This is a genomic window from Parabacteroides sp. PF5-6, assembly GCF_029504695.1.
Classification (GTDB): domain Bacteria; phylum Bacteroidota; class Bacteroidia; order Bacteroidales; family Tannerellaceae; genus QVMG01.
The window spans coordinates 115,344-173,014 of the sequence record NZ_JAQFIN010000008.1 but is presented as its reverse complement, the minus strand read 5'-3'; the positions used below and the strand labels follow the sequence as shown (position 1 = coordinate 173,014).

The window sequence follows — 57,671 nt, the reverse complement described above, 5'->3', positions numbered from 1 at the left end:
TTCCCTTTTTTGTTTCTTTCTTCTGTTCTTTCTCCTGAACTGCGGATAAATCACAATTTATTCCCCTATCTTTGCCTTTTTATCAGAAATAAAAAGACAAAATGGTCATTATCAGGGATACGAAAGAGCTGGACGGAATGGATCTGATCGTTACTGTCGGCTTTTTTGACGGGGTTCACCTGGGACATCGTTTTCTTATCGATCAGATGAAAGAGGCGGGCGAGCGGTTGTCGCTGGCTACGGCCGTGATCACCTTTCCGCAACACCCGCGCAAGGTCCTTCAGCAGGACTATCAACCCAAACTGTTGAATTCTTTCGAAGAAAAACTCAAACACCTCGAGGAAACAGGGATCGATTACTGTATCGTTCTCGACTTTACGCCCGAGCTCTCCCGCTTGCGCGCGAAAGAGTTTATCCACCGGGTATTGGCCCGCGATCTGCACGTCAAAACGTTATTGGTCGGCTACGATCATCGCTTCGGCTACGACCGAGCCGACGGCATTGAGCAATATATCGCTTACGGGCGCGAATGTGGTATGGAGGTGATCCGTGCCAATCCGTATACGGCGGAGAATCTTCACGTGAGCTCGTCCGAAGTGCGCCGGTTGCTCGCCGAGGGGCGGGTGGACGAGGCCGCGGAATTGTTGACCTACCGCTATCAGATCCGGGGAACCATCGTGGCCGGCTTCAAAGTCGGGCGCAAGCTGGGTTTTCCCACGGCGAATATCCAATTGGATGAGCCTTTCAAAATCATTCCGGCAATTGGTGTCTATGCTGTCCGGGTGTATCTGAAAGGAAAAAGCTATGCTGGCATGCTTTATATCGGTAACCGGCCGACACTCAACAATGGAGAGAACATCACTCTGGAAGTAAACATCTTCGATTTCTCAGAAGATATCTATAACGAAGAGATTAGTGTTGCCTTTGTCCGCTACGTGCGGGGCGATATCCGGTTCGATTCTGTCGAGGAGCTGAAAGAGCAACTGGCGGAAGACCGGAGAATAATTATGAATTATAAATTATAAATTATGCATGGGGAAGAATCATATTATCATGCGGTAGATACGTTGAAAGGGATGATCCGCATTCCTTCATTCAGCCGGGAAGAACAGGGTGTTGCCGATTATCTGCAGGAACTTTGGAGCCGCGATGCCCATCAGGTGCACCGGAAAGGGAACAACCTGTGGCTCATTGCCCCGGGATTCGACTTCGGCCGGCCGACGATTCTCCTGAACTCGCATATCGATACCGTGCGTCCCGTCGCCGGATGGATCCGTGATCCTTTTTCGCCCGGGGAAGAGGAAAACGAACTATTGTATGGCCTGGGAAGCAACGATGCGGGAGCCAGTGTGGTCGCCCTCTACGCGGCATTCACCCTGCTCGGCAGCCGTCCCCAGCCGTATAACCTGATCTTTCTGGCCTCGTGCGAAGAAGAAGTATCGGGCAAAGGCGGTATCGAAAGCGTTTTGCCCGATCTGCCGCGGATCGATTTCGCCCTGGTCGGCGAACCGACCGGCATGCGGCCGGCAACGGCGGAGAAAGGTTTGATGGTGTTGGACTGTGTCGCCGTCGGACAATCCGGACATGCGGCGCGCGAGGAAGGCGTCAATGCCATCACCCTGGCGATGAAAGATATCGAATGGTTCAACACCTACCGGTTCCCCCTGCAAAGCGACCTGTTGGGTCCGGTGAAGATGAATGTCACGATGATACAGGCTGGCACGCAACACAATGTGATTCCCGACCGCTGCACGTTCACGGTGGACGTGCGCACGAATGAGTTTTATCCGAACGAAGAACTGTACGGTCTGATCGCGGCGCAGGTCGCCTGCGAGGTGAAGGCGCGCAGTTTCCGGTTGAATTCCAGCCGCACACCCGCCGAGCATCCTTTCGTGCAACGGGCGCTATTGTTGGATAAAGAACCGTTCGGCTCCCCAACCCTGAGCGATCAGGCACTGATGCCTTTCCCTTCGGTCAAGATCGGTCCGGGCGACTCCTCCCGCTCGCATACCGCCGACGAATATATCCGCACTTCCGAGATCCGGGAAGCGATAGACCTTTATGTCCGACTGTTAGATAATCTAAATATCAGTGGTTAAGAAACTATTAGGCACGATCGGCACCCGCTACCTGGTAGCCCTGTTGAACCTCATCCTGATCATGGTCAATGCGAAGGTGTTGGGGCTGAAAGGGGTCGGTCTGGTCGGTATTCTGATCGCTTCGGTCAATATCGTGGTGATCATCTGTGGGATATTCAGCGGGAATACGCTGGTTTATTTCATGGGACGTCACACGGTGCGTACGCTTTTCCCGATCGCTTACGGCTGGACGGTCGGCGCGGCGCTGATTGCCTGCGCCCTGATGTATCTTCCGGGATTGATCCCGGCGGGTTATTTCGGCACCGTATGGGTATTGGCCTTATTGAACTCTTTGGTGACCGCCAATGCCCGGTTTCTTTTGGGCAAAGACCGGATCAAAGCCTTTAATATCGTCTATGTATTGCAGGGAGCCGGGCTCTTCGTCTCCGTCTTATGCCTTTATTACCTGTTCGACCGTCCGGATATCCACTCTTTTATCTACGCCTCCTATCTGTCGAGCCTACTTGCTTTTGTGGTGAGCCTGATCTGGGTGATTCCTTACCTGAAAGAGAAAGAAAACGCGGCGGTCTCCGCCCTTTCGGTCCTGCGCGAGATGTTTACGTACGGCTTATGGGCCAGTGCCGACAACCTGGCGGAGAATCTGACGACCCGTTTGAACTATTTCCTGTTGCAATATTTCGGTGGACTGGGAAGTGTCGGTTTGTTGGACTCCGGAACGAAGGTCTCCGAGAGCGTTTGGCACATCAGCCGGAGCGTCAGCCTGTTGGAGTATAATAGTGTGGCCAAAACGACGGATCTGCATGAGCAGAAAACCATCACCTTACGGTTCTTTAAATTCACTTTACTGGCCCTGGTCCTCGTTATGGGCTGTATCGCCCTGATCCCGGAATGGGTGTACACCGAAGTGCTCTTCCGGGCTGAGTTTGCCGGCGTGCGCCAAGTGATTTTAGCCCTTTCCATCGGTATTATTGCCTTCGGATGCAATAACGTACTCAGCCATTTCTTTATCGGAAGCGGACGTGTCCGCACGAGTGCGGCTTGTTCGGCGCTCGGACTACTTGCGTTGTCGGTTGCCGCCTTACTGTTGATCCCGCATCTGGGCGCTTTGGGCGCGGCGATCAGTTGCAGCATCGCTTTCTCCGTGATGCTCCTGTTCTCTTTGTCCCGGTTTATTCGTCTGACCCAGGCAACCTTTGCCGACTTTATCCCCTCACGAAACGATTTCAAAACCATCTACCGGCAATGTATAAAGAAATAGGGTGGCGTTTTGTTTACCTTAAATGAATAAATAACGTATATTTGTGTACGTATGAAGAGAGAATCCTATAGTTTACTTTACGTTGTTTTCATTCTTTTGTGTAGTTTCTTGAATAACCCGGATGCCCATTCTTCAGAAACCATACAACGAGTTGACATTCCCGGTCTCTCGAATAATGCGGTATTATATATGCACCAGGACCAGATGGGCAATATGTGGTTTGGGACCTACGACGGATTAAACCTCTTTAACGGACGCAATACGGTGACCTACCGCTATGAGCCCGACAACGCCAATTCAATCAATGGAAACATTATCCGGAAGATATTCGATGCCGGACCGAATCATATCTGGGTCACTACGTTTATGGGTGTAAACCTGATTTCGGTCAAAGAAAAAAAGGTGGTGGCTTCGTACACCCAATACCCCGAAACGTATCATTTAGCGGCGGATAAAGCGGGCAATACCCTGTTGCTCTCTTTGAATGATTTCTTGTCTTATTCCAATCCGCAAATGAATTCCTTTATTGATATACATGCGCCCGGTATTCGCCCGGGAGATATCAGGGATTTATTTACAGACAAGCAAGACCGGTTTTATCTTTTCTCTACGCAAGGAGTCCTGATGGAGGTGAAAACCCATAAGCAAACCACGCCGATCTCCTGTACGATCGAAGAGACGCCTATTCATGATCAGGACATCGAGATTGCTTTCTCGGATAATGGGATATTGTACTTTATCGACGCGCATAATATCTTGTACACCTACGATTGCGAGCGGAAAGTGAAGACGCGGATTCGGGACCTCACAGCCATACGGAAGCAATACAAAGGCATCTCTAAAATTATCGGCTGGGGTACGGATATCTATCTCTCGTTTATGGATAGCGGATTGATCAAATTATCTCTCCTGAGCGATACGGAATATACCGAGATCCCTGTGGGAGCCGGCATCTTCTCTTTGTGTAAAGACGAGAAGCAGGATCTCTTGTGGATGGGCACGGACGGACAGGGCGTACAGATGTATTACCGCCACCAGAGTATGTTCGCCCATCTTCTTCCCTCTTTCACCCAGAAGCCTATCCGTTCGATCTATACGGATGAAGAGGAAACCCTGTGGATCGGCACCAAAGGGGATGGCGTATTCCGGGTAAAGAATTATAACGCCCTGGAAGCCGGGCAAAGCCATATTACCCAGTATACGACCCACGAAGGTTTATCGCATAATTTTGCTTTTTGTTTCTCGAAGAGTAAATACCGGAATATCTTATGGGTCGGAACAGAAGGTCCGGGACTTTCTTATTATTCCTATCCGGATGAAAAGATGTATACACTCCGCGATCCGCTGTTCGACGGCGTGATGTTCGTACATTCGATTCAGGAGGCCAACGATACGACCCTGTGGGTGGCAACCGCCGGGAAAGGGCTGATCCGGATCACCTTGGCGCCGCATAATACCCTGCCTGAGGTGGTGAAGACCGATTTCTTCTCTTTCGAGCGAAACGGGCGGGTATGTAATGGTTTTCATTCGATGATCCTGTTCGACGAGTCGACCCTGATCCTGGGGAGCCGGGGCGGGCACGGGGTGATCCGATTTCATACGCAGACCAACCGCTATGATTTTCTGCCTTCCAGCCAGACCGAGCTTTCGGCTATCGGGGATATTCTCTGTGTCTACAATGATTCATCATCCAATATGTATGTGGGGGCAAGCTCGGGCATGACGAAGTTTACCTTTGCCGAAGACGGAAAGATCAACGCCCGCCAGTTCGACCGGCGCGACGGTATGATGAATGATATGATACATGGCATACTGAAAGATGAGACAGGCTGCCTGTGGCTGAGCTCCAACAAAGGGCTGATCAAATACAATCCGGAGAACGATACCTTCCACAACCAATCGCTGGTGGATATCCCCGTCAAAGAGTTTTCCGACGATGCCTATTGGAAATGCCCGTATACCGACCGCCTTTTCTTCGGGGGAATTAACGGGATCGTATGGGTTGAGCCGGAGCGGGAACCTCAGGAACAATATGATCCCGAATTGCGGTTCTGGGACTTGACCATGCTGGGCGAAACCCATTATCTGACGGGGGGATCCGAGCCTTTTGTCATCCCGCCCAAAGCGACGGTCTTTACCGTTTCTTTCGTTGCGACGGATTATATTTATGGCGAGAACTATGAATACGGCTATTTATTGAGTGGCTTTAATGATTCCTGGGTGGAACTGCAAAAAGAGAATAAGGTAACCTTCACGAACCTGCCGTACGGGAAATATGAGCTGAAGGTGCGCTACAAAAATGATGTGTACTCTTCCAAAGTCATCGAATACGCTTTGCCGTTGATCGTCTCACCTCCCTGGTATCTGAGTTATATGGCCAAGTGGATCTACCTGTTTGCCGTTGCTTTCATCCTGATTATCGTCACCTGGCAGATCCATCATAACTGGCACAACCGGCAATTGTTGCTCACCCAGCGCCTGAAAGAGGAACAGCGGGAAAAGCTGTATAATGCCAAACTGAACTTCTTCACCAATATCACCCACGAGCTCTGTACGCCTCTCACCCTGATCAATGGCGCCGCCGAGTATCTTCAGCAGCAGGAGGAGAAAGATAAAAACCAGGGTAAATATGTCGCGCTTCTGCAGGAGAATGTGAAAGGATTGAACGAACTGATACAGGAGATCCTTGATTTCCGGAAGATCGAAGAATCCGGCTTACGAATGCCGCAAGCGGAATGGTATGATCTCTCCGAGTTCCTGCAGTCGCAGTTAAACCTGTTCACGGAAACGGCCGAAAAGGATAAGTTAGATTTTCAGCTCTCGGTCGGGGAGAAGCTGTATTGGTACACCGATCTTTCTTTCTTTAAAAAGATCCTGATCAATCTCGTTTCGAATGCCTTTAAGTACACGACGGAAGGCGGTACGGTGCGTGTCTCACTGGAGATTGTCGATCATATGCTGGAGCTGAGGGTCTACAATTCCGGGGTCGGTATCGATCCGGCAATGATCCCGCGTATGTTCGACCGTTACCAGGTGTTGGAACACATGGGAGAGAATAAGTATATGCAGATGACCGCCCGGCATGGCCTGGGTCTTTCCATCTGCCAGAGTATGGTACATGCCTTGCAGGGAGATATAGAGATCAAAAGTGAGGCTGATGCCTATGTCGATATCCTTGTCCGGTTGCCGGAACTGAGTAAAGGACAGGCGCCCGGCACGGAAAACAAAACGGAGCTTCACCCGGGCGAAGAAACGAAAGGACAACCTGTATTGGACTCGGGCAAACCGGTCATCCTGGTGATCGACGACAACAAAGATATCGTCTGGTTTGTGGCCGATTCGCTTTCTGCCGACTATGAAGTCCGCAAAGCGTATAACGCATCGGATGCTTTGCAAATCATCCAGGAACATACGCCCGCTTTGATCATCACGGATATCATCATGCCCGAGATGGATGGATTGGAGTTTATCCGGCAGCTCAAGGCCGATAAGTTCTCCAAGCATATCCCGGTCGTGATTATCTCCGCCAAGATCACGGATGAAGAACAGGCGGAAGGACTGAACCAGGGCGCCGACGCCTACCTGAAGAAACCTTTCTCGGCAGTAGTCCTACAGTCGACGGTCAACCGCCTGCTCTCGACCAAGAAAGAGATGAAGGAGTATTATTATTCGCCCGAAAGCGCCTATACCTATAAAGAAGGGCAACTCTTGCATCAGGAAGACCAGGAGTTTATGGATGAAGTGATCCGCATCATCAGCGAAAACCTGGATAAGGAGACTTTGCGTCCGGAACTGATCGCCGAGAAGATGGGATTGAACTCGCGCAACCTCTACCGGCGGTTCAAGAAGATCTCCCTGCTCTCGCCGAGCGATTTCATCAAAGACTACCGCCTGACGTATGCCGCCCAGCTATTGGTGACCACCAACCTGAACATTCAGGAGATTATCTATAAGGTGGGGCTGACCAATAAGTCTTATTTCTACCGGGAGTTCTTCAAGAAGTATCAGATGACGCCAAAGGAGTACCGGTCTCATTCGTAAGAGACGGTTCCACTCCGCGACTCAAAACGTATTCCCAAAGCTATTATCTGCCGAAATTGAATAAGGTCGATTCGGTACGGGCATTGTCCATCAGCCGTTCCAACTCTTCGACCTTTTCGGGATTGGCTGCCGCCAGATCCTGATCTTCATGTATGTCCTGACTGAGGTCGTAGAGCTCCAGACGCGTTTCTCCTTTGAGCGGCTGGCGAATCAGTTTCCAGTTGCCGCTGCGCAGGGCCTGCCGTCCGTTCTGTTCGTGAAACTCCCAATAGAGGTAGTCGTGTTGCTGTTGTCCGCCTTTGCCCAGGAGGGTGGGCAGGAGGGATAGACCGTCGGTCGGTGCCTCCGTCGCGGTCTGCGTCAGCTCGGCCAACGTAGGCATGATATCCCAGAAGGCGCTGATATGATCGGATTGCACGCCCGCCGGCACCTTGCCCGGACACCAGGCAATCATCGGCACCCGGATACCGCCTTCATACACCTCGCGTTTACATCCTTTCAACGGGCCGTAGCTCCGGAAGAAATCCGGGTTGGCGCCCCCTTCCCGGTGCGGACCGTTATCGCTCGTAAAGATCACCAGTGTGTTCTGATCCAGTCCCAAAGCTTTCAGCTCCGCCAGGATCTCACCGACATAATGGTCGAGGCGCGACACCATCGCGGCAAACGAGGCATAAGGTTTCTCCGAAGCATAATAGCTGCCACCGGCAGGGCGGAAGGGCACTTCTTCGAAGGCGTTTTCGTAGAGCTGATAGATGGAATCGTGCGGCAGGTTCAGTTCGGCATGGGGCAGGGTGTAGGTCAACAAGGCAAAGAACGGCTTGTCCCGGTTCGTCCGGATAAAGTTTTTCGCCTGTTCGTGGATGAGATCCTGTGAATAGGTCTTACGTCCCAGTTGGTCGTTCTCCGGATAGTCGACCCGCTCTTCGTTCGCCCACAGGTGATCCGGGTAATACGTATGCGCCTCGCGCTGGCAGTTATAGCCGAAGAAGGTATCGAAGCCCATCCGGTTGGGTGTCGACTCCGATCCCGGATAGCCCAGTCCCCATTTGCCGAAGATACCGGTGGCATATCCCGCCTCCTGCATCAGTTGCCCGATCGTAAACGTGCCCACCACCATCGGCTGCTGCCCTTCGGGTTGGATCTCTTTGTTGCCCCGGATCTGTGCATGGCCGGTATGCAAACCTGTCATCAGGGCGCAACGCGAAGGAGCGCTCACCGTGCAACCGGCATAATGCTGCCTGAACAACATACCCTGATGCGCCATCTGGTCGATATGCGGCGTATGGATCTTCATCTGCCCGTAACAGCCCAGATCGCCATACCCCAGATCGTCCGCCAGGATATAGATCACATTCATCGGCACCTCTTCTTTCGTCGCCTCCCCACAGGCCGACAATACCACCAACAAGCCCATACCGGGCATCCCCAAACGAACAGATTCTTGCATGCTTTCTTCGGTATTAAATTTTGAGTTACAAATATACTAAAAACCGGAGGCAGAAGCAAGCTTGCTTGACTATGTTGAGGCGCATCAACAATACATCATCAACGCCACCGGCGTGTTTCAGTAAGAGGCAACGGCCTGTGGAACAATGAATAATCCTGGATTTCTAACTCGTTGAAAATGAGATGTCCATTTCCTCTTCAGAAACTACCGGTAGTTTAAGAGTAAGAACCACGGAGTTCGCAAGTTTTACGAAAGAGAAAGCGCAGATCCTATTAGATATATCTAATAAATTTGCCTAAAACAGGGGTTTTTATTAGATATATCTAATGGGATTGTTCTGCGTTTAGGGTAACCGTTGCAAACGATTGCAACCCTGCCTTCTACTTTTCCTTTGCCTTTATGTATTCTAAGTGGTTATTACTTAATATCTTTACCGTTGTTTAACTTGAAAATGTAGATCATGAAAAGGTATTTGTCTTTATCTGTTTTGTTGTCGTTTCTGATGACAGGCCTGTTGGCTGCCCAAGAATTGAAAGTAGAGCCCGCCTTCTGGTGGAGTGGGATGAAGAATCCCGAATTGCAACTGATGGTGTATGGCAAAGAGATTGCCGCTTATCGCCCTTCCATTGATTATCCAGGTGTGCGCATCTCAAGCGCGGTGACACTGGAGAGCCCGAATTATGTCCTGTTATACCTCGATGTGGCCGATGCGGCGCCGGGGAAGTTCGATATCCGCTTCACCCAGGGACGGAAGAAACTGACGTATACCTATGAGCTGAAACAACGGCGCGACGGCACGGAGGATATCCGGGGCTACGACGCTTCGGACGTGCTCTACCTGATCATGCCCGACCGCTTTGCCAATGGTGATCCGTCGAACGATCAGATCCCGATGCGTACGGAGTATCAGGTCGACCGCCAGAAACCCAACGCGCGCCACGGCGGCGACATCGCCGGTATCGAGCAGCATCTGGACTATATCCAGGACCTGGGCGTGACGGCGATCTGGCTCAACCCCGTCTTGGAGAACGATATGAGGGGCGGCTCGTACCACGGCTATGCCACGACGGACTATTTCCGGGTGGATCCGCGCTTCGGCACGAACGAAGACTATGTACGCCTGATCGACGACTGCCACCGGCGCGGGATGCGTGTGGTGATGGATATGATTTTCAACCACTGCGGAAGCGATCACCCCTGGCTGAAGGATGTGCCGAGCCGCGACTGGTTCAACAACCTCGATCAGTATGTGCAGACCAACCACGCCAAAGAGATTTATTTCGACCCCTATGCTTCCGACTATGACACCCAGACGATGCTGGGCGGCTGGTTCGTACGCACGATGCCCGATCTGAACCAGAAGAACCCGCACGTGGCGAAGTACCTGATCCAGAACTCTATCTGGTGGATTGAATATTCGCGCGTCGACGGGATCCGTCAGGACACCTATCCGTATGCCGATCTGGAGATGATGACCGAATGGTGCCGCGAGGTGATGAACGAATACCCGCAATACAATATCGTCGGCGAGGCGTGGATGAACTATACGATCGGTTCGGCCTACTGGCAGACCGGCAGCAAGCTGAACTTCGGGCCCGACACGGAACTGAAGTCGGTGATGGACTTCCAACTGATGAATATCGCCAGCCAGCGCTTCCATGAAGAGACCAACTGGTCGGACGGTCTGGCCAAGATCTACGAACATATGTGTTACGACTATGTCTATCCCGATATCTACAACGTCTTGCGCTTCCTGGAGAATCATGATACCGAGCGTTTCCTGCCGGAGATGCCGACCGACCTGTCCGCCTTCAAGCAGGCGCATGCGTTCCTGTTGACCATTCCCGGCACGCCGCAGCTCTACTACGGCCAGGAATTGTTGATGAACGGTAAGAAAAACGGGAGTGACGGCAATATCCGCAAAGATGTGCCCGGCGGCTGGCCCGGTGACGCGGTGAACCATTTCGAAGCCTCAGGTCGTTCGGCGATCCAGAACGAAGCCTGGAATTTCCTGCAGAAACTGTTGAAATGGCGCCAGGGCAATGAGGTGATCGCCCGCGGGAAGATGAAACATTTCCAGGTGAACAACGGCGTGTACGTGTACGAACGTAGCCTCGACGGAAAAAGCTTCGTGGTGATGATGAACGGCAACTCGAAAGCCATCGACCTGCCGTTGGACCGCTATGCCGAAGTACTACCCGCCACAAGCGGCAAAGACGTGATCACCGGCCGCACGGTCGCGTTGGACAAAACGGTGCAACTCGGCCCGAAAGAGGTGATTATCATATCGTTTTAACTGTCCCAAAAGGCCGGCAGGGATTTCTAAAAGGCTGCCGGCCTTTTGAAAAACTCCGACGGCCTTTTGGGAAACTCCGGCGGCTTTTTTGAGAAAGCTGCCGGCCTTTTCAAAATCCCTACCGGCTTTGGGTAATTCCTCCTTTCAAATCTTGTGAAAAAACAGGCCTCCATCCGAACATTTTCAATCTTTTATTGTTACTAAGGGGAAACGCTTTGTAAACGATTTAAAAAGGTATGATAACCGTTAGATTCGAAATGAAAAAAAGACTATTCCCACTTGTCGCGATTCTTGCTGTATTGTTTGTAATCAGTAGCTGCACGGATTTACCCGATGTGGTGAAAGAAACACCGGCCGAACCCGAACAGCCGGGCGAAGAGGTGACTCCCGAATTTGATTGGAAAATCACCGAAGGCTTGACACTCGAAGTGAAGGTGAAAACCCTCGAAGGGAAAGTGAATGATTTTTACCGTACCGTTAAGGTATTTACCGATAAGAATTTTGAAAGCACCTCGTTGATTGCGACCGGCTCGGCCCGCCCGGGTGAACCGTATACGACGGAAATCTCTGTGCCCGCCGCTGTGAAAGTGCTTTATATCCAGGTGAGAGATGCGTATAGCCGCTCTACCTCCTATAAATGTGAGATCTCGTTGAAACAAGGCACCTTGGTGTTGGATACCAACACTGCACAGGCTTACGAGCCTGATCCGCAGACTCGCGCGGGCAACAATGCGCCGGCAGCTCCGGGCATTATCCTGCCGGATACGTATGATTATACCGTGACTACGGCGTTTCCCGAGACATTGGAAAATGGAAAGACTTATTATATCCCGAAAGGCGTAACGATCGAACTGGACAATAAGAATGTGTTGGAGAATGGAATATATGTAAGGTCTAAAATGGCTACGATCTATGTCGCTGGTACATTGAAGATGAAAGAAACATCTTCGGTGAGTATTTCCAATAAACACTTTGTGGTGTTGCCCGGTGGAAAGATCGAAGCGCCTAAAATGACTTTTATCAAGATTGCCAATAAAGATATACCGGTGGTTTATGTGATGGCCGGAGGTGAGATGGATATTGCGGGCGACTTGTCCGTGGCAGAAAATCTGAGCCTGGTGAATCATGGGATTATCAACTGTAAGAAGTTCAATACCTATGGCGGCTCACACGTGCATATCGCCGGCCTTTTGAAGGTCTATCAGTTGAACCTGGCCTGGCCGAAAGAATGGCCCGACAGCTATGTGTATATGTATCCGAACTCTGTGATCGACGCACAGGGATCAGCCTGGCTGGGGAAAGCCCATATCATCATGTATGAAGAGGCGATCTTTTATTCAGCAACCAATACGCCTGCCGAGAATGCGAAATTCATTGCGCCGGAAGGGAATAAAGCTTTCGTTCGAATCGACGGACAAAACTATACCTATGGCGGAATGTACACCTTCTACGGCGATATCGAAGTGTTTATCCCCAATATCAAGGCCAGCCACGCACAGGCGTTCCGAAATGAACGGATGTTCGACGGCGCGTTCCTGACTGATAATTGGGAAGACCGCAAATACTATATCGCCTGGACGGAGATCAACAACGGATACGGAGAGTTTGAACTCATAGATAAAGATGGCGACGGCGTTCCTTCGCACGAAGATATCGACGATACCGATCCGAATGCGGCATACAACTCCTATTTCCCTTCGGCCAGCGATATGGCAACGATGATGTTCGAAGACAACTGGCCCGGACGGGGCGATTACGATATGAATGATGTGGTGGCCGACTTCAATGTGTACTGGGCGACAAACGCGCGGAACGAAGTAACCGGCATGACCGTGCATTGGAAACTCCGGGCTGCCGGCGCACAGAACAAACTAGCGATGGCCTTGCAATTGGATGGCCTTGCCGCCAGCGAGGTGTCGGCGGTCGAATCGAGCCTGACTCCTTCGGGCTCCATCTTCCAGACGGATGCCAAAGGGCTTGAGATCGGACAGAGCCGTCCGGTGATCCCCTTGTTCGATGATGTGAGTGATGTGTTCGCAGGTGTAAACAAGATGGTCAATACCTACCAGGGACAGACCTATTACGACTCGAATACGGAGACCTTGACGATCCACTTCACTTCGCCCGTGGCGATGCGTACGGTGGCTGAAACGAAATTGAATTTCTTTGTGGTCGTTTCTTCCCACGACAATCCGACGCGCAGCCGGGAGATCCATTTCCCCTGGCAGAGCCGCACCGATCTGGGAAAGAAACAGACCAGCGAGACGACCGATCCCGAGAATGAATACCTGACGGTCGACGGTATGATGTGGGGGATTATGGTACCCAAGTCCATCAAGTACCCGCGCGAAAGTGTGACGATGGAAGATGCTTATCCCGCGTACGGAAGCTGGTACAATTCCAACGGTACGCAGGATGAAGATTGGTACGAGGGATCTGTGAATGAAGATAAGGTATATCAGGTGCCGGTAGAAGAGATTCCGGAAGAAGATATGGAATAGTGATTTTTATTACATTCTTTGGGGGGAATGAAAAGGCTGTCTCTTTCGGGAGGCAGCCTTAATTTTTTCTTGTAGGGAAAGGGATCAGGAGAGTTTCTTCTCCAGGATCAGTTGGTGTTTGCAGGGCACCCCGTCTTCAATGATCGGCTCTTTGTAGTGGCGGACGAAGTAATTGTAGTCTACCTCCGTCAAGTCATAGCCTTCCTGCTGATACAACATGAAAGGGCCGGGGGCGGAGGTGCCTGTCCGGATAACAAGGGTCGACACCTGATGCGCCGGCGCCCATTTGTCTGCGATATACCGCAAGAGCGTGCGGGCGATCCCACGCCGCTGGAAAGCTTCGGATACTGCGATATTCATGATCTCGGCAGATGTCTCCGATAAGAGTTTGACCACGACAACACCTACGATCGCCTCTTTGCTGGCGGCCACAAAGCATTCCGATTCTTGCAAATAGGCATCTACCTTCTCCTTTTCCGGATCGGCCAGTAACAAAAGATCGTACGGATAGAAAAGCGCCCGCGAGATCTCCACATCGGGGAAAGAAACCAACTCCACCAGGTTACCGTCGGGATCGAGGATGCTTCCTTCGTAGAAGCCATCACCGGTGAACCGGGGGGCGCCGGCAACGGTGTATCCTGCCTGTCTGAAACGGGCAACCAGCTCATTCACCTGCTCCCTCGAATCCATCTGGAAAGCGATATGGGTCAGACCGAGGGTCTCTTTATTGCCTTTTTGGGTGATATCCTCCCGCTGCATAATCTCCAGCGAAGCGCCGCCGGGGAAAGAGACGAAGTAAGAGGCAAAACCTTTCGTCGGGTTGATATACTTCTCGTTACTTCGACCGCCGAACCAGGTTACGTAGAACTCGCGTAACCGCTCCAGGTCGTTTGTCCAAAGGGCGATGTGTGTTAGTTTCATGATGTCAGAAGCCCCTCCAACCTCCCCGAAGGGGAGGCTTAGGGACTGATTAAATAGTTTTAATTAAGCCTCCCCTTCGGGGAGGTTGGTGGGGCCACAAGCCCTACAGCCCGCGCATTTAGCCAATTCGCCGCGGAACCGTTTCTCTACCAAGAGGTGCAACCGGTCCTTGAGGCTATCCAGACGCACATGATCGATCACATCCGCCGTAAAGGCAACGCTCAACAGCATGCGCGCTTCGGCTTCGGGAATACCGCGGCTACGGAGATAGAACAACGCGTTCTCGTCCAGCTGCCCGGTGGTCATGCCGTGCGAACATTTCACATCGTCGGCATAGATCTCCAACTGCGGCTTACTGTAGATCCGCGCTTCACGCGTCAGTGCCAGGTTGCGGTTGGTCTGGTAGGCCTGTGTCTTCTGGGCATCCTGGCGCACCAGGATACGGCCACTGAAGGCGGCCTGCGAATGGTCGTCCAAGACGTTCTTGACCAGCTCCGTACTTGTACAGTGCGGGGCGGCATGGGTGATATGGCTGTAGGTATCCACCTGTTGCTCTTTATCGAGGATCGCCATGGCGCAGAGGGTCGCTTCGGCTTGTTCGCCGTTCAACTCGACGTAGTAGTTATTCCGGCTCAAGCCGTTATAGAGGGTGATACCGTTGACCAGGACGTTCGAAGCGGCTTCCTGCCGGACATGCAGGGAAGTGAAGCGGGTGGTCGACTCGTTGCTCTCCTCCAGGTCGTAATAGTCGAACACAGCCCCTTCGCCGGCGAAGATCTCGATCACCTCGGTCGAGAGGAACTTCACCTCGTCGATACTATGGTCGCATACCAAGAGCTTCGCCTGGGCATATTCTTCGAGAATCACCAATACGCGGCGGTTGACCAGCGTATCCGTATCGTTGCGGAAGATATTCACCAACTGGATCGGTTTGTCTACCACCACGTTCTTCGGTACGTAGACCACAAACCCATCCTGCGCCAGCATCGTATTGAAGGCGATCAGGCCGTCTTTATGGCTCGGCGCCGCCTGGCCGTAGTAGCGGGCAGCCAGTTCGGGGTACTGCTCGGTAAAATGCTTTAGTCCGCCTACGTACACATTCTCCGGGAAGATCACCTTGGGCTGTTCCTTTTCGTAGAAAGAGTCGTTCACCACAAAGTAAAGCGCCGTACTCAGGTTGGGCACGTCACACCGGAACACGTCATACGGATTCACTGGGATCTGCACTCGATTGATATTCAATCCGTAGTCGGGCGCAAAAGACTGCGCCATATCCGTCTGCCGGTAGTCCTCCGTTTTATACTTCGGGAACCCCAAGCGTTCAAAGTCATCGAACGCCTTGCCCCGCAGCGCGTTCATCACCGGCGTACTATGCCTGCACACCAGTTCTTCATAGCGTGCAAACAGATCTATATATTGTTGTTCAGCTTTCATCAGTCATTCTCTTTGAGCCAGTCGTAGCCTTTTTCTTCGAGTTCGAGGGCCAGTTCGGGGCCACCGCTTTTGACGATGCGGCCTTTGTAGAGGACGTGCACGAAGTCGGGTTTGATGTAATCCAACAACCGTTGGTAGTGGGTGATCACGATAGCGGCGTTATGCGGCGTACGCAACTGGTTTACCCCGTTGGCCACTACGCGTAGGGCATCGATATCCAAGCCGCTGTCGGTCTCATCCAGGATCGCCAGTGTCGGTTCGAGCATCGCCATCTGGAAGATCTCGTTGCGTTTCTTCTCTCCTCCCGAGAATCCTTCGTTCACCGAACGGCTCGCCAGTTTATTATCCAACTCGACGATCGCCCGTTTCTCGCGCATCAGTTTCAGGAAGTCGGAGGCGGAGATCGGCTCCAAGCCTTTGTATTTGAGGTGTTCGTTGAGGGCGGCACGCATAAAGTTCACCATGCTCACCCCGGGAATCTCCACCGGATACTGGAAACTCAGGAAGATCCCTTCCCGGCTCCGGTCTTCGGGTTCGAGTGCCAACAGGTCTTTGCCTTCGTAAATCACCTCTCCTTCGGTGACAGTAAACAAAGGGTTTCCCACCAATACACTGCTCAATGTGCTCTTCCCGGAACCGTTCGGTCCCATGATCGCGTGCACTTCTCCGGCATTCACCGTCAGGTCAATACCTTTCAATATCTCTTTGCCGTTGATCTCGGCGTGTAAGTTTTTTATTTCTAACAACATATCGCTCGCTTTGCTTGCTCAAATTGACAATTGACAGTTGACAATTGACAATTAATAGCATTATATATAACTATTCTTTAACTCTTTACGATGTCTATTGCGCTTTACGATCTCCCAACATTTAATTGTCAATTGTCAATTATCAATTGTCAATTGGAAGGAAGTGTTGGTTAGCCAACACTGCCTTCGAGGGAGATGGTCAATAGCTTCTGCGCTTCGACGGCAAACTCCATCGGCAGTTTGTTCATTACTTCTTTGGCGTAGCCGTTGACGATCAGGCCGACGGCTTCTTCCACCCCGATACCGCGTTGCTGGCAGTAGAAGAGTTGCTCTTCGCTGATCTTGCTGGTCGTTGCTTCATGCTCGACCACGGCTGTCTCGTTTTGAATATCCGTGTAGGGATAGGTATGGGCGCCACAGGTGGAGCTCAACAACAGGCTATCGCACTGGCTATGGTTACGGGCATTGACCGCTTTGGGCGATACCTTCACCAATCCGCGGTAGCTGTTCTGGCTGAAACCGGCGGAGATCCCTTTGGATACGATCCGGCTCTTGGTATTCCGTCCCAGGTGGATCATCTTCGTACCCGTATCGGCCTGTTGGTAGTTGTTGGTCACCGCCACCGAATAGAATTCGCCGACCGAGTTATCACCCGCCAGGATGCAGCTGGGGTATTTCCAGGTGATGGCCGAGCCGGTCTCTACCTGTGTCCAGGAGATCTTACTACTCTCGCCGCGGCAGAGTCCGCGTTTGGTCACGAAGTTATAGATCCCGCCTTTCCCTTCTTTGTCGCCCGGATACCAGTTCTGGACTGTTGAATACTTCACTTCGGCCCGTTCTTCGGCGATGATCTCTACGATCGCGGCATGCAATTGGTTCTCGTCGCGCATCGGAGCGGTACATCCTTCGAGGTAGCTGACGTATGCATCGTCGTCGGCCACGATCAGGGTCCGTTCGAACTGCCCGGTATTGGCTGCGTTGATGCGGAAGTACGTACTCAGTTCCATCGGACTGCGCACGCCTTTGGGAATATAAACGAACGAGCCGTCGGAGAAGACCGCCGAGTTGAGGGCGGCGAAGAAGTTATCGCGGTAGCTCACTACCGAGCCCAGGTGTTTCTTCACCAGATCCGGATAGTTCAATACCGCTTCGCTGAACGAGCAGAAGATAATGCCTTTCTCGGCCAATGTCTCTTTGAAGGTCGTCTTGACCGACACACTATCCATCACCGCGTCGACGGCCATACCGGCCAGTTGCGCGCGTTCGTGCAACGGGATACCCAGTTTGTCGAAGGTCTTCAACAGTTCGGGATCCACCTCATCCATACTTTTCGGTCCGTCTTTCTTCTTCGGCGCCGCGTAATAGATGATATCCTGATAGTCGATCGGTGGGATCTTCAGATGCGCCCAGTCGGGCATCTCAAGCGTCTGCCAGTAACGGAACGCCTTCAGGCGGAATTCCAGAAGCCATTCCGGCTCCTTTTTCTTGGCAGAGATGATACGGACGACTTCTTCATCAAGTCCTTTGTGAATGGTCTCCGTATCGATATCGGTAACAAAGCCATATTTGTAATCGCTGTTTGTTACCTCGTTTATGATCTTATTTGAGTCTTGCATAGATTAATTAAACAATTCGACAGGCAAAAGGGTTGGCAGCAGATGTGTTATTGGCGTGTAAAAGCGGGATGCGTCCTTGGTTTCCATAGCGATCAGGGCAGACGATTTATCGACCATCTCCAACAGATTAAAGAAAAGGCTCAGGAAGAGGATCATGACGAACAGGCCGAAGACACCGCCGAATACGTGATTGATCACGCTCAACGGCGTGGCGCCCACCAAGCGGTGCACAATCTCTCCCGCCAGCAATACGACGGCGACGATCAACAGGAAGCCCAGGATATAGCTGAGGATAGAGACCGTCTCCGCCGGAAACCAGTCCAGATCGATCAGATGCCCACGCAGCCACGCGGCCGCTTTTCCGCAAAAAAGGATACCGACCACGAGAGCTATAAGCGAAACAACCTGTTTGATGATTCCATCAAACAGGCCTTTCACAATACCGATCCCTGCCAGACATACGATTGCAATGTCCAACCAGTTCATAACTTATAGGGTTTTCTTGATTTCTGTTTCTTCGTATGCTTCGACGATATCGCCTACCTGGATATCATTGAAGTTTCTTATATTCAGCCCGCATTCCTGTCCGGTGTAGACCTCTTTCACTTCGTCCTTGAAGCGTTTGAGGGTTTCCAGCTCGCCGGAATGAACCACGATACCGTCGCGGATCAGGCGCACCTTGTTCGTCCGTTTGATCTTGCCTTCTTTGACCATACAACCGGCGATCGTTCCCACTTTCGTGATCTTGAACACCTGAAGCACTTCCACGTTGGCCGTGATCTCTTCCCGGATTTCCGGTGAAAGCATACCTTCCATAGCGCTCTTCACCTCTTCGATGGCATCGTAGATGATCGAGTAGAGACGGATCTCCACGCCATCGCGCTCGGCATTCCGTCGGGCCGCCACGGAAGGACGTACCTGGAAGCCAATGATAATGGCATTCGAAGCGGCTGCCAGTACCACATCCGATTCGGAGATTTGTCCGACGGCTTTGTGGATGACATTCACCTGGATCTCTTCGGTCGACAGACGGATCAGGGAGTCGGACAATGCTTCTACCGAACCGTCCACGTCACCTTTCACAATCACATTCAATTCCTGGAAGTTACCCACAGCGATGCGGCGACCGATATCATCCAACGTAAGCATCTTCTGCGTACGCAGGCCTTGTTCGCGTTGCAACTGTTCGCGGCGGGTAGCGATCTCACGCGCTTCCTGTTCCGTTTCGAGTACATTGAACGTATCTCCTGCCTGGGGCGCCCCGTTGAGTCCGAGGATCAATACCGGTTCGGAAGGACCGGCCTTTTCGACCCGCTGGTTACGTTCGTTGAACATCGCTTTGATACGGCCATGATAGGTTCCGGCGATCACGATATCTCCCATCTTCAGGGTTCCGTTTTCTACCAGGATGGTGGAGACATAACCCCGTCCTTTGTCGAGAGACGATTCGATGATCGAGCCGACAGCCCGTTTGGTCGGATTGGCTTTGAGGTCGAGCAGGTCGGCCTCGAGCAATACCTTTTCTAACAGTTCTTCCAAGCCGATACCTTTCTTGGCGGAGATATCCTGGCTCTGGTATTTGCCTCCCCAGTCTTCGACCAGGTAGTTCATATTGGCCAGTTCCTCTTTGATCTTCTCCGGATTGGCGGTCGGTTTATCCACTTTGTTGATGGCAAAGACAATGGGTACACCGGCGGCCGAAGCATGGTTGATCGCTTCGATGGTCTGTGGCATCACATTGTCGTCGGCGGCCACGATGATGATCGCGATATCGGTGATCTTCGCCCCACGGGCACGCATGGCGGTAAAGGCCTCGTGACCCGGAGTATCGAGGAAGGTGATACGGCGTCCGCTGGCCAGCTTCACGTTGTAGGCTCCGATATGCTGGGTGATTCCTCCGGCTTCACCGGCGATCACATTGGCATTACGGATATTGTCGAGCAGCGAGGTTTTCCCGTGGTCGACGTGTCCCATCACCGTAACGATCGGCGGACGGGCTACCCAGTCTTCTTCGTTATCCTCTTCGTCGTCTCTGATGGCTTCGACCACTTCGGCGCTGACGTATTCGGTCTTATACCCGAACTCATCGACTACGATATTGATCGTTTCGGCATCGAGCCGTTGGTTGATGGATACCATCATACCGATGGACATACAGGTGGCGATGACCTGGGTCACCGGCACGTTCATCATATTGGCCAGGTCGTTTGCCGTTACAAACTCCGTCAGTTTCAATACGCGGCTGTCCATTTCCTCCTGTTCGAGCATCTCGTTCTCGCGGCGGACGGCAGCATCGCGTTTGTCGCGACGGTATTTGGCTCCCTTACCTTTGTTGCCTTTGTTGGTCAGGCGGGCGAGGGTTTCTTTGATTTGCTTTTGTACATCCTCCTCGCTCACTTCGGCTTTCACCGGGCGTTTGAGGCGTTTGTTGCGGTCGTTGCGGTCGTTGGCCGGACGGTCGCGTGTCGGCCGGGCATTGGTTCCCGGCGTATTGTTGATATCGATCCGGTCTTTTTTGATCCGGTTACGTTTCTTCTTCGCGTCGGCGGATTCGCCGGGTTTCACCGGTGCATTGCCTGTACCCGGTTTGGTGGGTGCACTGCCTGTGCCCGGTTTCGCGAATGCCGGGCCTGCTCCCGGTTTGCCTGCCGCGTCTCTGCGGTCGCGGAAAGTTCCGGTTCCCTGGCCGGCCGGGCGGTTGCCCGTTGCCGCTTTGATCTTATCGTCGCGTTCTTTTCTTTTTTCCTCTTTCGTCTTTTTCTTCGGACGGGTGGATTGATTGAGCGAGGTCAGGTCGATCATGCCTTTGACCTTGATATTCGATTCGAGCTTGGGCGTGTTCAGGCGGAAAGGCGTATTGTCTTCCTCGTCGGAGCTGTCGGCTTCAGCACCTCCATCACCGGTGGTATCCCGTACGGGTTCTGCCTCTTCGTGGGCCGGAGCCTGCGGTTTGACCGGCTCTGGCGCGGGCGCTTCGGCTTTGATCGTTTGCGGAGCCTTTTCTTCCTGGGGTTCGGGTTTGACTTCCTGAACCGGGGCAGCCGGTTTTTCTTCTGCCTTTGGCGCCGGGGCTTCTTTTTTCTCGGGTTCTACCGCGACGGCAGCCGGCGAAGCGACCTTTTCGACCGGTGCCTTCCGGACTTCTTCCGGTTTGGCTTCGACTTTGGGTTCCACCTTGGGCTCTACCTTCTTCTCTGCCACCGGTTGGGCCGGTTGCGGTTCTTCCTGTTTCTTCGCTTTTCGCTCCAGGTCGATATGGCCTGTCGTGATTATCTTCGGCTTTAAGTCTTCAGGAACAACTGTTTTGATTTCTTCTGTTTTCTCTTCTTTCCGCGGAGGTTGTTCTTCTCTGGGCGGTCTTTTGGTCAACAGAATATTTCGTTCACTCTCCGGTAGGTCTTTACCAAATTCCTTTACGAGCAAAGCATACTGTTCATCACTGATCCGGGTATTGGGGTTATCCTCTACCTCATGACCTTTCTTGTGCAGGAAGTCAACAACGGTGTTGATCCCCACATTCAATTTTCTCTGTACTTGAATTAATTTAATAGGCATATTTAACTTTGTCGTAATACTCTTTTATTCTTCGTCCTCAAATTCAGCGGATAATACACCCAGGACATCGTCAACCGTTTGTTCTTCCAGGTCGGCCCGCTCGATTATTTCTTCCCGGCTCAAAGCCAGAACGGATTTGGCTGTATAACAACCGATATTCTTCATGGCGTCGATCACCCAGCTGTCGATCTCATCTGCAAATTCATCCAGATAGATATCTTCTTCGTCAGCGTTGTCGATATCGCGGAATACGTCGATCGTATATTCAGTTAACATACAAGCCAGTTTGATATTCAAACCGCCCTTACCAATAGCCAGGGATACCTCTTCCGGGCGCAGATAGACTTCCGCTTTGCGTTCGTCTTCTATGATACGGATAGAAGAGACTTTGGCCGGACTCAGGGAGCGCTGGATAAACAGGGAGCTGTTCGCGGTATAATTGATCACGTCGATATTCTCGTTGCGCAGCTCGCGCACGATCCCATGGATACGGGATCCTTTCATGCCCACGCAGGCGCCTACCGGATCGATGCGGTCGTCGTAAGATTCAACCGCTACCTTGGCGCGTTCGCCCGGGATACGCGCGATGGCTTTGATGGTGATCAAGCCGTCGTTGATCTCGGGTACTTCCAACTCGAACAAGCGTTGCAGGAAGACTTTGTCGGTACGCGACAGGATGATCTTCGGGTTGTTATTGACGTTGTCTACCCGTTGCACGATCGCCCGTACGGTTTCTCCCTTGCGGTAGAAATCGGAAGGGATCTGCTCGGATTTCGGGAGCAGCAACTCATTGCCCTCGTCGTCCAACAACAGGATCTCTTTTTTCCAAACCTGATAGACATCGGCGGCAATGATGGTGCCGACCTTGTCTTTATATTTAGCAAACAAGCTGTCTTTTTGCAGTTCCAGAATCTTGGAAGCCAACGTCTGGCGCAGGTTGAGGATGGCACGGCGACCGAATTTGGCGAAATATACTTCGTCGGTCACCTCTTCGCCCACTTCACTGTCGGGGTCGATAGCCAACGCTTCGCTCAAAGTCACTTCCAGGTTAGGGTCTTCCAATTCATCATCGGCCACTACGGTCCGGTTTCGCCAGATCTCAAAGTCGCCCTTCTCAGGGTTGATAATTACGTCGTAATTCTCATCCGTACCAAACATCTTCGCAATCACGTTCCGGAAGGACTCTTCCAACACGCTGATCATCGTATCTTTATCGATATTTTTTAGTTCCTTAAATTCCGCAAGGGTATCGATCATACTGATTGTTTCCTCTTTCTTGGCCATAATTCTATTTGAATGTTATTACGTATTTTGTATATTTTATTTCTTCGTAACGATAAGACTGATCTTCTTCGACAGTCACTTTGCGCTTCGCGCCTTCGGGTTTGACCTGCTTGGTGATCGTGATCACGGCTCCTTGTTCGTCGGCCTCTTTCAGTATGCCACTCAGCTTCGTACCGCTTTTCAATAACATCTCCACCGGCTTGCCGATATTCTTTTGGTACTGACGCACCACTTTGAACGGGGAGGTGATGCCGGCCGAACCGACTTCCAATTCAAAATCTTCGACATCGCGGTCGAGCTTCGCTTCAAGGTGACGGCTCAAGGCCACGCAATCATCGATACCGACCGCTTCATCGTTGTCGATTTCGATCACAATCAGGTTGCCGGGTTTGATCATTACATCCACCAGAAAGTGGGACGTAATAGCCAATTCCTCTTCCACCCATGTACGTATCGTTTCTTTATCAATCATCTTGTATTTTCAACTAAGTAAACAAAAGGAGGGGACTACCCGCCCCCTCCTCAACTTCTCCAAATCGGCTGCAAATATACAAAAAATCAATGAGTTTGCAAATAATTTACACAATAATATGGTCTCTCGCCTAAGCGCGCGCGTTGCAACGCTGAAAAAAGCCGGCAGCTTTTTGAAAAAGGCCGCCGGCCTTTTGGAAAACTCCGGCAGCCTTTTGGAAAACTCCGGCAGCCTTTTTTAGGGAATGAAAAAGTAGGCGATCAAGGCTGCCTGCCCAGCGGCTCAGTAGCTATGATTCGGGCAAGAAAGCGTTTAATGCAAAGAAACATAGTACATAAAAAGAAAAAAAACACTATATTTGTACCAGTATGGTACCAAACAATAAAAATATGTTAGTAATCAGTTCAAGAGAATTCCGTGACAATCAAGCTTCCTACTTCGATCGGGTGGATAACGGGGAAGAGATTCTGGTGCAAAGAGGGAAAACCCGGTCGTACAAGATCGTGCCGATAGCCGACGACGACACGTTGATGAGTAAAGAAGCGTTCTTTGCCCAAATCGATCAGGCGTTGCAAGAAGTAAGGGAAGGAAAAGGTATTACCCTCAATTCAAAAGAAGAATTAATGGCTTATTTTGATAGCCTATGATTTATAAGGTTTCAATTTCGCCCATAGCCGACAAAGGTATTAAAACGTTAAAGCGTAGCGAACCGGCTGCATACAAAAAAACAATGAAGTTGATCCTCGAATTACAAGACCACCCCGAAACCGGTACCGGCCATCCCAAGCCTCTGGGGAAGAATCGGGTAGGACAATGGTCGCGGAAGATTACGGATAAGCACCGCTTAGTGTATCAGATTGACAATGAGCAGATCACTGTATTGGTTTTATCATCCTATGGGCATTATGACGATAAATAATTGGTATTACAAATAAACACAACGAGACAATATGTTAGTAATCAGTTCAAGAGAATTCCGTGACAATCAAGCTTCCTACTTCGATCGGGTGGATAACGGGGAAGAGATTCTGGTGCAAAGAGGGAAAACCCGGTCGTACAAGATCGTGCCGATAGCCGACGACGACACGTTGATGAGTAAAGAAGAATTCTTTGCCAGGATCGATCAAGCGTTGCAAGAAGCGCGGGAAGGAAAAGTCATTAAGACGCGTTCGAAAGAAGAATTAACCGCATTTCTGGATAGTTTATGAGATATAATTGCGCGCATTTCAATAATTTTCTATTCCTTTGCCCTCCGAATAGATAGGGGTGCTTAAGTTCGACTTAGGCTGAGATGATACCCATAGAACCTGACACGGGTAATGCCGTCGTAGGGAATGAATGAACAAGCCGGCCGGCGTTCATGGTATACTTTTCATACAAAACTCCTCTTATTCATTAGTTTAATTCGAATCAGTCGTGCCCCGCATGACGTTTAAAGACAAATGTAATGAAAAGAGAATTTTCTGTTTTAGCCGGTTTCTTACTGGCTTTCGCTTCGCACACGGCAGCGACCGAACCGGTCGACTCGCTCAAAATCGCAAAAGACATTTCACTCGATGAGGTGATGGTTACCGCCACCAAGGCAACCAAAGAAACGCCTGTGGCGTATTCCGAACTCTCCAGTCAGCAGCTCAACAGCCGCAACGACGGACAGGGCATTCCGTATCTGATCTCCCTGACGCCTTCCGTCATTATGACTTCCGATGCCGGGACAGGCATTGGTTATTCGGGTTTCCGCATCCGGGGAACGGACGCGAACCGGATCAATGTGACCGTCAATGGCGTGCCGGTGAACGATGCCGAGTCGCACACGGTGTTCTGGGTGAATATGCCCGACTTCGCCTCTTCGGTGGAGAACATTCAGATCCAACGGGGAGCCGGTACGTCGACAAACGGATCGGCAGCTTTCGGAGCTACGGTAGCCATGCAGACGCAAAAACCGGAACTGAAGCCCTACGCCGAATATCAGGTGTCGGCCGGTTCGTTCGGCACGGTGAAGAATATGGTGCGTGGGGGAACGGGCCTGTTGAACGATCATTTTGTGGTCGATGCCCGCTATTCTCATGTGCGTAGCGATGGCTTTATCCGCCGCGCCTCAGCCGATATGCATTCGTACTACCTCTCCGCCGCTTATTATGCCGACAATACCTTGATTAAGTTTCAGACGTTCGGCAGCAATGAGAAGACCTACCAGGCCTGGACGGGTGTGCCTTCGTACCTATTGGATACCGACCGGAAATACAACCCGTGCGGGGAATACAAAGAGGATGGCGTGACGAAGTATTACGACAACCAAACGGATAATTACCGGCAACAGCATTACCACCTGATGCTGAACCAACGGCTGGGCAATTACTGGAACATGAACGTCACCTTGCACTACACCCCGGGCGAAGGCTATTACGAAGATTATAAAGCCGGGGCGAAATACAAGAGTTACAAACTGCCCAACTACATCGATCCGGAAGGAAACGAGCAGAAGAAGACCGATCTGGTACGCCGCAAGTGGCTGGAGAGCGATTTCTACGGCGGGATCTTCGGTCTGAACTACCTGCAGGAGAACCTGCACGCGACACTGGGTGGCGGCATCAACCGCTTTGTGTGTGATCACTTCGGACGGGTGATGTGGATGAAAGCGGCAAACGCCCTGCCCCAGCCGGATTACGAATACTACCTCAACACCGGGAAGAAGCTGGATTACAACCTGTACGTAAAGGCAAACTACCGCCTCAGCCCGACTCTCAATGCTTTCCTCGACCTGCAATACCGCGGCATCGACTATACGATCCGGGGAAGCGACGACAAGGCGGGCGACAATGTGCAGGTCGACAAACAATGGAACTTCTTCAACCCCAAAGCCGGCTTGAACTACCAGAAGAACGGGCATAACGCTTTCGCCTCTTTCGCGATCGCCAACCGCGAGCCCAACCGGGACAACTTCACCGAAGCCGGTCCCGACGAACGTCCGACACACGAGACGCTCTACGACTACGAGGCGGGATACAGTTATACGCATCCCGCTTTCCAACTGGGTGTCAATCTGTACTTTATGGATTACAACAACCAGTTGATCCTGACCGGTCAGATCAGTGAGATCGGTGAAGCCTTGACCTCGAATATCAAAGACAGCTACCGCGCCGGGATCGAACTGACCGCCGGGGCGAAGATCGCCGACTGGCTCCACTGGAACGGGAACGCGACCTTCAGCCGCAACAAGATCAAAAACTTTACGGAGGTGATCGAAAACTACGATGCCGACTGGAACCCGATCGAAGGGCAGGAGGTGTTACGCAATGCCCTGGGCACCACAAATATCGCCTTTTCACCGGAGATTACGGCCAACAGCATCTTCGATCTGAACTGGAAAGCGTTCTCGGCAAGCTTCATCTCCCAGTATGTCGGACGGCAGTATATGGATAATACGTCGAGTAAATCCAGATCAATCGATCCCTACTTTATCCATAGTTTGCGAATCGGTTATACCTTTACGCCGGCGTTTATGAAAGAGATCGCTTTGGACGTGACCGTCAACAACCTCTTCAACGCGGAGTACGAAACCAACGGCTGGGTCTATTCCGCTATGGTCGGTGGCGAGCGTTATACGGAAGACGGATACTTCACCCAGGCGGGAACAAATGCAATGATACGTGTAGCTTTTCGCTTTTAGCGCAAAGCCACACGTATCATTGCAAATTGACAATTGACAATTGACAGTTGACAATTAATAGTTCAAGATAGTAGCACACACAAACATACTAAGATTACAATATGGAAATACAGTCTAACACATTTAATTGTCAATTGTCAATTGTCAATTGTCAATTAGCCGGTAATAACCCCAAATATCTCAAGTATGCTTGAGATATTTGGGGTTATTACCGGCCTGTTGTATCTCCTGCTCGAGATCAAACAGCACAAATGGATGTGGGTCGTGTGCTTTCTCACGTCCCTGACCTATATCTTTGTCTTTTTTCAGGCGAAGATCTACGCCGATATGGGCTTGCAAATCTATTATGTAGCCATTAGTGTTTATGGTTTTATCGAATGGGGACGGAAGGGAAGGCATTTGTCGGCGGAGGAGCAAAAGGTAGACGAGCAAATCGTCTACCGCCACCTGACGCCCCGGCTCTTGGTCGGAGTCGTTGCCGCTATTTTATTGCTCTGGGCAGCCATCTGGTATGCCCTGGCAAACTATACCGACTCGCCGATTCCCGTGGGCGATGCCTTGTCGACAGCCGTCGGTATTGTTGCCACCTGGATGCTGGCCCGCTACATCATCGAGCATTGGTTCTTCTGGATTGGCGTCAATTTCCTTTCCGTCTATCTTTATTACTTGCGTGACCTCTATCCCACGATGTTTCTCTATCTTTGCTACGCCATCTTGGCTATTGTCGGACTGTACACATGGAAAAAGAAAGGATTGAAAACACAATGATCGGCCACTACCCCTGCGTCGTAGTAGCCGACGGCCTGTTTCCCACGAAAGAGATCGTATGGGACAAGCTCCGTCGGGCCTCTGTTGTGATCGCCTGCGACGGCGCGGTGGAAAAGCTGGTCGACGGCGGCATCATACCGACAGCCATTGTCGGCGATATGGACAGTATCCCTTCCGCGTTGCGGGAGAAGTATGCCGATCGCCTCTTCCCCGATCACGATCAGGAGACCAACGACCTGACCAAAGCCATGCAGTACGCCCGCCGCACCGGCCAGAAGGAAGTGTTGATCCTCGGCGCCACCGGCCTGCGCGAGGATCATACCCTGGGAAACATCTCCCTGTTGATGGATTACCTCCCCCTGTTCGACCGGGTCGAAATGGCTTCCGACTTCGGCCTGTTCACGCCAATCAACCAAACCACCTGGTTCGCCTGCCGCCCCGGCCAGCAAGTCTCTTTCTTCTCCCTGCGCCCCGGCGGAGAAGTGACCACCCACAAACTCCGTTACCCCCTGGTGCGCAAAGACCTCACCGCCTGGTGGCAAGGCACCCTCAACGAAACCCTGGAAGAAGAATTCGGCCTCGAACTCTCCCCGGAATCACGCATGATCCTCTTTCGGGAGTATTGAGATGAAAGAAAAGTATTTTATTTACCCGGCCTAAGTTGTGAAAAATATTTCTTTATCTTTGCGGATGTAAATAAATAGATTCACTATGACCGCCAGATTTCTCCTTACATCCGAAGACGCTACCCGCAATGGTTTGCTGAAAAAAAAGATTATACATTATTACATCGCGAACGGAGATGCCACCATTGCCGAACTCTGCAAAGAGATGAATCTGAGTATCCCTACCGTAACCAAACTGATCGGGGAATTGCAGGACGACGGGTATATCGTTGATTTTGGGAAGCAGGAAACCAGTGGGGGACGCAAACCGAGTATTTATGGATTGAACCCTACGTCGGGTTATTTCCTGGGCGTCGATATATTGCGCGACCGGATCAATCTGGGTATGCTTGATTTCAAGGGAGATAAGGTGCGCATCGAAGAGAATATCCCTTACCGGCTGGAGAATACGCCGGCGGCATTAGAGCAGTTGTGCACGGTGATCGACGATTTTATCCGTCGCCTGGATATGCCCAAAGAAAAGATCCTGGCGATCGGGGTGAACATCTCGGGACGCGTCAATCCGGTGTCGGGCTACAGCTACAGTATCTTTTATTTCCAAGAGAAACCGTTGGCTCAGATCCTCGAAGAGCGCTTGCAAATGAAGGTCTATATCGAGAACGACACCCGTGCGATGGCCTATGGCGAATACATGCAAGGCATTGTCAAAGGGGAAAAGAATATCCTTTTTATCAATATGAGCTGGGGCCTGGGCCTGGGCATCATTATCAACGGCCAGCTCTATTACGGGAAGTCGGGATTCTCCGGCGAGCTCGGGCATTTCTGTATGTTCGACAATGAAGTGCTCTGCCATTGCGGGAAGAAAGGCTGCCTGGAAACGGAAGCGTCCGGTTCGGCTTTGCACCGCAAGATCCTGGAACGTTACCGCGAAGGCAGCAGCACGATCCTGGCCCAAAAGATCGACGAAAAAGAACAGGTCGGCCTCTCCGAACTGCTGGAAGCGATCCAACGCGAAGATGTCCTGAGCATCGAGATCCTGGAGGAGATGGGCGTGAACCTGGGCAAAGGCATTGCCGGCTTGATGAATATCTTCAACCCCGAACTGGTGATCCTGGGCGGTATGCTTTTCCAAACCGATGAATACCTCTTGCTGCCCATCAAGAGCGCCATCCGCAAATACTCCCTCAACCTGGTCAGCCAGGACACCGACTTCAAAATCTCCAAACTCAAAGAACGCGCCGGCATCATCGGCGCCTGCCTCTTAGCCCGCAGCAAAATCCTGGGCATGATCTGAGAAGAATCAAAGAGGCTAAACGCCCTTTACCAACGAATTTATCCGGGTTTAAGCCGGAAAAAAGCCGCCGACCTTTTCGAAAACCCTGCCGGCCTTTTGGAAAACCCTGCCGGCCTTTTCCAAAAGGCCGGCAGGGTTTTTGGTGTAAAAGGGGAGGAAGGGGGATTGGGGCGAAAGAGAGGGGTTGGATTAGTCAGTTATTTTAGTATTTTATGCTTGGATGGGAAAATAATTTAATTATATTTCCAAAAACTGTTGTGTTATTAAAATATTTTATTTACGTTTGCAGTGTAATTAAAACTATTATGTCTAATATCCACGAAATACCGTATAAATGATGGAAAAAATTAAAGGTCTGATCAATGCTCCTTTTACTCCTTTCTCGGAGGATGGGGAGGTGAACTACGAACCGATCGCGGCCTACGCCCGACTTCTCGGGAAGAATGGCCTCAAAGGGGTGTTTATCAATGGCTCTTCCGGTGAAGGGTATATGCTGACCGACGCGGAACGGATGCGTCTGGCTGAGGAATGGATGAAGGCGGCTCCGGCCGGTTTTAAGGTGATTGTGCATGTGGGCAGTACCTGTGTGAAGTCGAGCCGTAAACTGGCGGCACACGCGCAGGAAATCGGTGCCTGGGGCGTTGGGGCGATGGCTACGCCGTTTCCACGCATCGCCCGCGTCGAAGAGCTGGTGAAATACTGCGAGGAGATTGCCCTTGGGGCGCCTGCGTTGCCATTCTACTATTATCATATCCCGGCTTTCAATAACGCGTTCCTGCCGATGCTGGATTTCCTCAAGGCGGTGGATGGGCGGATCCCGAACTTCGCCGGCATCAAATATACCTACGAGAGCCTGTACGAATACAACCAATGCCGCCTGTATGCGGAGGGTAAGTTCGATATGCTTCACGGACAGGACGAAACGATCCTGCCTTGCCTGGCGATGGGCGGGGCACAGGGGGGCATCGGGGGAACGACCAATTACAATGGGCGCGAACTGAATGGCATCCTCGAAGCCTGGGCGGCAGGCGATCTGGAAGCGGCACGCGAGAAGCAGAATTTCTCCCAGGAGGTGATCAACGTGATCTGCAACTACCGCGGCAATATCGTCGGGGGCAAACGCATCATGAAACTCATCGGCCTGGACTTGGGTAAGAACCGCACACCTTTCCGCAATATGACCGATGAAGAAGAGGCAGCGATGAAAGCGGAACTGGAAGCGATCGGTTTCTTTGAGCGATGTAACCAATTTTAAGCTCCCTCTCTGAGAAGAAAAAAGACTAACAATACATGAAAGAACTCTTATCTCCTTTCCTCCCCCTTTCTTGTGGAGAGGGGGCTGGGGGGAGAGGATCCCTTTAAATTTAAATATTATGCATACAGCTGATACTCTCTCTCATCCGGACGCTTATATCCGTTATTGGAAGGAATCGTACCGGAAAGATCTGACGACCGACATCCTTCCGTTCTGGCTGAAACACGGGTGGGACCGCGAAAACGGTGGTTATTACACCTGCCTCGACCGCGACGGTTCGTTGATGGATTCGATGAAATCGGTCTGGTTCCAAGGACGGTTTGCCTATATCCTGGCTACGGCCTACAACCGGATCGAACGCAACCCGGAATGGCTCGCCGCCTGCAAGAGCGGCTTGGATTTCATCGAAAGGCATTGTTTTGATACCGACGGACGGATGTTTTTCGAGGTCACGGCAACGGGTGTCCCCGTGCGCAAACGCCGTTATATCTTCTCGGAAACGTTCGCCGCGATTGCCATGGCGCAATATGCCCTGGCTACGGGCGAACGGGAATACGCCGAAAAGGCGGTGCACCTGTTTAAGAACGTACAACACAACCTGTACACGCCCGGCTTGCTGGAACCCAAGTTTCGCGAAGGCTTTCAGGCCAAAGGGCACTCGCCCTGCATGATCCTGATCGACACCGCCGCCCGCATCCGGGAGGCGATCGATGATCCGGTACTGACCGAACAGATCGATCGCTCGATCGCTGAGCTCAAGCGGGATTTTATCAAACCGGAGTTCCGGGCCGTCCTGGAGACCGTCGGCCCCAACGGGGAGTTTATCGACTCCCTGGCCGGACGCACGATCAACCCGGGGCATACGCTCGAAACGGCCTGGTTTATCCTCGAAGAGGCGCGTTACCGTGGCTGGGATAAAGAACTGACTCAGGTCGGACTGACCCTGCTCGACTGGGCCTGGGAATGGGGCTGGGACAAGCAGTATGGCGGTATCAGCTACTTCAAAGACTGCCTGGGCCGTCCGCCGCAGGACTACTGGCACGACATGAAATTCTGGTGGCCGCAATCGGAAGCTATCATCGCGACCCTCTACGGCTACCTCGCTTCGGGCGATCCGAAATACCTGGAGATGCACAAACAGATCAGCGACTACACCTACGCCCGCTTCCCCGACCGGGAATACGGCGAATGGTTTGGCTATTTCCATTACGACGGCACGCTTTCGCAACAGGCGAAAGGCAATATGTTCAAAGGGCCGTTCCATATCCCGCGGATGATGCTCAAGGGTTATGAATTATGCAACGAGATACTGGCATGCAGATAACGAATAAAAAATACTACCCCTGGGTGGTGGTGGGGTTGCTTTGGGTAGTAGCCCTATTGAACTACCTCGACCGGCAGATGCTTTCCACGATGAAATCGGCGATGATGATCGATATTGTCGAACTGGAATCGGCGGCCAACTTCGGACGCCTGATGGCAATCTTCCTCTGGATCTACGGCTTGATGAGCCCGGTCGCCGGCATGATCGCCGACCGCATCAACCGCAAGTGGCTGATTGTCGGCAGCCTGTTTGTCTGGTCGTTCGTCACCTTTATGATGGGTTATTGCACCTCGTTCAACCAGGTGTACGTGCTCCGGGCATTGATGGGCGTGAGCGAAGCCTTGTATATCCCCGCCGGCCTGGCGTTGATCGCCGACTACCATTCGGACAAGACCCGTTCGCTGGCCGTCGGTATCCACATGACCGGCTTGTACGTCGGCCAGGCCTTGGGCGGATTCGGCGCAACCATCGCCGGGGCCTACTCCTGGGAAACCACTTTCCATACCTTCGGCATCGTCGGCATCGTCTACAGTGTGATCCTCATCCTCCTCCTGCGGGAAAAGAAAGGCCACACCGTCAAACCGCAACTGATCACCGACCACCCCAAAGAAAACCCCCTGAAAGGAGCCTTCAAAGGCCTGGGCGTCGTACTGACCAACATCTCCTTCTGGGTCATCCTCTTCTACTTCGCCACCCCCAGCCTGCCGGGCTGGGCGACGAAGAACTGGTTGCCGACACTCTTTGCCGAGAACCTATCCATCGATATGACCGTTGCCGGTCCGATGTCGACCATCACCATTGCCGTCGCTTCGTTTATCGGCGTGATCTTCGGTGGAATCCTATCGGATAAATGGGTGCAAAAGAACATACGCGGCCGGATCTACACCGGTGCGATCGGACTGGCGTTGACCATCCCCGCCCTTTTGTTGCTTGGCTTCGGCCATAGCCTGGTGATGATCATTGGAGGCGGACTTTGTTTCGGTATCGGTTATGGCATGTTCGACGCCAACAATATGCCGATCCTCTGTCAGTTCATCTCCTCCCGTTACCGCGCCACCGCATATGGAATTATGAATATGACCGGAGTGTTTGCCGGAGCGGCAATCACGAATCTTCTGGGTAAATCGACCGACGCCGGCAACCTGGGGCATGATTTTGCCCTACTGGCCGTAGTCGTCCTCTTTGCATTGATTATTCAGTTAGCTTTCTTACGTCCTAAAACATCGAATATGATAGAAACGAATGATTAATCGTTGAATTACAATTACTAATTAATAATTACTACTTATGAAAAGAAATCATTTGATTTACTTATTGGCTCTTCTATGCCCCATTTTAGCGTACGGGCAAGGGCAGATCACAGTCTCAGGAACCGTCCGGGACGCCTATAATGAAGGCATTCCGGGAGCTTCTGTTGTTGAAAAAGGAACCACGAATGGAACAGTCACCGACATCGACGGCCAGTTCACGATCCAGGTGAGCGATCCGAACACGACTTTGCAAATCTCTTTTATCGGATATAAAGCCCAGGAAGTCGCATTGGCGGGAAGAACTACCCTTCAGGTAGCACTTCTCGAGGATGTAGAACAATTGGAAGAGGTTGTTGTCGTAGGTTATGGAACGCAAAAGAAATCGAGTATGACGGCATCTGTCGCTTCGGTTTCTACAAAAGAAATCAATAAGCTTGTGACCTCTAACGTAGCATCGGCTTTGCAAGGACGAGTGCCTGGCGTTGAAGTTCTCCAAAAAGGAGGTGAAGCAGGGGCAGAAGTTAAAATCTTAGTCCGAGGAGCAGGTACATTTGGCGAAACGGAACCGCTTTATGTGATTGATGGCGCATTCAGTAATAATGGGTTAAACACCCTAAATCCGAATGATATCGAATCCATCGAAATCCTGAAAGACGGAGCTGCCGCTGCTATTTACGGTTCCCGGGCAGCCAATGGTGTAGTCTTGATTACCACAAAATATGGCGAGAAGGGGAAAACAAAAGTAAATATTACAGGTACTTACTCCATGCAGACTCCTTCTAAGAAATTAGACTTCATGAATGCCGAAGAATACCGCACGTATGCGAAAATGCTGGTGGAGAATAGCCCGGGCGCCACGCAGGCAGTCGAAGTGCTTAATCCCAGTGATCCCAACCTTAGTACGGACTGGCAAGATGTCTATTTGCGTAATGCTCCGATCTATAATGTCAATGCATCGATATCGGGAGGTAGTGAAAACTCGACGTTTAATACCAGTATCGGTTATTTTGACCAGACCGGTATTACGGAATTCTCAAATTATGAAAAGTATAATGCCCGCATCAACGGCAGCTACAAAAAAGGGCGTTTGTCGGTGAAAGAGAATCTATCGGTCGCTTATACCAATAAGGAACCTCAAACCAGAATGGTGTTGTTGCTGCCTACCTTGCCGCTTAAAGACAATCAGGGACGTTATGTATCCAGCGGGTCAGATTATTATATTAATGGATCAAGCGGCTCGACCAATCCCATGGCTTCGTTAGCCAATCAGGATAGAAGAAGCCGGGTGGTAAATGTTACGGGTAGCTTAAGTCTTTCTTTGAATATTCTGAAAGGGCTGAACTATAATTTCAATATGGGAGGAGATTATGTGTCTACTCACGGTTATACGCATAGCAGAACCTTTGAATCCCGCTGGGATGAAAACGGTATTGCGGATGATCAGTATACACGAAAGATTAATTCTTTATCGGAGAGTAAAGGACAACGGTTCAACTATACGATTGACAATACGGTGAATTACTCGAATGAGTTTGACGGACACACGATAGATGCCATGGTCGGAACAAGCTGGATGCGGGAGTATTATCGTCTGACATCTACCAGTTCGCCGAGTGATGTGGATTTGGGGGGTCCGTCCATTACCGTATTTAATGGCACCGGATCGATTAACGGGGAAGAGTATAACTCTGCTTTGTTATCTTATTTTGCACGGGTCAATTATAATTATGATAACCGCTATCTCTTGTCGGCAAGTATCCGTAGTGATAAATCTTCAAAATTTGCCAAAGGTCACCGTGTGGGTTATTTCCCTTCTGTTTCGGGAGGTTGGAATGTCCATAATGAAGAATTTTTTAATGTCTCTTGGTTGAGCAAATTGAAAATACGGGCCAGTTATGGGCAATTAGGGGCAAACTTTATCAACCCCTATTCCTTCTTATCCGTAGCTCACGGACCGATTCCTGCAATTTTCGGAACCAATCAAACCGCTTCGAACCGGTCGATGGGTTATGTGACCCGTTTCGCACAGGAGAATCTGACGTGGGAAAAAACAATCAGTCAGAACTATGCGATAGAGATTGGATTGCTTAATAATGCGCTGCAAATTACCGCGGAGTACTTTGTTAAAGACAACAATGACCTGTTGGCTTCATTGGCTCCACTTCCTTCTTCCGGGCAAATGATTTATGTGAATGAAGGAACGAACCCGGTTTTCAACTCCGCATCTGTTCGGAATAAAGGATTTGAACTGGCTGCCAGCTACAGAAAAAACTGGGGAGATTGGGGATTGAATTTAGATGGTAATATCTCCTTCCTGAGAAATAAGGTGAAGAGTTTGGGAGTGGGTGTGTTGCCGATCCCGGCAGAAGTCTTTACCAGCGGGAACTTTAACGACCGTCCGACTATTACCAAACCCGGTTTGCCGATTGCTACTTTCTGGGGATATAATGTAATGGGTATAGACGACAGCGGGAATTTCATCTTCGAAGATAATAACGGTCTGGATAGTGAAGGAAACCTGACAGGACTACCCGACGGGCAGATCGATGAGAATGACAAGACAAATATTGGTAATCCTCATCCTGATTTCACTTACGGTTTGAATATCGGAGTCAATTACAAGAACTGGGATCTGAGTATGTTCTTCCAGGGCTCGCAAGGGAACGATATTTTTGCTTTGATGAAATATGACTGGTATTTCAGCTACAATGGAGGGTTATTGACAGATGCACTAAACTCCTGGACGCCGACTAATACGAATACGGACGTTCCTATTGCGAAGACAAGCAATATTAATGGTGGTAATGCACTGCCAAGTACGTTCTATGTGGAAGACGGATCGTATCTACGCCTGAAGAATCTGCAAGTAGGTTATACCGTAGATGCACAGGTATTAAAGAAGGCTCATATTGACAATCTGAGGGTTTATGTAAGTGCTCAGAATCTGTTCACGATCACGAAATATCCGCTCTATGATCCTGAAGTGAATGCCAATACCCTTTTCGATAGAGGAGTAGATGGTTTCTATATCTCTCAAAACTCAGCCCATGCGGCTACATATAATGCCAAAGTTTTCAACATTGGATTCCAACTCACTTTCTAAATTTGTAATTATGAAAACAAGATATTATTGTATACTGTTAATTTCTATTCTCTTCGCTTCTTGTAATGATGTGTTTGAAGAGTTATCGGTTAACCCGAATCAGATAGACCTGAATTCTTTTTATACGACTCCGAAAAACATTAATGAAGGTGTTATTGGTGCGTATGGGTATATCTCGACACCCAGAAATCTGGGAGCTTGTGGTTTCGGATTGCAATTGAGCCGTAGTGATGAGGCTTCTTCGGGAGCCGACTACAGTGTGCCCGGTACATATAGCCAGGATTATACGCCGTCTTATTATTCCATTGTTCAGCCTTTCCAGTTGATGTACACGGCTGCGCAACAGGCGTGTCAGATGATTCAGGTTATCCCGGGTGTTGAGTTTGCAGATGCGGAACAGAAGAATGCTTATCTGGGAGAAGCTTATTTTCTGCGTGCGTTCACCCATTTCTTTTTGTTCACCAATTATCGGAATATCCCTTTGATCAAAGAGATTACGGGTAATACCAATGAGTATCGGGCACAGGCAACTCCTGAAGAATCCTGGGATTTCATTATTAGTGACCTGATCGAAGCCGAAAAATTGCTTCCGAAAAAAGGGTATTGGGGAAGTAGTTATGCCGGACGTGCGACAAAGGGAAGTGCGGCAGCATTATTAGGGAAAGCCTATCTGTATCGCACCGGATTTGAAAAGTATTATGGTAATAGTAGTGCAAGCTATTATAATGAGGCTGCGGCGGCTTTTGGGCGGGTGATTAATGGAGACTGCGGTTCGTATACATTGGTGGAGAACTATGATTGGAACTTCGATGCTGCGCATGAGAACAATGATGAATCTCTGTGGGAGATCCAACTCTTGGCCGATGCGATAAATACAGGTTTTAATCCGGGATTTAACAATAGCGGACTCTTCAATGACATTCGTTCCAAAACACCTATATTTGGGAGCATTACCAGTGCAAATGCAAGTAATGCACAAGTAATCCATGATTGGGTATATGATATATTCGTGGCTTCAAAGAATGAAAAAGGCGAGACCGATCCCCGTATGTTCGGAACTTTGGTCTTCAATGATAATCTCCCGGAGATTGTAGCGCCTGCCGGATATAAAGTGACTTACCTTGAAGGGAATGATTGGGCGGATGAATTTGGTAGTGTGACTGCCGGTTTCGGTGATAAGTGGCCGGCTGCAAAAGATTACAAATGCAGCAGTCGGAAATGGGTCGATTGGACATTGCCGGCAAGGAATCCGGGGACAAACATCTATTACTTTTATGGCCGTGCGCAGGGTGTCAACTGGAGATGGATTCGCTACGCTGATGTGTTGTTAATGTACGCGGAATGTCTGGTGATGGGTGCGTCGCAGACTTCGATATCAGCTGAGCAAGCCGTTAATCAGGTGAGAAGCCGGGCCGGTATGCCTCCTGTTTCTGCCGTAAATATGGAAGTTATAGAGAATGAACGTGTTTTGGAATTAACGTATGAAGGCCATCGTTTCTATGATCTTCTGCGTTGGGGCAGGCTGACGAGCCGATTCAGAGAGCTTGAAGCGTCTGATCCATACTTCAAAGCCTTTAACAATGGGCATACGTATGCGGGATTCCAGGAAGGTAAACACGAATGGATTCCGTTGCCTATCGAAGAAGTCGAAGGAAATCCTTTAATCACATCAAATAATCCGGGTTGGTAATTTAAAAAGAAGAATTATGAAGCAATATTTATTATACGGACTACTGTTATCGTTCGTTTGTCTGAGTATTCAGACTGAGGCGCAAAATAAAGTTCCTACCGTTCTGCCGAATGGCATCGAGCTCCCGGAGGTATGGCCTCCTCGTTATGAGATTCCTGAAGTACGCAAGGAGATGCCATTGCCTTATATCGACCAGAAGCCGGCGGTTATCCCGGTCAACCTGGGGCGTCAGTTGTTCGTGGATGATTTCCTGATTGCAGAAACCAATCTGCAACGGGTGTTTCACAAAGCGAATTTTTACCCTGCCAATCCGGTGCTTAAGCCGGATAAAGAATGGGAAATGACGTTTGAAGGTTCGCCTTATGCTGCTCCTTTCAGTGACGGGATCTGGTACGACGAGCGCGCGGGGAAGTTTAAGATGTGGTATCTGGCCGGTGCCGGAATGATCCATAAGAGTAATCAAAGCTTTTATACCTGTTATGCGGAGTCTGATGATGGGAAACATTGGGTGAAAGTAAACCAGGATGTTTACCCGAATACCAATATTGTGAATACCTCAAACAGGGATGCTGCTACTGTATGGTTAGACAAAGAAGAAAAGGACCCCAATAAGAGATACAAATTCTTTAATGTCGAGAAGCGTCGTGGCGGTTGGCAAATTGTCCTGAGATACTCAAAAGATGGAATTCATTGGTCGCAAGGGCAAGCTCAGTCGGGCTATGTGGGTGACCGTACGACCTTCTTCTATAATCCTTTCACGAAGAAATGGGTCGGGAGCTTGAGATATGGCAACCATTTATCCGGACGTTCCAGATCTTATTTGGAGAATGAAGATCCTGAAATGGCAGTCAGTGTGGCGCATCATATATCAAATGACGATAAGGATAAGAATATTGTATTCTGGTTTTCCCCGGATGACAAAGAACAGCGGCATCCTAAATTCCCGGAGGTTGAGCCGGGGATCTATAATTTTGACGCGATCGCTTATGAAAGCTTGATCTTGGGTTTCTATGCCATGTGGAAAGGACCGGAAAACAATGTCTGCAATGATTTGAGTATCCAAAAGAGGAATGAAATCGGATTGGGCTATAGTCGTGACGGTTTCCATTTTTATCGTCCGGATCATTCGGCGTTTATGGATGTAAACGAAACGGAAGGAGCCTGGAACTGGGGGAATATGCAATCGATCAATGGGGTTCCTTTGATTGTGGGCGACTCTTTGTATTTTTACTCCAGTGGACGTAAGCGCAACGATATCATGTGGGATGGACATACCTCTACCGGTTTGGCCACTTTGCGGCGGGATGGCTTTGTCTCCATGAACAATGCGAAGAAAGAGGGGTATCTACTTACGGAAAAGATCTCTTTCGACGGCAAATATCTCTTTGTGAACGCAGATGTTACCCAAGGAGAACTCTTTGTGGAAATCCTGGATGAAAAGGGTAATGTGATCGATGGATTCGGCAAAAATGATTGTATAAAGATCAAGAAAGAGAATTCGACAAAACACCTGGTCTCCTGGAAAAACAAGAAAGATTTGTCTGAATTGTCAAATAAGAATATCCGGATAAAATTCTACCTCAACAAGGGGGATCTATATGCTTTCTGGATCTCTCCATGGGAGACTGGGGAAAGCGGTGGATATACCTCAGGAGGTGGTCCGGGTTTACATCCGTCGGGAAGAGATATTCCGCGATAAATTAAGATCCCACTCCTGGTACAGACTTCCGGCTATTGATGCGACTTTTGAGCTTTACCACCGGGGTGATAAACCTTTACGACCCCGGTGGTAAAGGTTTACGACCCCGGTGGTAAAGGTTTATGATCGGGGTGGTAAAGTAAATTATGGGGAATAGATTCTGTGTAAGTGGCTATCCTTGCGGAATATAACTACCTTTGTTACGAAACAGTGCCTAAATAAAAATACAATGAAACGGATAAATCTTTTCTTTTGCCTATTTCTCTTGGGCTTGAGCGCGATGGCGTCGGATACGATGGATATCAAAGAAACACAGATCCCGATCCTGATCGATCGGAAAGACAATGTTTTGTTTTATCTGCGGATCGATGCTGCGGAAAGCCGGACGTTGGAAAACATTACCTTGCAACTGGGTGAGGGGGTGGATACAAAAGCTATCCGGGCACTCAAACTCTATTATGGCGGCACGGAGGCGGTGCAGCGGCAGGGGGCGTTACACTTCGCTCCGCAAGACTATATCGCGCGCAATGTGCCGGGCAAGACACGGGAAGCTAATCCCTCTTATTCTGTGCTGTTGGATGAAATTCAATCGCCATCACTTAGGGTTTCTTTGACGGGAAACCAGCCGCTTTGTCGGGGAGTGAATTATTTCTGGGTCAGCCTGGAGATGAAACCGGAAACGAAGCTGACAACGAAACTGACCGCGTCGGTCGCGTCGGTTCGGGTAGACGGGAAATCCGTACCTATGACTTATCATTCGCCCGAAGGGATTGTGCACCGGATGGGCGTGGGCGTGCGCCATGCGGGTGATGATGGGTCGGCGGCGTATCGTATTCCCGGGATTGTGACGACGAACCGAGGCTCGCTCTTGGGCGTGTATGATGTGCGGTATAACAACAGTGCGGACCTGCAGGAGTATGTCGATATCGGCGTGAGCCGCAGCACGGATCGGGGACAGACCTGGGAGCCGATGCGTATCGCGATGGCTTTTGGCGAACATAACGGTATGCCGCGGGCACAGAATGGGGTGGGCGATCCGGCGATTCTGGTCGACCGGGTGACCGGCCGGGTATGGGTGATTGCCGCCTGGACACAGGGCATGGGCAATGGGCGCGCCTGGTTTAATTCCCAACAGGGGATGGATCAGAAGACCGCTCAGTTGATGCTCGCTTATAGCGACGACGACGGACAGAGTTGGTCGCAGCCCATCAATATCACCGGGCAGGTGAAAGATCCCTCCTGGTACTTCCTCTTGCAGGGGCCGGGCATGGGCATTACGATGCAGGACGGTACGCTTGTCTTTGCGGCACAGTATATCGACGAGGATCGCGATCCGAACGCCTGTATCATCTATAGCAAAGACCGGGGAACGACCTGGCATCTGCACCATGCGCCGCGGGAAAACACCACCGAAGCGCAGGTGGCCGAGGTGACGCCCGGTGTCTTGATGTTGAATATGCGCGACGACCGCGGAGGAAGCCGGGCCGTCTATACCACCCGCGACCTGGGGCAGACCTGGGAGAAACATCCTTCTTCGCGCCGCGTCCTGCAGGAATCGGTCTGCATGGCCAGCCTGATTCAAGCGAATGCCAAAGACAACAGCTTAGGCAAAGATATTCTCTTGTTCTCGAATCCCAACACCACCAAAGGACGGCATCATATCACGATCAAAGCCAGCCTCGACGGTGGACTGACCTTCCCGGAGGAATATCAGGTGATGCTCGACGAAGGCGACGGCTGGGGCTATTCCTGCCTGACGACGATCGACCGCGAAACGGTGGGCATCCTCTACGAGGGAAGCACGGCACATATGGTGTTTCAAGCGATCCCGCTGAAGGATATTATCAAAGAGTAATTCAAAACACCGGTCTGAGCCATGAAACAGGCTTTACTTCTTCTCTTTTGTTTATTCTATTCGCTCGGCGCGCAAGGCCGGGCGAACGTAATAAACGAAATAGGATTACCCGCTTCAACTTTTCGGATTGAAATAAAAAAGGCAAAAGAAACAGCGATGAAATGGATAAAATGGCCGGATCTTCCCGGCACGGAGACAACGGCGTCATTGGGGGTATCGGCTCCTTTCGCGGGCGTTTGGGAGCATCAACTGATCGTAGCCGGCGGCTGTAACTTTCCCGGTAAACCGGTGACCGAAGGCGGCAGCAAGCGGTATTACGATGAAATATTTACACTCGATCTGCGTGCGGGAGCGGATGCCGAATGGAAGATTGCCGGACATCTGCCGCATCCGCTGGCTTATGGGGCTACGGCCATAACTCCCGATGGAATGGTGTGTTTGGGAGGAAACAACAACGAGAAAAGCGTTACGGATGTCTTTCTGTTGACAACGAATGCCCAACAGACGATCACCCTGACGGAATTGCCGGCATTACCCGTCGCCCTGGATAACGCGGCGGCAGCAGCTATCGGCCGCAGTGTTTACGTAGCCGGAGGAAATGCCGACGGTAAACCTTCGAACGCTTTGTATTGCCTCGACTTGCAGGAGCCGGCCAAAGGATGGCAGCGGCTGAAAGACTTCCCGGGACCGGCACGGGTGCAACCCGTGTGGGTGGCCCAGCAGAACGGAGAAGAAGCGACTTTGTATCTGGCCGGTGGTTTTCAACCGGTGGAAGGCGAACGGGCAGCACAGGTCCCCACGGACTTACTGGCCTATTCTCCCTCCCGGAAAACCTGGAGCGAAGAAAGCCTCTTACCTCCCCTGGCCGATGGGGCTTTACGCACCCTCACGGGTGGGATCGGACTGGCCTATGGCGATCATCATCTCGTATTTGCCGGAGGAGTCAACTACAACTGTTTCCTGGCCGCTGTCGATCGTCCGCGGCAGATGGAAGAGGCGCGGCGAAACAACGAAGCCGAACGGCTGAATGCCCTGCAAACGGCCGCAGCCGAATATATGTTTCACCCGGTGGAATGGTACAAATTCAATCAAGATTTGCTTATTTACAATACCCTTACCCGGGAATGGCAAACGGCGGGACCGTTCGAACCCTTAGCCCGTGCCGGTGCTGGTGCCGTGTGGTATAACCAGCAACTGATCGTGGTGAACGGCGAACTGAAACCGGGCGTTCGCACGCCACAAGTCAATGGGTTAACACTTACCGAAGAGTTTTGAACCACCAAGAGCACGAAGAACACAACGTTAAGATAGTATTTAATGTCTTAAAAACGTTGTGCTCTTCGTGCTCTTGGTGGTTCAAAACTGTAGTTCAAACCTGTGGTTCTGCTGCTTAGATCGCTGCGAACTTCCGTTGGTTTTTGTCCCATAGAGGCATGGCGTAGATCAGATCAATCGCCTCTTCCGGCGTTTGGGCAACGGCCCAGAGGGCTTGGTGTTGCGGGCGCATGAACTGCTCGTCGACCGCGCGTTGCAGCATTTCGATCAAGGGGTCGAAATACCGGTTGGTATTGAGGATCACGATGGGGTTGAGGTAGAGCCCAAGCTGCTTCCAGGTGATGATCTCCAACAGCTCCTCCAGGGTGCCGCAACCGCCGGGCAGGGCGATCACCGCGTCGGAGAGGTCGGCCATACGTTGCTTGCGTTCGTGCATGGTCTCCACTTCGATCATCTCCGTCAGGTGCGGGTGATGCCAGTTCTCGCGCACCATAAAGTGCGGGATCACTCCGGTGACCGTGCCCCCGGCTTCGAGTGTCGCGTCGGACACGGCCCGCATCAGCCCGATCGAGCCGGCACCATTAATCACGCGTAATCCCTTTTTTCCTAAGATATGCCCCAGCCGCGTCGCCGCCTCAAAGTAGACCGGGTCGATCTTGGTGCTTGAGGCGCAATAGACGCAGACAGCGGAAAGTTCCTTTTTCATTATAGTTTATTAATCGTATGCATCAACTGTTCCCCCAGACCGATCGTGTATCCCTGGGAGACAAAGACTACCCGGTTGAAGGTATCGGCAATGATAAAGATCGGCAGCGCGTTGGGGTTGGAGAGCTTCATCTGCTCGACGATCTCCTGCCGGATCCGGTTGTCGGTATCGATGCCGTAGGTGATCGTTTGCGGCAACGCGCCAAACTCATGGGCATCGAAACGGCCATAATTCTGCTCATCGGGGAAGAGCAACACCATACCACGACCCCATTTCTCCAGTTCACCCTTGACGGCGGCGATATCGCGCAGGGCATGGTTGGTCGGTTCCTGGCGGGCGCCTAAGATACCCACGATGTAGTAGCCGCGACCGGTGGTTTGCAACAGGCTGATCTCTTCGCCCGTATCCGCCTTGAGGTAGCGGTTCTCCGAATTGAAACTGCCAATAACCGCGATTTCATCGTCACTTTCACGCATCACCAGGTCGATCATTGTCGTCTGATCCGGCTGTACGCCGAAGAAAGAAAGATTCGCCAATACACTGCCGTTGGCCATCCGCATGCCGGTCACCATCATATAGTCTCCCGCATCGATCGTCAAGGGCTGACGCAGGATGCCACTCCAGGCATTACCGGCACCCATATCTACGTTTCGGTTCCCGCCGCGCAGGTTCAGTGTTTGCAGTTTGCCGTCGGTCGCGAGCTTGGCCACAGAGAAATGACTGCGGTATTTCGGATCGTCGATAGCGGCAACCGGTTGGTAAGCGGCAACCAGTTTGCCTTGCTGATGCACCAGTTGAATATCGGCTTCGAAGTCGACATCCTGCCATGCGCCGCCGGCATGGAACTGGATCTTTCGGGCAACCGGTTCGATACGTGCCGGGATACCCAGGCTACGGGCGGCAGCGATAAAGAAAAGATCACGGGAAGCCTTATCGGCAACCCGGGCTTTCCAGGTGCCCATCGGCATAACGGGGATTTGCAAGGGGTTCAGGTGATCCTTGAGCCGGATGTTTTGTTTGACCCAATCGACCAACAGCCAGGGATCGTTACGGACAGCCAGGGTCTCATCCGGCCCCAGCTGCGAAGCGAAATACCCTTTGTAGGGCGTCAATAATTCGGTTGAGATACGCGGGTTCAGTACATAAGCCGTAAAGAGCTCACCGCCCGTCGGTGGCGTATGGTTGAGGTGATCGCTTAAGACCGCTGCCGGTGTGTCTCGAAGATCTTTGGCGGAGATCACCCCCAACAGGTCCAGGGCAGTCTGACGTTTCTCTGCCGGAGTCGTTTGCAGGAAAGCTTCGATCTCCCGCCAGTTGCCCCGGCTGCCGAGCATATACTCGATGGTCTGTGCCGGATCGGTTCCCAATGCCTGTGCCAATGCTTGAGCTTTCTCTTCGGTATAGAACGTGGCCACGTAGCGGTTGCGGATCTCATCTTCCGCTGCCATGCGGCGAACGTTCTCCGCCCGTTGTTCTTCGGTGACTTCAACAAGCTGCGCACTGACCGGAGGAGGCACCACGTCTAAGGATACAGTGCCTGCGTCGCCGGGCGTCTTATCGAGAGTGATTGTGACCTCATGGTCCTGGCCGAAAGAGACTTTGCGATACCCGTATTTCCCGTCTTGGGTTGCCCAGACCAGCATATCCCCTTTCCCGGCGGAGAGGAAGGTTTTCCCGGTGGAATCGGTCTTTTTGCGTGCTACGGAGTAGAACTCGGCGTAATTATAGATCTTGAACTCAACCTGGGCTCCTTCTACCGGGTTACCGTTCGTATCGGTCACCGTGATGATGCTCTTTGCCGTCGGCGCGTAGTTTTCGATCACATTGATCTCGGTATAGGCATCGGTCACCTCCATGACCTCTTCCGGACCGTTGTACTTACCGAATACCTTGGTGTGCATCAGCATGCCACGCGAAGCCGGTTCGTTGAACCAGCCCAGGTTCAGGACCGGTTCCGGTTCGCAGGCGCCCAGGAAATACCATTGTCCATCGACCCAGGCTTCCACCCAGGCATGATTATCATCGGTATGCGCCCAACGCGGCGTATACACCTGGCGGGCCGGAATGCCCACCGCCCGAAGCGCTGCCACGGTAAAGGTAGACTCCTCTCCGCAACGTCCGTAGGCCGTCCGGACGGAAGCCAAGGGTGAGCTCGTCCGGGCATCCGAAGGGGTGTAGATCACTTTCTCATGACACCAGTGGTTGACTTCCAACACCGCGTCATAGAGCGACAAGCCTTTCACCCGGTCTTTCAGTTCGGCATAAAAGACCATCCGGCTCTCATCCATATTCTCATTGTTCACCCGGACGGGCAACACAAAGTGTCGGAAGATCTCTTCGGGAATGGTTTTTCCCCAAGGCATCTCCTGGCGAGCCCGGAACGCGGAACGGATATTCTCGAGATAGTAGGCTCCCGTATAATCGGTCACATCGCCGATCGGCATATAGGCATACAGGAAGGTAAGTGCTTCCCGCTCTTGTGTGGAAAGCGTAGGGGTCTGGAACACGGCAAACAGATCCCCTTGCGGCAGTTCCTGCTGTTTCTTTAGGAAATCGTGGGTGATGACTTCACGCGTGTTCGCGTCGGAGATGAAATGTTTCTCTTGTGTGCAGGCTGAGTAACACAGGCACACGCAAAGGAATAGTAATAGTTTCTTTTTCATGATCAATGGCGTATTTGTATCCGGCATCAAAAGTAGAGAATAATCTTTTTATCGGCAAATTCCGCTTTTATTTATGCCCGATCGATACTGCCGCTTTCGTATCTTATTTTTTTTCTTTAATTTTGTTGGCGGCGGTTTGTAGCCCAAAGCCTTCCGCGACGCCATAGAATTTTGTTAATAACATTGTAAAGCTTATGTTTGAGAATCCTGAAATGGTGCTGTTGATCGCATCCGTTATTTTGTTCTTGAGTATTTTCGCCGGCAAAGCCGGATACCGGATCGGACTTCCCGCTCTGTTATTGTTCCTGGGGATAGGCATGTTGTTTGGAAGCGACGGGCTGGGTATTCAGTTCAACGATCCGCATATTGCCCAATTCATCGGTATGTTGGCCTTGAGTATTATCCTCTTCTCCGGGGGGATGGATACGAAAGTGACGGATATCCGACCCATCGCCACCCAGGGGGTGATCCTGGCGACGATAGGCGTATTGTTGACTACGTTTATCACCGGTGGGTTCATCTATTATCTTTTGGAACTGATCGGTGGGCGATATGTGCACCTGACCTTCCCCGAATCCTTATTGCTTGCCGCCGTTATGTCGTCGACCGACTCGGCATCTGTATTCTCTATCCTGCGCAGCAAAGGGGTTTACCTGAAAGAGAATCTGCGTCCGACCTTGGAGCTCGAGAGTGGGAGTAACGACCCGATGGCGTATATGCTGACGATTATCCTGATCAGCTTTATCCAACTGGGCGATATGAATATTGCCAAAGCATCGATCGAATTGGTGGTGCAGTTAGGGATCGGCGCCGTCTTGGGTTATCTCTTTGGCAAGTGCGCTGTATTTGTGATCAACAAGATGGATATCGACAATGAGTCATTCTACCCGATCATCCTGTTGGCCGTTGTCTTTTTTACTTTTGCGGCAACGACACTGCTCAAAGGAAACGGTTACCTGGCGGTATACCTCACCGGGTTGGTGGTGGGCAACCATAAGATTGTACACAAAAAGAGTATCGGTACGTTTTTCGATGGTTTCACCTGGCTGTTCCAGATCGTGATGTTCCTTACCTTAGGATTATTGGTCAACCCAAGAGAACTTTTGCCTATCGCACCGATCGGACTGGCCGTCGGTATCTTTATGATCCTCTTCGCCCGGCCGATCACGGTATTCCTTTGTCTGATTCCTTTCAAGAATTTCTCTTTCCGTGGGAAGTTATATATCTCCTGGGTCGGGCTTCGCGGAGCCGTTCCGATTATCTTTGCGACCTATCCGTTGATCGCCGGAGTGGATCATGCCGGATTGATCTTCAATGTGGTATTCTTTATCACTATCCTTTCCCTATTGATCCAGGGCACCACGGTGACACAGGTCGCCCGGTGGCTGCATCTGGTCGATGCCCCGCCGCGTAAGGATGGCTTTGGCATCGAATTGCCCGACGAGATCAAGAGCGCGATGAGTGAGATCGAGATCACCCCGGAAGTCTTATGCCACGGCAACAAACTGATGGAGCTCACCCTGCCCGATCATACGCTGGCGGTAATGGTCAAGCGTGGCAATAGCTACTTCATCCCCAAAGGAAACACCGAACTGCAGGAAAGCGACCGCCTGTTGATGATCTCCGACAACGACGAAGCCCTGCTCCAATCCTACGAATCGCTGGGCATCACCGACTATACGATGAAGAAGAATTGACGGACGAAACGCAAAAGTTTCTTGTGCAATATTTTCGAGTGTGGAAGAAAATTCGACCTTTTTTGCAGAATTTTCGAGTGTGGAAGAAAATAACCCCCCTAAAAAGCACGTCGCATATACGAATTTGGGGGATGTTTACGTTCTCTTATTAAATATTCCCTGTAAATTTGGGGGTTGGGTAAACAAGGCAAGTTAAACAGTATGAAGAAAGATAGAATTCTGTGGGCGGATGATGAGATTGATCTGTTGAAGCCGCATATTCTTTTCCTGCAGGAGAAGGGATATGAGGTGACCGCGGTGATCAGTGGGCAGGACGCGATCGATCATGTGCGGGAGGAAACGTTCGATATGATCTTTCTCGATGAGAATATGCCGGGGTTGAGCGGGCTGGAGACGCTGGCGGCCATCAAAGAGATCGCGCCGAACGTGCCCGTGGTGATGGTCACCAAGAGTGAGGAGGAAAGCATTATGAATCAAGCGATCGGCAATAAGATCGCCGACTATCTGATCAAACCGGTCAATCCCAACCAGCTCTTGCTCTCGCTCAAGAAGAATGTGCACAAGAACGAGATCATCTCGGAGACTACCACCGGCAATTACCAGCAGGAGTTCGCGCGGATCAGTATGCAGATCAACGGCTCACTGACGGCCGACGACTGGATGGAGGTCTACAAAAAGATCGTCTACTGGGAATTGGAGCTCGAGAGCGGACAAGCCCAGATGGCCGACCTCTTGCGGATGCAGAAAAAGGAGGCCAACCAGGCCTTCGGTAAGTTTATCAAGAAGAACTATACCGATTGGATACAAGAGCCGGCAGATCGCCCGCTAATGAGTCCAGACCTGTTCAAAAAGAAAGTCTTCCCCCTCTTGGAAGACGACGAGAAGGTGTTCTTTATCCTGATCGATAATTTCCGCCTGGACCAGTGGCGGGTGGTGAAAGAGTTGTTGTCCGACTATTTCACGTTCGAGGAGAACCTCTATTACAGTATCCTTCCCACCGCCACGCAATACGCCCGCAACGCGATCTTCTCGGGATTGATGCCGGCGCAGATCGAAAAGATGTTTCCCGACCTCTGGGTCGACGAAGAGAGCGAAGAGGGCAAGAACCTCAACGAAGCGCCATTGATCCAGACCCAGATCGACCGCTACCGCAAGAACTACAGCTTCTCGTACCACAAAGTCTACGACTCGCAATACGGCGAGAAACTCCTGGCGCAGATCCCTACGCTTACGCGCAACCAGTTGAATGTGATCGTCCTCAACTTCGTCGATATGCTCTCGCATGCCCGCACGGAGAGTAAGATGATCCGCGAGCTGGCGCAGAGCGAAGCCGCCTACCGCAGTCTGACCCGATCCTGGTTCCAGCATTCGACGGCCTTGGAACTCTTCCGCCGCATCGCCGAGAAAGGCCATAAGGTGATCCTGACCACCGATCATGGCACCATCCGGGTAGACAATTCCGTCAAGGTAGTGGGCGATAAGAATACGAATACCAACCTGCGCTATAAGCTTGGCAAGAACCTGAGTTATAACGCCAAAGAGATCTTCGAGATCAAAGAACCCACCAAGGTAGGGCTGCCTTCGCCCAACCTGAGTACGAAGTATATCTTCGCGCTCAACGATGATTTCTTTGCTTACCCCAACAATTACAACTACTACGTCTCTTACTACAAAGATACCTTCCAGCATGGCGGCATCTCGATGGAAGAGATGATGATTCCTTTTATCACGTTAAATCCGAAGTAAAAGCCCCACCAACCTCCCCCAAGGGGAGGCTAAAGGAGCCTAACATAAGAATCGTATGAGTAAAGATATTGAACATAAGATCATCTTAATCTCCCCCTCGGGCAGGGTGGAGGGGCCTATGAGCCGGATGGCCCGCGAATTCATCACGCGGATGGGCGACCGTACGGTCTTTGCTTTCCATGGCGCGATGGGCGCGGGAAAGACCACCTTTATCAAAGCCGTCTGCGAAGCGCTGGGCGTCGAAGAGGTGATCAACAGTCCCACCTTCGCCATTATCAACGAATACCGCAGTGCCACGACCGCCGAGTTGATCTATCATTTCGATTTCTACCGGATCAACAAACCGGGCGAAGCGGAAGATATCGGTACGGAAGATTATTTCTATAGCGGTGCCTTGTGTTTCATCGAATGGCCGGAGAAGATCGAAGAGCTGTTGCCACCCGATACCGTCCGGGTGACGATCGCCGAGAATGCCGACGGCAGCCGCACGGTGAGTCTCGCCTGACCGCTATGACGCTCGCGGAATATTTCATACTGGGCCTATTCGTTCTCCTGGGGCTGTTGGCGATCGCTGCCGCCCTGTTCGACTTCGAATGGTACTTCCAGACCCAGAGCGCCCGTACGTTTGTCAACCTCCTGGGACGTACCGGCGCCCGCCTCTTCTACGCCGGCTTGGGGCTGGCGTTGATCGGATGCGGGATCGCCGGATATCTACAGTGGTCATAAGACGGTGAGTTTGATCACCGCCATGCCGATCAACGCCCAGCCGATCAGGCGTTGGGTCATCTCTTCGGCGTACGCGGCCGACGCATCGTCTACTTCGCCGGAGGAATTGCCGGAGGAATCGTCGGAGGAATCGCCGGAGGAATCGTGGGAGGACGCCGGCCGGCTCCCGCCAGGATCGCACCGACAGCCGCCAGGGTCACCTCCGTCTGATCCATCACAAGCGCGACAAGCGCCGTCACGCCCAACCAGGGCACCGCATTGCGTACAAAACTGCCTCTCCTTCTTTTTCGCCCGAAAAAACAAATGAGCCAGGGAAAGGATAAAATCAAAGATTGTCTTTAGCATAGGACTTCATTCTTAATTGTTAATTCTTAATTGTTAATTGTAATCGCAATCGCCTGGCTGATCTGCAGGATGCCCCGCCGGTAAGCCTCCCGGTTATCGCCATTCACCTCCGAGATATACCGGCTGTAAGCGATCTCCTTGGCGAAGGCGGCAGGGAAAGGGCTCAGATCGGCCGCCCGCGGATAGTGCTGCCGCAACAGGCGAGCATAGTCGAGGAAACTCAAAGCCGTCTCCCCGTACTTGCGGAAAGGCAGCCGGCTGTCACCGGGCGACACCCGTCCGCCGTGCCAGTAGTCATTGGGCGTGCCGTAAGCCGTCAGCCCAAACAGGTTATTATGCACCCGCGCCAGGATACTCTCTCCCCAGGCCGACTCAAACGCCGCCTGCGCCAGGATCACCACCGGATGCATATCAAAGGTTTGCCCCGCCCGTTCGGCTTCCGTACGGTAGCGGGAGATAAATTGTTTACGAGTCATACGCAAGGAATTCTGATTCTAATTATTAATTATTAATGATTAATGATTAATTAGAAGGGGGAAGGGGAAGTTAGAAGTTCGAAGATCGAAGGGAGAAGAAAGAGAGCTAAATATTTGACCGTTTGCATTTTATTTCGTATATTGCAAAAGAGAAACCCCTATCTTCTCAAAATAATTAATAATTAATAATTAACAATTAACAATTAACCATTAGATTCGTCTTCTAACTTCTAAAGAAACATGAACCATCCGGAGATCAACCTACATCGCGCCTGGGGCTTCCAGGAACTGGCGGTGCGCTATTGTCCTTATGTCAGGCCACATAGCGCCACCAACCAGTTACGTCGTTGGATTCTGCACAGCCACGAGTTGCAAAACAAGCTTTCCGCCTGTCATTACACGCCGGGCCAGAAGATCCTTACGCCCCGCCAGGTACGCTGTCTGGTCGATCACCTGGGCGAGCCGTAATTAGACCCCACCTTCGTGACCACCCCCTTCTTCTTCCTCGGGCTTATCGATACGCTCGACCTTGAACAAGCGCGTCATATCCTTCAAGAGCACGCCCGGATGAAAACGCACACGACGCGTCTTGATCATCTCGGTGTTGAAGTTGTCCTTGTTGACCACACCCGAACTGCCCAATGTCGCCCGGAAATTACCCAGTTCACCTACCTGCACCACATCACCCGCCAGCAGCCGGGTACGCAACACACGCATCAACCCGTCCAACACCAGTTTCACATCCCCTGTCGTAGCCGTTGAACGGTCGGCCACCGTATCACAGAGTTCATCAAACGTACACATGCCATTCGCCTGGCTCTGTGCATAATAAAGTTTCGAATCGGCAGGACTCGATTTGCTCGGATCCCTGCGCAAGACCAATTTGTACTTAATTGCCATTGTCTTAATTTTTTAATTGTTAATACTTTAGGAAAAGTCCGCCAAGTCTTCCGGACCACTTATCGTCTTTTCCTACCACAAAGTTACACCCTGCCCCATCCCCCCTGAGGAGATCCGACACCCACCGAGGAGATCCCAGGGGAAAAGAGGAGGGAGAGGGTTAATTATTAATTATTAATTGTTAATTATTAATGGAGGGGGGGAAGAAAATCGGGAGATTTTCTTCGGTAGTTGGTAGTTGGTAGTTGGTAGGCGCGAAGCGGGAGATGGAAGGAGATGGGAGGGTTGTCTGAACTTTGATTTTGCTGATTAAATGATGAACTATGAGTCAGGATTTGTGTATGATCGTTCGGAAAGGACAATGAGTCAGGATTTGTGTATGATCGTTCGGAAAGGACAATGAGCGCTGAAAGCGCGTTAGCAAACAGCCCGGGGTCAGAACCTTGAAGAGGTTCGCCACCCCGGGTTAAGGATACATATAAAAACGGAGCGCTGAAAGCGCGAAAGCAAATCTTTCGTGCTTTCAGCACTCCGTTGTTTGTGTTCGATCGAACCCAGGGTTCCCTACGGTCACCCTGGGCTGAACTCTGCCGTGCTTTCAGCACTCCACAAAATCAAATGGAAGAAAATCTGGAGATTTTCTTCGGTAGTTGGTAGTGGGATTCTAATGATTAATGGTTAATGGTTAATGGTTAATGATTAATTGCTTTACGCTTCGCTAAGCGAACGTTGTTTGAGAAGGTAGGAGGCGCGGAGCGGGAGATGGAAGGGAATGGGAAGGTAAAGGATAATAGCAAGTGGACTATCTTGGCTCCTCTTCTTGGATAAGAAGAGGGGGACCGCCGGCTAAGCCGGTGGTGGAGCAGTTTGATCCTTATCCTAATTTTGTATGAGATAGGTGTTTATCATTTGTTAAAAGATCAAACTGCTCCAGGAGATCAAACTGATTCAAAAGATCAAACTGCTCCACCACGGCAAGCCGTGGTCCCCCTCTTCTTATCCAAGAAGAGGAGCCAGGATACTGATATCGCAAATCTTCAAATGGAAGAAGATGTGAAGGTCTTTTCCCGCTTTGCGCCGCGTGAAGGCGAAGCCTGAACGCTTCCCCTCTTGAGAGGGGTTAGGGGTGTGTGACGAGCGGAGCGAGCACAAATAAACCAGAATACCTGTCTGGTATTCAGAAGGCTCGTCACACACCCCTAACCCCTCTCAAGAGGGGAATGGCTCGGCAAGCCTCGCTTAGGGGAGGAATCTTTCAATCTCAAAAGCTCCGGAAGCGCGCCACGCGCCTGGCCGAAGGCTCTCTTTTGGCGAAGGCTAAAGTGCTGTCGGAATAGGCGTTCAAAGGCGGTCGATCTCTTCGGGCGACAGGCCGGTCAGGCGGTGGATAAGGTCGAGGGGAAAGCCTTCGCCTTTTAGCTTGATAGCCATCTGGCGTGTGCCTTCTATTAGGCCTTTCTGTATGCCTTTCTGTATGCCTTCTTCACGGCCTTTCTTTATGCCTTTCAACAGCCCTTTCTGTATGCCTTTCTTAATGCCTACGGCTATGCCTTCTTCACGTCCTTCCTCGCGGCTGATCCGTTCGGCGGAGGCGATGATGTTGTTGTAGTCGCGGAAGTTCTTGAGCGACTCGTCGTAGACCAGGCGCTCTTCGTGGGTCATCCGTTCCAGGTCGGCCACCTCGAAGAGCTTGAGGAAAACGGCTTGCTGGGCTTCAAAAGGCATTCTATCTAATGTTTCCATATGCTTGAGTGTGTATATCCATCGTTGTTAAAGCCTTCGTCGGTAAATGGGTTTAAAAACTTGCCCATAAGGTTAAGATTTTGATTTGAAACAGCGTCCGGACTCTCCGGGACGCTGGGGTAAAGATAGGGGATAAAAGTCTAATAACCAAGCCATTTGGCTTGTTTTTCCATAAGGATGTGCGCACGGGTTGAAGTTCAAGGGGGGATAGAAGAAAATCGGGAGATTTTCTTCGGTAGTGGGTAGTGGGTAGTTGGTAGTTAGTAGGCGCGGAGCGGTGAATGGAAGAAAATGTGAAGATTTCTGAACTCTGATTTTGCTGATTAAATGATCTGCTATGAGTCAGGTTTTGCATATTAACCAGTAGTATCTAAGCTCCTCTCCTGGACAGGAGAGGGGGACCACCGCTTGCGGTGGTGGAGAGGTTGTCTTTGTAAGGTGGCTATATACCAATAAATTACTAATAGGAACAACCACTCCACCGCTGCAAGCAGCGGTCCCCAACTCCCCTCCTGCCTGAGGAGGGGTGGCGCGCCAAAGGCGTGACGGGGTGGTGGGAGGGCCAGGCAAGGAGCCAAGATAGCAACAGTCGCAAATCCTCACCTCTCAAAAGATTGGAAAGCGCGCGCAGCGCGGAGTGGTTAAATTCGTGTATTGGAGGTTTTTGTCTTTTTTCTCATCTTTGTGGGGTAACCTTTTCTATCTGAATACCTTCAGGCAAAGAGAACAGGCGGGGAAAGGATCCCCGCGTTTACATATCATAAATCTATTAAATATGGAAGAAATTAAAACAATTATGAAAAAGTATGGCTCGTTTAGTCAGTTCGACAAGAGCCCGGAGTATTGTAACCCTACTGACAGCCAGCTGCTTGCCTGGCATAAGGAACTGAAAGACATGCCCCGGACGACCCGGCGGGAACGCTTGTTTATCAACGGATTTTATCGCAAATACGCCGAGCGTTTGGGCTTGGAGAAGATGGATTATGTCGACGACGCGCGTTACCGTGCGCCACGCATCGTCTACCTGCGGGTGTTCTGTGTGGTGATGTTGACTTTGTTGGTGGCCGGGGTGATTGTGGGCTCTCGACGCGGGATTTGCAACAGTATGGTGAAAACTTTCGGCCTGAAGTGCCACTCGGAGTCGTTACGCACCAAATTCTGCTCCCTGGTTGTGATCGACGAGGATTTGCTGCGTGTGATTAATGTGTTGATCGATCGTTTAGAGATAAAAAAAACAGAAAAAGCAATACACGAATCTGACCAATGATTCATTTAAAACTTTATCAAGATGGAAGTAGTAAAGATTAACTGTTTCGAGAGATTTAACAAGAACCTGGGAGATTACTCTCTGGCTCAAGTGATGGAAGGCATTCAGCAAGGGCGTTGGCGTGAGCAGTTGGAGGCGCTGCGTCAGGCGTTGGAGGCGGGCGATACGGAGCTTGCCGAGCGGTTGAAGAAGGCGTTGCCGGCGATTACCGTCTCGGCGCGCTACGCCGGTGCCCGGCGGCTGGAGAACCTGGTGGAGTACACCGGCCTGGTGGTCTTGGATATCGACCACCTGGATGCCGACCAGGTCGATCCCGTCAAGTGGCGCGCCCAGGATGTGCCCTATACGCGGTGGGCGTTCGCCAGTCCGTCGAACCACGGCGTGAAGATCGTGGTCGATCCGCGCGGATTGATCAATCACGCGCTGACGGTCAATAATCACCGGGCTACGTTCGAGGCCTGTCGCGCGTATTACGAGGCTGTGCTCGGTGTCGTGGTCGATCCCTCGGGAAAGGATCCGGGAAGGCTGTGTTTTGTCTCGTGGGATCCGGATATGTATATCGCGCCGGAGGAAAAGTTCCTACAGGGGGAGGAAGATCTTCCTCAGATTGAGGAAGATTTCCCCCCGAAAACACCAGGGGATGAGAACCCCCAAGTGAGGAAGATCTTCCTACACCCAGAGGAAGATTCGGGGGAAGATTCGGCGATCACGCGCAAGGAAATAGGCAACAGGCTCTACCGCTCACGCAAGCAAGCCGACCGGGTGGGTGCCTACGCTCCGGGCAACCGCAATAACTATCTTTATATCTTCGGCCATTACTGCCGCAACAAGCATATCGCGATCGAAGATGTATTGGCCTATTGCAGCAAGCATTTCAGCGACCTGAGCGAAACGGAGCGCGACCAGGTGATCCAGAGTGCTTATAATGCCCCCCGGCAGGAGATAGGCACAAAGAAAGGCCGTAAACCCCTCTACGCCCCTCTGCAGCTGATCGAAGAGTATCTGACGGCACACTACCAGTTGCGGCGCAATGTGATCACCCAGCGCCTCGAAACGCGCCCTGTGGGCGACGACGAGCAGCAGGCATGGACACCGGCCGACGAGGCGATGATCAACAGCCTGTGGTGCGAACTGGTCAAAGCCGGTGTCAACTGCCAGTTTGCTACCTTCCGCATCCTGCTCAGCTCCAACTTCGTCAAGCCCTACCATCCTTTCGAAGACTACTTCTACAACCTGCCCCCGTGGGACGGCCAGACCGACTATATCCGCCAGGTGGCCGATACGGTCGAGACCACCCAGCCCGAACTGTGGCACGACTGCTTCCGCCGCTGGATCGTCGCGATGGTCGCCTCCGCGTTGGTGGCCGAGGTGGTCAACCATACCGTGCTCGTGCTCTGCGGCGCGCAAGGGCTGGGCAAGACCACCTGGTGCATCAACCTTATCCCGCCCGAATTGCGCAGCTACGTGCATTCCGGACCCGCCGATCCGCGCTCGAAAGATATCCGCCTGGCACTGGCCGAATGCATTCTGATCAACCTCGATGAGTTGGGCGCCCTGAGCGAACGCGAGCTCAACCAGCTCAAAGAGATGATCACCACCCCCGCCATTCGCGAACGACGCCATTACGGCCGCGAACACGAGATCTACGCCCGCTGTTGTACCTTCTGCGCCTCAGCCAATATGCTGCAGATCCTCACCGATGTCACCGGCTCACGCCGATTCCTCTGCTTCGAAACCCGGGCGATCGACTACCGCAAAACGGTGCCCTACGAAGGCCTATTCGCCCAGGCACTCGCCCTGTGGCGCGAGGGATTCCGCTACTGGTTTGCGCCCGAAGAGGTCGATCTGTTGCACACCAACAACGAACCCTTCCGCATCCAAAGCCCCGAAGAAGAGCTCTTCTTCACCTACTTCCGAAGGCCT

At 51.4% G+C, this 57,671-nt stretch carries 44 protein-coding genes and 1 riboswitch (2 of these 45 cut by a window edge); of the genes, 29 read left to right on the top strand and 15 right to left on the bottom strand.

Annotated elements, in window-relative coordinates; all coding sequences use genetic code 11:
- From M2133_RS11100 to M2133_RS11080, 5 genes are all read left to right on the top strand, one after another.
- Positions 1–38 carry the final stretch of a lysine exporter LysO family protein gene (locus M2133_RS11100; RefSeq protein WP_277466193.1) on the top strand. It extends 592 nt beyond the left edge of the window, so only the last 38 of its 630 coding nucleotides appear in the window; its start codon lies beyond the left edge, outside the window; the stop codon is at positions 36–38.
- Between the two features lie 63 nt (positions 39–101).
- Positions 102–1,025 carry a bifunctional riboflavin kinase/FAD synthetase gene (locus M2133_RS11095; protein WP_277466192.1) on the top strand — a complete coding sequence of 308 codons (924 nt, stop codon included), beginning with the start codon at positions 102–104 and terminating at the stop codon, positions 1,023–1,025.
- Between the two features lie 3 nt (positions 1,026–1,028).
- Entirely contained in the window at positions 1,029–2,099 is a 1,071-nt protein-coding gene (locus tag M2133_RS11090; protein WP_277466191.1) for a M20 family metallo-hydrolase, read from the top strand.
- Positions 2,092–3,357 (top strand): polysaccharide biosynthesis C-terminal domain-containing protein, encoded by a 1,266-nt coding sequence (locus M2133_RS11085; RefSeq protein ID WP_277466190.1) that lies wholly within the window; start codon positions 2,092–2,094, stop codon positions 3,355–3,357. Before M2133_RS11090 ends, M2133_RS11085 begins: the two co-directional genes overlap by 8 nt.
- A 51-nt stretch (positions 3,358–3,408) precedes the next feature.
- Complete coding sequence (locus M2133_RS11080) at positions 3,409–7,398, top strand: hybrid sensor histidine kinase/response regulator transcription factor (RefSeq protein WP_277466189.1); 3,990 nt, start codon at positions 3,409–3,411, stop codon at positions 7,396–7,398.
- A 43-nt stretch (positions 7,399–7,441) separates the two neighbouring features.
- Here M2133_RS11080 and M2133_RS11075 read toward each other — a convergent pair whose 3' ends face one another.
- Positions 7,442–8,845 carry an arylsulfatase gene (locus M2133_RS11075; protein WP_277466188.1) on the bottom strand — a complete coding sequence of 468 codons (1,404 nt, stop codon included), beginning with the start codon at positions 8,843–8,845 and terminating at the stop codon, positions 7,442–7,444.
- Between the two features lie 460 nt (positions 8,846–9,305).
- Between M2133_RS11075 and M2133_RS11070 the strand changes: the two genes are divergently transcribed.
- Together M2133_RS11070 and M2133_RS11065 are read left to right on the top strand one after the other, a co-directional pair.
- Positions 9,306–11,141 carry a glycoside hydrolase family 13 protein gene (locus M2133_RS11070; protein WP_277466187.1) on the top strand — a complete coding sequence of 612 codons (1,836 nt, stop codon included), beginning with the start codon at positions 9,306–9,308 and terminating at the stop codon, positions 11,139–11,141.
- Positions 11,142–11,398: 257 nt separating this feature from the next.
- A complete protein-coding gene (locus M2133_RS11065) occupies positions 11,399–13,642 on the top strand; it encodes an LruC domain-containing protein (RefSeq protein WP_277466186.1) in 2,244 nt (747 codons plus the stop codon).
- A gap of 84 nt (positions 13,643–13,726) precedes the next feature.
- On the opposite strand, the gene M2133_RS11060 is transcribed toward M2133_RS11065, so the two are convergent.
- From M2133_RS11060 to rimP, 8 genes are all read right to left on the bottom strand, one after another.
- Positions 13,727–14,563: a GNAT family N-acetyltransferase gene (locus tag M2133_RS11060; protein ID WP_277466185.1), complete on the bottom strand. Its 837-nt coding sequence runs from the start codon at positions 14,561–14,563 to the stop codon at positions 13,727–13,729.
- A gap of 63 nt (positions 14,564–14,626) precedes the next feature.
- On the bottom strand, positions 14,627–15,997 hold the full coding sequence (gene sufD / locus M2133_RS11055; protein ID WP_277466184.1) for a Fe-S cluster assembly protein SufD: 1,371 nt from the start codon (positions 15,995–15,997) through the stop codon (positions 14,627–14,629).
- Entirely contained in the window at positions 15,997–16,743 is a 747-nt protein-coding gene (sufC, locus tag M2133_RS11050) for a Fe-S cluster assembly ATPase SufC (RefSeq protein ID WP_277466204.1), read from the bottom strand. The genes sufD and sufC overlap by 1 nt, the downstream gene beginning before the upstream one ends.
- A 173-nt stretch (positions 16,744–16,916) precedes the next feature.
- Positions 16,917–18,362: a Fe-S cluster assembly protein SufB gene (gene sufB / locus M2133_RS11045; RefSeq protein WP_277466183.1), complete on the bottom strand. Its 1,446-nt coding sequence runs from the start codon at positions 18,360–18,362 to the stop codon at positions 16,917–16,919.
- A 3-nt stretch (positions 18,363–18,365) separates the two neighbouring features.
- Complete coding sequence (locus M2133_RS11040) at positions 18,366–18,848, bottom strand: CvpA family protein (protein ID WP_277466182.1); 483 nt, start codon at positions 18,846–18,848, stop codon at positions 18,366–18,368.
- Positions 18,849–18,851: 3 nt separating this feature from the next.
- The gene (infB, locus tag M2133_RS11035; protein WP_277466181.1) at positions 18,852–21,917 is read right to left on the bottom strand and encodes a translation initiation factor IF-2; all 3,066 of its coding nucleotides are present in this window, start codon (positions 21,915–21,917) and stop codon (positions 18,852–18,854) included.
- 24 nt (positions 21,918–21,941) lie between these two features.
- The gene (nusA, locus tag M2133_RS11030; RefSeq protein ID WP_277466180.1) at positions 21,942–23,201 is read right to left on the bottom strand and encodes a transcription termination factor NusA; all 1,260 of its coding nucleotides are present in this window, start codon (positions 23,199–23,201) and stop codon (positions 21,942–21,944) included.
- Between the two features lie 4 nt (positions 23,202–23,205).
- A complete protein-coding gene (rimP, locus tag M2133_RS11025) occupies positions 23,206–23,673 on the bottom strand; it encodes a ribosome assembly cofactor RimP (RefSeq protein ID WP_277466179.1) in 468 nt (155 codons plus the stop codon).
- A 389-nt stretch (positions 23,674–24,062) separates the two neighbouring features.
- Here rimP and M2133_RS11020 point away from each other — a divergent pair, with 389 nt between their 5' ends.
- From M2133_RS11020 to M2133_RS10950, 15 genes are all read left to right on the top strand, one after another.
- The gene (locus tag M2133_RS11020) at positions 24,063–24,320 is read left to right on the top strand and encodes a type II toxin-antitoxin system Phd/YefM family antitoxin (RefSeq protein ID WP_277466178.1); all 258 of its coding nucleotides are present in this window, start codon (positions 24,063–24,065) and stop codon (positions 24,318–24,320) included.
- Entirely contained in the window at positions 24,317–24,592 is a 276-nt protein-coding gene (locus M2133_RS11015; RefSeq protein WP_277466177.1) for a Txe/YoeB family addiction module toxin, read from the top strand. Before M2133_RS11020 ends, M2133_RS11015 begins: the two co-directional genes overlap by 4 nt.
- Before the next feature lie 31 nt (positions 24,593–24,623).
- Complete coding sequence (locus M2133_RS11010) at positions 24,624–24,881, top strand: type II toxin-antitoxin system Phd/YefM family antitoxin (protein ID WP_277466176.1); 258 nt, start codon at positions 24,624–24,626, stop codon at positions 24,879–24,881.
- Positions 24,882–24,925: 44 nt separating this feature from the next.
- A riboswitch (TPP riboswitch) is annotated at positions 24,926–25,024 on the top strand.
- A 96-nt stretch (positions 25,025–25,120) separates the two neighbouring features.
- Complete coding sequence (locus tag M2133_RS11005; protein ID WP_277466175.1) at positions 25,121–27,340, top strand: TonB-dependent receptor plug domain-containing protein; 2,220 nt, start codon at positions 25,121–25,123, stop codon at positions 27,338–27,340.
- Positions 27,341–27,526: 186 nt separating this feature from the next.
- Complete coding sequence (gene pnuC / locus M2133_RS11000) at positions 27,527–28,108, top strand: nicotinamide riboside transporter PnuC (RefSeq protein ID WP_277466174.1); 582 nt, start codon at positions 27,527–27,529, stop codon at positions 28,106–28,108.
- The gene (locus M2133_RS10995; protein WP_277466173.1) at positions 28,105–28,734 is read left to right on the top strand and encodes a thiamine diphosphokinase; all 630 of its coding nucleotides are present in this window, start codon (positions 28,105–28,107) and stop codon (positions 28,732–28,734) included. Before pnuC ends, M2133_RS10995 begins: the two co-directional genes overlap by 4 nt.
- Before the next feature lie 85 nt (positions 28,735–28,819).
- Entirely contained in the window at positions 28,820–30,028 is a 1,209-nt protein-coding gene (locus tag M2133_RS10990; RefSeq protein WP_277466172.1) for an ROK family transcriptional regulator, read from the top strand.
- A gap of 337 nt (positions 30,029–30,365) precedes the next feature.
- Positions 30,366–31,283, top strand: coding sequence for a dihydrodipicolinate synthase family protein (locus M2133_RS10985; RefSeq protein ID WP_277466203.1), 918 nt, complete (start codon positions 30,366–30,368; stop codon positions 31,281–31,283).
- A 118-nt stretch (positions 31,284–31,401) separates the two neighbouring features.
- Positions 31,402–32,607, top strand: a complete 1,206-nt coding sequence (locus M2133_RS10980; RefSeq protein WP_277466171.1) for an AGE family epimerase/isomerase — start codon at positions 31,402–31,404, stop codon at positions 32,605–32,607.
- A complete protein-coding gene (locus M2133_RS10975; protein WP_277466202.1) occupies positions 32,604–33,857 on the top strand; it encodes an MFS transporter in 1,254 nt (417 codons plus the stop codon). Before M2133_RS10980 ends, M2133_RS10975 begins: the two co-directional genes overlap by 4 nt.
- A 37-nt stretch (positions 33,858–33,894) precedes the next feature.
- Entirely contained in the window at positions 33,895–36,960 is a 3,066-nt protein-coding gene (locus M2133_RS10970; RefSeq protein ID WP_277466170.1) for a TonB-dependent receptor, read from the top strand.
- 10 nt (positions 36,961–36,970) lie between these two features.
- Positions 36,971–38,650 (top strand): RagB/SusD family nutrient uptake outer membrane protein, encoded by a 1,680-nt coding sequence (locus M2133_RS10965; protein WP_277466169.1) that lies wholly within the window; start codon positions 36,971–36,973, stop codon positions 38,648–38,650.
- A 16-nt stretch (positions 38,651–38,666) separates the two neighbouring features.
- Complete coding sequence (locus tag M2133_RS10960; RefSeq protein ID WP_277466168.1) at positions 38,667–40,349, top strand: hypothetical protein; 1,683 nt, start codon at positions 38,667–38,669, stop codon at positions 40,347–40,349.
- A 229-nt stretch (positions 40,350–40,578) separates the two neighbouring features.
- Positions 40,579–42,204 (top strand): sialidase family protein, encoded by a 1,626-nt coding sequence (locus tag M2133_RS10955; protein ID WP_277466167.1) that lies wholly within the window; start codon positions 40,579–40,581, stop codon positions 42,202–42,204.
- Positions 42,205–42,360: 156 nt separating this feature from the next.
- The gene (locus M2133_RS10950; protein WP_277466166.1) at positions 42,361–43,479 is read left to right on the top strand and encodes a cyclically-permuted mutarotase family protein; all 1,119 of its coding nucleotides are present in this window, start codon (positions 42,361–42,363) and stop codon (positions 43,477–43,479) included.
- A 115-nt stretch (positions 43,480–43,594) separates the two neighbouring features.
- Here the strand turns inward: M2133_RS10950 and M2133_RS10945 are convergent, their stop codons facing one another.
- Together M2133_RS10945 and M2133_RS10940 are read right to left on the bottom strand one after the other, a co-directional pair.
- Complete coding sequence (locus M2133_RS10945; protein WP_277466165.1) at positions 43,595–44,185, bottom strand: TIGR00730 family Rossman fold protein; 591 nt, start codon at positions 44,183–44,185, stop codon at positions 43,595–43,597.
- A complete protein-coding gene (locus M2133_RS10940; protein WP_277466164.1) occupies positions 44,185–46,848 on the bottom strand; it encodes a transglutaminase domain-containing protein in 2,664 nt (887 codons plus the stop codon). The genes M2133_RS10945 and M2133_RS10940 overlap by 1 nt, the downstream gene beginning before the upstream one ends.
- A 194-nt stretch (positions 46,849–47,042) precedes the next feature.
- On the opposite strand from M2133_RS10940, the gene M2133_RS10935 reads away from it, so the two are divergent.
- The 4 genes from M2133_RS10935 to M2133_RS10920 all read left to right on the top strand — a co-directional run bounded on the left by M2133_RS10935 (position 47,043) and on the right by M2133_RS10920 (position 51,017).
- Positions 47,043–48,545 carry a potassium/proton antiporter gene (locus M2133_RS10935; protein ID WP_277466163.1) on the top strand — a complete coding sequence of 501 codons (1,503 nt, stop codon included), beginning with the start codon at positions 47,043–47,045 and terminating at the stop codon, positions 48,543–48,545.
- A gap of 201 nt (positions 48,546–48,746) precedes the next feature.
- Positions 48,747–50,291 (top strand): PglZ domain-containing protein, encoded by a 1,545-nt coding sequence (locus tag M2133_RS10930; RefSeq protein ID WP_277466162.1) that lies wholly within the window; start codon positions 48,747–48,749, stop codon positions 50,289–50,291.
- A gap of 118 nt (positions 50,292–50,409) precedes the next feature.
- Positions 50,410–50,796, top strand: a complete 387-nt coding sequence (gene tsaE, locus M2133_RS10925; protein WP_277466201.1) for a tRNA (adenosine(37)-N6)-threonylcarbamoyltransferase complex ATPase subunit type 1 TsaE — start codon at positions 50,410–50,412, stop codon at positions 50,794–50,796.
- Between the two features lie 5 nt (positions 50,797–50,801).
- Positions 50,802–51,017 carry an Imm17 family immunity protein gene (locus tag M2133_RS10920; protein ID WP_277466161.1) on the top strand — a complete coding sequence of 72 codons (216 nt, stop codon included), beginning with the start codon at positions 50,802–50,804 and terminating at the stop codon, positions 51,015–51,017.
- Here the strand turns inward: M2133_RS10920 and M2133_RS10915 are convergent.
- Both M2133_RS10915 and M2133_RS10910 read right to left on the bottom strand, forming a co-directional pair.
- Positions 51,012–51,362: a hypothetical protein gene (locus M2133_RS10915; protein ID WP_277466160.1), complete on the bottom strand. Its 351-nt coding sequence runs from the start codon at positions 51,360–51,362 to the stop codon at positions 51,012–51,014. The two genes, M2133_RS10920 and M2133_RS10915, sit on opposite strands and share 6 nt — an antisense overlap.
- 26 nt (positions 51,363–51,388) lie before the next feature.
- Positions 51,389–51,838: a glucosaminidase domain-containing protein gene (locus tag M2133_RS10910; protein ID WP_277466159.1), complete on the bottom strand. Its 450-nt coding sequence runs from the start codon at positions 51,836–51,838 to the stop codon at positions 51,389–51,391.
- A gap of 240 nt (positions 51,839–52,078) precedes the next feature.
- Here M2133_RS10910 and M2133_RS10905 point away from each other — a divergent pair, with 240 nt between their 5' ends.
- Positions 52,079–52,306 (top strand): DUF4248 domain-containing protein, encoded by a 228-nt coding sequence (locus M2133_RS10905; RefSeq protein ID WP_277466158.1) that lies wholly within the window; start codon positions 52,079–52,081, stop codon positions 52,304–52,306.
- Here the strand turns inward: M2133_RS10905 and M2133_RS10900 are convergent, their stop codons facing one another.
- Together M2133_RS10900 and M2133_RS10895 are read right to left on the bottom strand one after the other, a co-directional pair.
- A complete protein-coding gene (locus tag M2133_RS10900) occupies positions 52,307–52,738 on the bottom strand; it encodes an HU family DNA-binding protein (RefSeq protein ID WP_277466157.1) in 432 nt (143 codons plus the stop codon).
- Between the two features lie 1,341 nt (positions 52,739–54,079).
- Positions 54,080–54,499, bottom strand: a complete 420-nt coding sequence (locus M2133_RS10895; protein WP_277466200.1) for a hypothetical protein — start codon at positions 54,497–54,499, stop codon at positions 54,080–54,082.
- A gap of 757 nt (positions 54,500–55,256) precedes the next feature.
- Here M2133_RS10895 and M2133_RS10890 point away from each other — a divergent pair.
- Both M2133_RS10890 and M2133_RS10885 read left to right on the top strand, forming a co-directional pair.
- Entirely contained in the window at positions 55,257–55,748 is a 492-nt protein-coding gene (locus tag M2133_RS10890; protein WP_277466156.1) for a hypothetical protein, read from the top strand.
- Between the two features lie 21 nt (positions 55,749–55,769).
- Positions 55,770–57,671, top strand: partial view of a VapE domain-containing protein gene (locus tag M2133_RS10885; RefSeq protein ID WP_277466155.1) — the 5' portion only. It continues 267 nt past the right edge of the window; 1,902 of the gene's 2,169 nt are visible here — the first part of the coding sequence; its start codon is at positions 55,770–55,772; its stop codon lies off the right edge, out of view.

Excerpts from the sequence above, each read along its gene's own strand:
- M2133_RS11095 (WP_277466192.1), top strand. The coding sequence starts at position 102 with ATGGTCATTATCAGGGATACGAAAGAGCTGGACGGAATGGATCTGATC.
- M2133_RS11090 (WP_277466191.1), top strand. The coding sequence starts at position 1,029 with ATGCATGGGGAAGAATCATATTATCATGCGGTAGATACGTTGAAAGGG.
- M2133_RS11080 (WP_277466189.1), top strand. The coding sequence starts at position 3,409 with ATGAAGAGAGAATCCTATAGTTTACTTTACGTTGTTTTCATTCTTTTG.
- M2133_RS11075 (WP_277466188.1), bottom strand. The coding sequence starts at position 8,845 with ATGCAAGAATCTGTTCGTTTGGGGATGCCCGGTATGGGCTTGTTGGTG.
- M2133_RS11070 (WP_277466187.1), top strand. The coding sequence starts at position 9,306 with ATGAAAAGGTATTTGTCTTTATCTGTTTTGTTGTCGTTTCTGATGACA.
- M2133_RS11065 (WP_277466186.1), top strand. The coding sequence starts at position 11,399 with ATGAAAAAAAGACTATTCCCACTTGTCGCGATTCTTGCTGTATTGTTT.
- M2133_RS11060 (WP_277466185.1), bottom strand. The coding sequence starts at position 14,563 with ATGAAACTAACACACATCGCCCTTTGGACAAACGACCTGGAGCGGTTA.
- sufD (WP_277466184.1), bottom strand. The coding sequence starts at position 15,997 with ATGAAAGCTGAACAACAATATATAGATCTGTTTGCACGCTATGAAGAA.
- sufB (WP_277466183.1), bottom strand. The coding sequence starts at position 18,362 with ATGCAAGACTCAAATAAGATCATAAACGAGGTAACAAACAGCGATTAC.
- M2133_RS11040 (WP_277466182.1), bottom strand. The coding sequence starts at position 18,848 with ATGAACTGGTTGGACATTGCAATCGTATGTCTGGCAGGGATCGGTATT.
- infB (WP_277466181.1), bottom strand. The coding sequence starts at position 21,917 with ATGCCTATTAAATTAATTCAAGTACAGAGAAAATTGAATGTGGGGATC.
- nusA (WP_277466180.1), bottom strand. The coding sequence starts at position 23,201 with ATGGCCAAGAAAGAGGAAACAATCAGTATGATCGATACCCTTGCGGAA.
- rimP (WP_277466179.1), bottom strand. The coding sequence starts at position 23,673 with ATGATTGATAAAGAAACGATACGTACATGGGTGGAAGAGGAATTGGCT.
- M2133_RS11020 (WP_277466178.1), top strand. The coding sequence starts at position 24,063 with ATGTTAGTAATCAGTTCAAGAGAATTCCGTGACAATCAAGCTTCCTAC.
- M2133_RS11015 (WP_277466177.1), top strand. The coding sequence starts at position 24,317 with ATGATTTATAAGGTTTCAATTTCGCCCATAGCCGACAAAGGTATTAAA.
- M2133_RS11010 (WP_277466176.1), top strand. The coding sequence starts at position 24,624 with ATGTTAGTAATCAGTTCAAGAGAATTCCGTGACAATCAAGCTTCCTAC.
- M2133_RS11005 (WP_277466175.1), top strand. The coding sequence starts at position 25,121 with ATGAAAAGAGAATTTTCTGTTTTAGCCGGTTTCTTACTGGCTTTCGCT.
- pnuC (WP_277466174.1), top strand. The coding sequence starts at position 27,527 with ATGCTTGAGATATTTGGGGTTATTACCGGCCTGTTGTATCTCCTGCTC.
- M2133_RS10995 (WP_277466173.1), top strand. The coding sequence starts at position 28,105 with ATGATCGGCCACTACCCCTGCGTCGTAGTAGCCGACGGCCTGTTTCCC.
- M2133_RS10990 (WP_277466172.1), top strand. The coding sequence starts at position 28,820 with ATGACCGCCAGATTTCTCCTTACATCCGAAGACGCTACCCGCAATGGT.
- M2133_RS10985 (WP_277466203.1), top strand. The coding sequence starts at position 30,366 with ATGGAAAAAATTAAAGGTCTGATCAATGCTCCTTTTACTCCTTTCTCG.
- M2133_RS10980 (WP_277466171.1), top strand. The coding sequence starts at position 31,402 with ATGCATACAGCTGATACTCTCTCTCATCCGGACGCTTATATCCGTTAT.
- M2133_RS10970 (WP_277466170.1), top strand. The coding sequence starts at position 33,895 with ATGAAAAGAAATCATTTGATTTACTTATTGGCTCTTCTATGCCCCATT.
- M2133_RS10965 (WP_277466169.1), top strand. The coding sequence starts at position 36,971 with ATGAAAACAAGATATTATTGTATACTGTTAATTTCTATTCTCTTCGCT.
- M2133_RS10960 (WP_277466168.1), top strand. The coding sequence starts at position 38,667 with ATGAAGCAATATTTATTATACGGACTACTGTTATCGTTCGTTTGTCTG.
- M2133_RS10955 (WP_277466167.1), top strand. The coding sequence starts at position 40,579 with ATGAAACGGATAAATCTTTTCTTTTGCCTATTTCTCTTGGGCTTGAGC.
- M2133_RS10950 (WP_277466166.1), top strand. The coding sequence starts at position 42,361 with ATGAAATGGATAAAATGGCCGGATCTTCCCGGCACGGAGACAACGGCG.
- M2133_RS10945 (WP_277466165.1), bottom strand. The coding sequence starts at position 44,185 with ATGAAAAAGGAACTTTCCGCTGTCTGCGTCTATTGCGCCTCAAGCACC.
- M2133_RS10940 (WP_277466164.1), bottom strand. The coding sequence starts at position 46,848 with ATGAAAAAGAAACTATTACTATTCCTTTGCGTGTGCCTGTGTTACTCA.
- M2133_RS10935 (WP_277466163.1), top strand. The coding sequence starts at position 47,043 with ATGTTTGAGAATCCTGAAATGGTGCTGTTGATCGCATCCGTTATTTTG.
- M2133_RS10930 (WP_277466162.1), top strand. The coding sequence starts at position 48,747 with ATGAAGAAAGATAGAATTCTGTGGGCGGATGATGAGATTGATCTGTTG.
- tsaE (WP_277466201.1), top strand. The coding sequence starts at position 50,410 with ATGAGCCGGATGGCCCGCGAATTCATCACGCGGATGGGCGACCGTACG.
- M2133_RS10920 (WP_277466161.1), top strand. The coding sequence starts at position 50,802 with ATGACGCTCGCGGAATATTTCATACTGGGCCTATTCGTTCTCCTGGGG.
- M2133_RS10915 (WP_277466160.1), bottom strand. The coding sequence starts at position 51,362 with ATGCTAAAGACAATCTTTGATTTTATCCTTTCCCTGGCTCATTTGTTT.
- M2133_RS10910 (WP_277466159.1), bottom strand. The coding sequence starts at position 51,838 with ATGACTCGTAAACAATTTATCTCCCGCTACCGTACGGAAGCCGAACGG.
- M2133_RS10905 (WP_277466158.1), top strand. The coding sequence starts at position 52,079 with ATGAACCATCCGGAGATCAACCTACATCGCGCCTGGGGCTTCCAGGAA.
- M2133_RS10900 (WP_277466157.1), bottom strand. The coding sequence starts at position 52,738 with ATGGCAATTAAGTACAAATTGGTCTTGCGCAGGGATCCGAGCAAATCG.
- M2133_RS10890 (WP_277466156.1), top strand. The coding sequence starts at position 55,257 with ATGGAAGAAATTAAAACAATTATGAAAAAGTATGGCTCGTTTAGTCAG.